This window comes from Endozoicomonas sp. YOMI1 (genome assembly GCF_024606345.1).
Lineage (GTDB): Bacteria > Pseudomonadota > Gammaproteobacteria > Pseudomonadales > Endozoicomonadaceae > Endozoicomonas.
Genome location: NZ_JAHHPM010000491.1, coordinates 1 through 43,437 on the forward strand (window position 1 = coordinate 1; position 43,437 = coordinate 43,437).

Consider the following 43,437-nt stretch of genomic DNA (forward strand, 5'->3'; position numbering starts at 1 on the left):
AAGCACAAGCGGCCTGTCTTTTTCGGGCAGCGGGCGGCGCTTTTTGTATGACCGGATGACAACTCGTGCCGTTCTGTTGATTTGTGTCATTTTCTGAACAATGCCGTTTATTTATAGTAAGCGTTGCGAATATAAACGAACATGTAAGAGCATATTCAATGAGGCAGATAGAGACCGACGTTGTCATCATCGGCGGGGGCGCCACCGGAGCGGGCGTTCTTCGCGACTGTGCTCAACGGGGAATGCGTGCCATCCTGGTGGAAAAGGATGATATCGCCAACGGTACCACCGGGCGTAACCACGGTCTGCTCCATTCCGGCGCCCGCTACGCAGTAACCGACCCTCACTCTGCCATTGAATGCATCCGTGAAAACCAGATTCTGAAGAAAGTGGCCAGCCACTGTATTGAAGAGACCGGTGGTCTGTTCATCACCCTGCCTGAGGACGAACTCTCCTTTCAGGAACAATTCATGACCGCCTGTACGTCTGCGGGTATACAGGCCGAGGCACTAACACCATCAGATGCTCTGCGCCTTGAGCCAAACGTCAATCCCAAACTGCTGGGCGCAGTTCGTGTTCCAGATGGTACTGTAGACCCTTTTCGTTTAACCGCTGCCAACATCCTTGATGCAGAAGAATACGGCGGTCGCCTTCTGAGCTATACCAAAGTCGTTGGCTTAATCATCAACAATGGCCGGGTACGGGGTGTACACTGCATCAATCTGAAAACCGGTGAAAAAGTTGATATCCATGCTCAGCAGGTGGTGAATGCTGCAGGCATCTGGGGCCAGCAGATTATTGAATATGCAGACCTTGCCATTCATATGTTCCCGGCTAAAGGCTCGTTATTGATTGTGGATTACCGCATTAATGGCATGGTGATCAACCGCTGCCGCAAACCCTCCGATGCCGACATTCTGGTTCCCGGGGACACCATCTCTCTTATTGGTACCACCTCTGAGAAAATTCCGTACACTGACATTGAGAATATCCGGGTAAACCCCGATGAGGTTGACCTACTGTTAGCTGAGGGTGAGAAACTCTGTCCGATCATGGCCAGGACCCGTGTACTTCGTGCCTATTGTGGTGTTCGTCCGCTGGTATCTCTGGGAGATGACCCATCGGGTCGAAATATCAGTCGAGGTATTGTCTTGCTTGATCACGGTGAAACCGATGCCTTGCCGGGTCTCATTACCATTACCGGCGGGAAGCTGATGACCTACCGGTTGATGGCGGAAATGGCGACGGATGCGGTGGCAAAAAACCTGGGCAACAGCAAACCCTGCGCAACGGCTATACGACCACTGCCCGGAGCTAATGGCAAACACACCGATATTTATGCTCCCCAGGTTTCTATCCCGGTATCAGGCTCAGCAAAGTACCGTCACGGAGAAAGAGCCACAAAGTTTCTTGCCAATGATAAGAAGCAGAATGCGGTCATCTGTGAGTGCGAAATGGTCACTCGCGGTGAAATCGAATACGCAGTCCATAACCTCAATGCCATGGATCTGGTTGACCTTCGTCGTCGGACTCGCATTGGTATGGGACCTTGCCAGGGAAAAATGTGCGCCTGTCGAGCGGCGGGTATTGTCAGCGAAATAACACACGACGATAACGGTGAACAAGCGCTGAACAGCGTGGGTGAGTTTATGCAGGAACGCTGGAAGGGAGTAAGGCCGGTGCTGTGGGGTGATGCGATGCGCGAAGCCGATTTGAGCTACTGGCTGTATAACAACCTTCTGGGCTACAGCCAGCTGGAACCCAATGACCCGGCACCGGTAAATGCCCAGAGAGTCAGGCCTTGCAATGTTTCTGTTGCGCACTCCGGGGACGAATCAAAGGCAGTGTCAAAGGAAGCGTCAAGGGAAGCTTCAAAGGAAGAGGTGGCCGCATGAAATACGACGTTATTGTTATTGGCGGAGGCCTTGCCGGTTTAACCGGCGCAATCCGCTGCGCAGAAGCGGGCTTGAAAACCGTTGTGGTCAGTGCTGGAGAGAGTGCCCTGGCCTTTGCCTCCGGTGCCATCGATGTGTTCGGCATTGAAAAAGATAATGCCCTCGTGGAATTTCCCTTTGCAGCAATCCGTCACCTGCCTTCCATGCATCCCTACCAGAAAGTGGGCACAGGATCTTTACAGCAGGCACTGACATTTTTTACCGGGCAAATGGCAGCAGCTGGCATCCCCTTGAACAATCATGGCCAGCAGAATCATGGCCGCCTGACAGCACTGGGAGCCATTCGCCCAGCCTGGTTGAGCCAGGAAGGCACAGTCAGCCTGCCTTTGCGGACGTCGACAGAAGACTTGCGTCGTGTTGCCATCATCAATATCGCAGGCTTTCGTGACTTCCAACCGGCACTGATGGCTGCTGGTATGCAGCAACAACCCGGATTCTGTGAAGTAGAGTTCATACTGGCGGATATCAAAACGGAAACCCTGAACATTAATACCAGAAATGCCTATGAGCTGCGCTCTCTGGAGTTATCCCGAACCCTTAAACGTGACCTGTTCAGCCAGCCTAATGGTATGAATATATTGTCGTCTGCTTTACAAAAAGCAGCAGGTAATGCTGATCTGGTGGTTATACCCTCCGTCCTGGCTGTCGAGGGTGGTAATGATCTGATCCGTCAACTTGAGACATTGACCGGCCTGCGTATTTGTGAAGTAGCGACCTTGCCGCCATCACTACCCGGAATGCGCATGGCCTCTGCCCTGAAGCAACGGTTTCGCCAGTTGGGCGGTATGTTCCTGGAAGGTGACCAGGTGCTTTCCGGTTGCTTTGAAGAACACCAGCTGCGCTCGCTGAAAACCAGACTGAACCCTGATATGCCAATATCAGCCAGCCACTATATTCTGGCCACCGGCAGCTTTTTCAGCCAGGGGCTGGCCAGCGACCGCCATCATATGACAGAGCCGGTTTTTGGCCTTGATGTTGAAACCTCACAAAGTAGAGATCAGTGGTCAGATAGTCGTTTTATGGATGGTAACCAGCATAATTTCAGCCACTTCGGCATTAACACCAATGAACAGTTAAACCCATACCGAAACGGTCAAAAGATCAATAATCTTTACTGCGCAGGCGCTGTGCTCAATGGTTTCAATCCGGTTCAGGAAGCCAGTTCCGGTGGGGTAGCCATCAGTACCGGCTGGTTTGCGGCAAACAGGATTATTGCAACGATGCCTCAGGCGGAAGAAACATGCTGAACATTATTGATACCAGCTTTGATAACTGTATTAAGTGCACCGTCTGCACAACCCGCTGCCCGGTCGCTGAAGTGAACCCGGACTACCCGGGTCCCAAACAGGCGGGCCCCGATGGGGAGCGTTTACGCATCAAAAATCCGGCGCTGTATGATGAAGCCTTGAAACACTGCACCAACTGCAAACGTTGTGAAGTTGTCTGTCCGTCGGGTGTGCAGGTGGGTACGGTTATTCAACTGGCAAAAGCCCGACACGATGGCTTCAAAAAAGGCCCCCGGGAATTTATTCTCAGCCACACCGATATGATGGGGTCACTGTCTGCATCCACGGCACCGGTCGTCAACATCGCCACTCAGCTGAAACCCGTTAAAAAACTGCTGGATAAAGTGTTGGGAATTGATCAGCGACAGACATTGCCAAAATACACCTATCAAACGTTTCGTCGCTGGTTTAAGCAGCAGAAAGCACAACAGACCCGCTTCGATCGTCAAGTCAGTTTCTTCCACGGTTGTTTCACTAACTACAATGACCCAACCGTGGGAAAACACTTGGTCGCAGTACTGAATGCCATGAATATTGGTGTCACACTGTTAAAGAAAGAAAAGTGCTGTGGTGTCCCGTTGATAGCCAATGGCTTCTTTGATAAGGCCCGCAAAAATGCACAACTGAACATGGGGCAGTTTGCCGACACATTAGCGGACAGTGAATGTGTACTGGCAACAGAACCCAGCTGTGCCATGACACTTCGGGACGAATACCCGGAAGTGCTTCATGTGGATAACCACGCCATCAGAGAACGTATTCTGTTTGCCGCCGCCTTTATTACCAGGGAGTTTGCCAAAGGCAATAAGCCGGGCATGAAGCCCCTTAACCTGCGGGTTGCCTATCACAGCCCCTGCCATCTGATCAAACAGGGAGGCGTGATTCATACCATGGAATTGTTAAACAGTATTCCCGGGCTGGACGTGATGATGCTGGATCAGAAGTGCTGCGGAATGTCGGGTACCTACGGCTTCAAAAAAGAGAATTATCAAACCTCCCGGAACATTGGCCAGGGTGTCTTTGACCAGATCGAAGCGCTTAATGTGGATTATGTGGTCACAGACTGTCAGTCCTGTAAGATGCAGGTAGAAATGAACACCGCTCATAAAGTAATGCATCCACTGACCCTTATGGCGCAGTCATTAATCTGAGCATTCGATATTTATGGAAGCTCAGCAAGTTGCCTTGGGAGGTACTCTCCCAGATAACCCAGGGCAGCATTAACACCCCCGGGAGGCTGCCCTGCTGCATTTACGCCATTGCTTCTGAAATAGCTGTTTCAATGTAGCGTGGCAGGGCGAAAGCGGCCTGATGAACCGCTGGAGTATAGTAACCCGTGGTAATACCGCTAAGAGCAAACCTTGCTTCGAGTTCGACCAGGGGGATATGACGGGCTTCATGGTCATCGGTGCCCCAGGCAAAGGTCATGATGCCACAGGCGTAGGTGGGAACGGCGGCGCTGTAAAAATGCAGGTCCGATACACAGCTGGCGAGACGATGGGCGGTGGTTTTTACCTCATTCAACTGCATAAACGGTACCCCATTTTGGGCAACGAAAATGCCTTTATCTGTCAGTAGTCGTTTGCATCCCCGGTAAAATTCAGAGGAGAACAAGACCTCCCCCGGGCCGATAGGGTCGGTGCAGTCAGAGATAATCACGTCGAAGCTATTGTCGGCGATCCCGGTATTGTTGACGAATCGGACGCCATCCTCAATCACCAGGTTAACCCTCGGGTCATCATAGGCTCCGGCGGAGTGATTCGGTAGCCACTGGCGGCAGAGATCGACCACAGCCCGGTCGATCTCCACCATGGTGACCTGTTCAACGGATTTATGCCTGAGCACTTCTCTGAGCATACCGCCATCACCACCGCCAATAATCAGAACACGTTTTACCTTGCCATGGGCCAGGATGGGCACATGGGTCAGCATTTCATGGTAGATAAACTCGTCTTTTTCGGTGGTTTGAATCACGCCGTCCAGGGCCATGATGCGGCCAAAGAACCGGTTCTCAAAGATGATCAGATGCTGGTGTTCGGTTTTATCTTCAAACAGCAGCCGGTCAATAGAAAAACTCTGTCCATAGCCTGAATACAGTGTTTCCTGATAAGTGTCTTCGCAGTGCATTGTTGCCAATCCTGTCGATAAATAAAAAAGAACCGCAAATACTCGTTGTATGCCGATGAATCTGTTGAATGGTGAACCGTTAGCCAAATGATTGGCAGCAGGCTTGATAGGTAAACGGCGTTTTACGGAGTATAAACTCTGGTTATCCCGAGTTGCCGCAAGGTGAACTCAGGGGAAATAAGACGACAGTATCTTGGTACATTTGCTCAGGCGTGCGCAGCTTTGTCTAAGGAACTGTCATTTAATAACGTCGACATTTCATTAAGCGCCACCCGCTGTCCGAAAAAGGCAAGCCGCTTGCGCTTTTGCAGCCAACAGCCAACAGCCAGAACGATGAGAGAACAGCCATCCCTCTAACGGGATGGCTGAATGGGATCAACCGAGCAGTTCTTCAGCGATTGTCACAATATTCTCAACGGTAAAGCCAAAGTATGGGAACAGGTCTTCTGCCGGAGCGGACTCACCGTAGGTGGTCATGCCAATGATGCGTCCATCCAGTCCAACATATTTGTACCAGAAGTCAGCAGCAGCGGCTTCAATCGCAATGCGTGCAGGTACTTCCAGGGGCAGAACGGACTGTTTGTATTCGGCGTCCTGGGCATCAAACACATCCGTTGATGGCATGGAGACCACACGTACTTTACGTCCCTGCCCGGAGAGCGCAGCCTCGGCGTTCATGGCCAGTTCTACTTCTGACCCGGTAGCCATCAGAATCAGCTCAGGCGTACCTTCACACTCTTTCAGGATGTAACCACCCCGTTCAATCCGGGCAACCTGCTCATCGGTTCTTGCCATGCATGGCAGACTCTGACGGGAGAAGATCAGGGCACTTGGCCCATCAACACGTTCGATCGCCTGTTTCCAGGCAACGGCAGATTCTACCGTGTCACATGGTCGCCACGCATTCATGTTCGGTGTCATGCGCAGGCTGGCGATTTGCTCAATAGGCTGGTGGGTTGGACCATCTTCACCCAGACCGATGGAGTCGTGGGTGTAGACCAGGATTGAGCGCTGTTTCATCAGCGCGGCCATGCGGACAGCGTTGCAGGCGTATTCCATAAAGACCAGGAAGGTTGCGCCATAAGGAATGAAACCACTATGCAGGGCAATACCGCTCATCATGGCGGTCATGCCGAACTCACGAACGCCGTAGAACAGGTAGTTGCCATCGGCATCATCACGCTTGATGCCTTTGGAGCCGCTCCACAGGGTCAGGTTGGAGCCCGCCAGGTCTGCAGAGCCACCAAGCAGTTCCGGGAGGATTGGGCCGTAAGCGTTGAGGGTGTTCTGGGAGGCCTTACGGCTAGCGACCTTTTCACCTTCCTGCTGGCAGGACTTGATATAAGCCGATGCCTTTTCGGCAAAGTCAGCGGGCAGGTCACCTTGCTGACGTCGGGTAAATTCTGCCGCAAGCTCCGGGTATTCGGCCTGATAGGCTGCGAACTTTTCATTCCAGGCGGTTTCTTTGGCGGTGCCGGCTGCTTTGGCATTCCACTGGCTGTAGATGTCAGCAGGAATCTCAAATGGAGCGTATTGCCAGCCGAGACGTTCGCGGGTCAGCTTGATCTCGTCATCGCCTAACGGAGCGCCGTGGCAATCCTCTTTGCCTCCCTTGTTGGGTGAACCAAAGCCGATAACGGTTTTGCAGCAGATCAGCGAGGGTTTGTCCTGTTCGGCGCGGGCGGCTTCAATAGCGGTTTTGATCGCTTCAGCATCGTGACCATCAACGGCTGGAATGACATGCCAGTTATAAGCTTCAAAGCGCTTGACGGTGTCGTCGGTGAACCAGCCTTCCACCTCACCATCAATGGAGATGCCATTGTCATCGTAAAATGCTACCAGCTTGCCCAGGCCCAGGGTTCCAGCCAGGGAGCAAACTTCATGGGAGATACCCTCCATCATGCAGCCATCACCCATAAAGACATAGGTATGGTGGTCAACAATATCGTGGCCAGGCTTGTTGAACTGAGCGGCCAGTGCCTTCTCGGCGGCAGCCATACCCACGGCATTGGCGATGCCCTGGCCCAGGGGGCCGGTGGTGGTTTCAATACCCGGTGCATAACCATACTCAGGATGACCTGCTGTTTTGGCGTGCAGCTGACGGAAGTTTTTCAGGTCATCAATGCTCAGATCATAGCCGGTCAGGTGCAGCAGGGAATAGATCAGCATGGAACCATGGCCATTGGACAACACAAAACGGTCACGATCCACCCACTCTGGATTAGCGGGGTTGTGATTCATATAGTCGCGCCACAGCACTTCAGCAATATCTGCCATCCCCATGGGGGCACCGGGATGACCGGATTTGGCTTTTTGTACGGCGTCCATGCTGAGGGCGCGAATGGCATTGGCAAGCTCACGACGTGAGGACATGGGAATCTTTGCTCCTGGGAATCCAGTCTGGTTAAATTCGCGCGCTAGTTTAACGAAACCTTCAGGATTCTTCATCCATATTGATTTACTGAATAACTCATTTCAGTTACAGAGAAATAATCTGTTTTTGCTGCATGTCAGATTGAAAGCCACAGGCGGGATGGACAACCATACAAGCCTATTATTGAAATGATTGAAACGCTGAACTATTGCCGGTGTGTGGTGTCACAGTCTGTACATTTTTTGTGCGTGAGGCTCTTGAATAAATTCTGGAGGTTTTATGAGTCCCTTAGCTGGTATCCAACCACTGCCCACGTATGGTTTTACCATGCCAGAATCAAAGGAGGAGATAGCTGTGGATAAGAAAGTCGTGTCTGTAGCATCAGAACATTCTTTGCCACAAAGTAACCAGAAAGCGTTATCAGGTTACGATATCAAGGTTAAAAGTAAAAAAAATGTCATACCTGCTAATACAGAAGGAAAAAAAATGCACGACGGATTTTGTGCAAAAAGCTCCATGGCAGGTAAATATCAGAATGACTCCAATATCTATGTCACTAAAAGAGATGATGAGAGGCATGACTACCGTCAGGATGGTCAGTGGTCCTGGAGTGCAACCGGCGTGAGAATTTCAGGCTATCCTCAGTGTCCTGTGCCTCGTTGTGTAGGCCATATTCCAGGAGGAGCAATGCTGATTAATAAGCATTGGATATAAAGATCAGCTTCACAAGCTGTCATTGAATTTTTCTATGGTTCCGTTCGCTCATGGTAATGCCTGCCCAAATGCTTGATAGCGACCAGCCATAAGGCGATGGCCAGTATAAAAGCCCCTGCCAGCCAGGACATGGCAAGGCTGAGTGAGCCAAAAAGGGTAATTAAAATCTGTTGAAAAAAAGAGCTGCCTGATTTACCAACCCGACTGACCACTAACTCAATAGCCGCTTTTCCCTTGTACTTTCTCTCAGCATCAAGAGGAATAAAAGTGATCTCTTTGGTGGTATCAAATAGCGTGTATTTTGCCGACTTGCCAAGGGCATGGCAGTACATGCCGACCTGTAAGCCGATCATGGTCAGATCTATATAACAGATACCGAAAAAGTTGACCTGTGATTTCTGAAACATGGCCAGGAGAAAAAAAGGCAGGGCCGTTGCTGTCAGAATGATGGGTGTTGCAAACGCAGCTGCCCACCAGCTGATGTTCAGCAGAGTCGGTGTCAGCAGACCACAAATAAGGCTTCCTATGCCGCTGATCATGGCCACCTTGCCCATAAACATCGAGTAGTCTGCCTCACTGGGGTACAGCTGAACCAGCTGGCTTTTCCAGGCCAGTTCAACCATGTTAATGGCGATGCAATAAGCCAGCATAACCAGCGCAATGCTGGCCAGGTACGGGCAGCGCAACAGGTATCGTGCGCTGGCCAGCAACGGCAGGCTGGTGGTGTGTGTCTGGTTGGTGGGATCTGTGGGGTTTTTCGGAGTTAACCGGTAACAGTATTCATTGAGCAGCAGAATCAACAGCCCAAAAAGCACGAACAGGAGTGATAAGATCTTCAGGCTCTCCTGCCAGCCTGAACCCGGTGCCAGGACTTCCCTGGAAACGCAGTAGTAAAGCAGAGGGCCTGAAATAATGGATGCGCTGCTGCCAATCATAGTGATCAGGGGATATTGCCGGGTGGCACTCTGGGCATTGTGGAAATCATTGACGGCTGTCCAGAAAAGGATACAGATGACTGCAGATCCCCAGAGTTCCGCCACCGCAAAGAACAGCGTCAGGGGCCAGTAATAGACCATGCCGACAATAAATTGCAGGTGTTCATGGATGAGTGGGGACAGCAGAGCCAGCGCCGCAGTGGGGGCAAAAGACTCCAGGTTTGGATAAATAACCAAGGAAAACAACGGCATCCAGATCAGAAATGGGATTAATGCAACGGCAAAGAGGGTACGTTTACTGAGCCGGTTAGCCAAAAAGCTGTAAGTGATTAAAAAAATGAAAGCGCTAGGCATGACGACGCTCAACTTGATGAAGGGAATCACTTCCGCGCCAAGCCGGGTAATTAGCAAAGACTCTTTCAGGTTCCAGAGTATGTCAAAGTTGAAGGTGCAGCAGGACAACATGGCAATTTGCAGATAAAGCATTGAATTTGAATTGCCAGCAACGTCTCTGGATAAAGTTTTAGTCATATGCAGCGAATTTCCTACCTCCCACTATTGCTTCCAGATTCTGATGCTCAGCAGGTTGCCTTAATTTGGATGCAGAATAATGCTGGATAAATATAGTGCAGAGATTAGCTCTCTTGTGTCTATTGATTGTATATAAAAATATTTTGATATAGATTTTGGCTCTTGCTAAAATTCCCCCGTTGGCAATACCCCAGTAAATGAGTCAAAGATTTACTGTACTGGTAACTTTGAAAAGGATGACTTGTGTTGACGGATGCTTTTGAGCAGTTGGCCACGGTGAGCAAAGCCAGTGGCGATGTTCTGAGATTACAAATTCTGAGAGTCTTGAGCACAGAGTCTCTCGGTGTGCTGGAACTGAGCGGTGTGTTTGCCATGCGTCAGCCAGCCATGAGTCATCATTTGAAGGTTTTGTCTCAGGCCGGGTTAGTCTCAACCCGCAAAGAGGGAAACACGGTTTTCTACCGTCGGGCCCTGCCCACATCTGCAGGGCATCTCGAAGGGGTGGTGCGCTCATTGTTTCAGGTTGTGGATGGTATACCGCTACCCGATGACCTTGCCGAACAACTTCAGGTTATTCGCCTGCAGCGTTCGGAGCTGTCCCAGGCCTTCTTTGCCCGAAATAGCGAAGAATTCCGTCAGCACCAGGAGCTGATTGCTGAGCACCAACTCTACGCTGAAACGGTGGCAGACCTTATTGAGACTACGGATTTTCCTGAACAGAGTCTGGCCCTTGAGCTTGGTCCTGGTGAGGGAAACTTTCTGCCAACGCTCGCTGGTGTGTTCAAGCTGGTCTACGCACTGGATAACTCGGAAAAAATGCTGAGTTATGCCCGGGCGCTGGCTAAACAGCATGGCATTGGCAATGTTACCTTTGTTCATGGCGAGATCCAGTCGCTGAACAACATGGCCGGCGCCTTTGACTGTATCGTCATCAATATGGTGCTGCATCATGTGCCCAGCCCCGCGGACATCTTTAACTGGTCTTCCCGACTATTGAAGCCCGGTGGGAGCCTGTTTATCAGTGAACTCAGCCATCATGACCAGAACTGGGTTAGAGAGTCCTGTGGCGACCTGTGGCTTGGTTTCAGTGCAGACGAGTTGGCTCAATGGGCGGATAAAGCGGGATTGATCAGCGGTGAATCCCAGTACCTGGGGCTGCGTAATGGGTTTCAAATTCAGGTTCGACGCTTCTTTCTTCCGGAATGAGCGATCTCGCGGAAATCCCGGAAAGACCGACGGCCTGGGCAGCGCTCTGCTGCGCAAGCTTTATTTCATGAAAAACGTTCTTCTGAAAATAACGTTCTTTTTGAAATAAAGGGGTGGAATAAATTTTTTTTAAGAGGATTAAACGGCTATGTCTGAGTATTCGCTATTCACATCGGAGTCGGTATCTGAAGGGCATCCAGACAAAATTGCTGACCAGATTTCTGATGCCATTCTGGATGCCATCATCAAGGATGACCCGGAAGCACGGGTTGCGGTAGAAACCATGGTAAAAACCGGCATGGTGATTGTTGCCGGTGAAGTGCGCACCACAACTTATGTTGATATTGAAGAGCTGGTTCGCAATGTCGTCACCAGTATTGGTTATAACCATGGAGACCTGGGCTTTGATGGTGAGTGCGTTGCGGTTCTGAATGCCATTGGCAAACAGTCCCCGGACATTGCCGTTGGTGTTGATGAAACCGATGAGCACGAACAGGGCGCTGGTGATCAGGGCCTGATGTTTGGTTATGCCACCAATGAAACACCGGTGCTGATGCCTGCCCCCATTTACTATGCCCATGAGTTGGTTAAGCGCCAGGCGCAGTTGCGCAAAAATGGTGTTTTACCCTGGCTGCGTCCTGATGCCAAGAGTCAGGTAACCATGCGTTACGACCAGAATGGTAAGGTTCAGAGTGTTGATGCCGTCGTGCTTTCTACCCAGCATTCTCCGGATGTCTCTCTGGATGACATTCGTCGTAAAGTGCTGGAGCAGATTATCAAGCCTGTATTCCCGGAAGGCTGGCTCCATGAAGAAACCAAATATCATATTAACCCGACGGGTATATTTGTGATTGGTGGTCCTGTTGGTGACTGTGGACTGACCGGACGCAAGATTATTGTCGATACCTACGGTGGCATGGCCCGCCATGGTGGTGGTGCGTTCTCCGGTAAGGATCCATCCAAGGTTGACCGTTCTGCCGCCTATGCTGGCCGTTATGTCGCCAAGAACATTGTTGCAGCCGGTTTGGCGGATCGTTGTGAAATCCAGGTTTCCTACGCCATTGGTGTTTCTGAGCCTACCTCTATTTCCATTAATACGTTTGGCACCGGTAAGGTGTCAGATGAGCGCATCGTTGAACTGGTTCGGGAATATTTTGATCTGCGCGCTGGTGGCCTGGTGAGGATGCTGGATCTCAAGCGTCCAATCTATCAGTCCACTGCAGCCTATGGCCATTTTGGCCGGGAAGAGGCAGAGTTTACCTGGGAGCGTACCGACAAAGCGGAACAGCTTCGCAAGGCTGCAGGCCTTTAATCATTCCGGACTCAGGGCAGTGGTAATGCTGCCCATATCCTGTTGTCGTGTATTTGTGGTACCCAGTAAATAACTGCGGCTATGTGAATCCGGTTCAAATTTGTCAATTCTATGCCTGCTGAAATGTCCTTTTGCCTGTTCTTTGGCGTTTCTGGAAGCTTCATTTTCGGGATCGGAAGTGTTGTTTAAACGAATGTATGGCATATATGCATTAGAGTTTGAAGTCTGCATGGTGGTTTAACGGTTATTAATCATTTGATTGTCAGGGCTTTATAAAGGACTTTGGATTTGAAAGTGCTGGCAAGAGTTCAAATACTTATCTATATCAAAATTAATTGATATAGGATGTTGCCGCTGCTAGACTTGAAATTTCGGATAATACGCAGAGTGGGACGTGGTTTATGAGTGCTAACCCTGATTTGACTGCCGATTTTCAGAGCTCCACCAAAGCTCAGGACTATCGAGTAGCTGATATCTCCCTGGCGGACTGGGGAAGACGTGAGATCCAGATTGCCGAGGGTGAAATGCCCGCACTGATGGCGATCCGGGCTAAGTACCGTGATCAGCAGCCGCTGAAAGGCGCAAAGATCATGGGTTGTATTCATATGACCATCCAGACTGCGGTACTGATTGAAACGCTGGTGGCGCTTGGCGCGGAAGTACGCTGGTCTTCCTGTAATATCTTTTCTACCCAGGATCATGCCGCCGCCGCGATTGCTGCAGCGGGCATACCGGTATTTGCCTGGAAGGGGGAGACAGAAGAAGAGTTCTGGTGGTGTATCGAGCAGACGGTCCTTGATGGTCACGGTAAGCCCTGGCATGCCAACATGGTGTTGGACGATGGTGGTGACCTGACACTGCTGTTACACGACAAGTACCCTGAACTGCTGGATAACATTCATGGCATCTCTGAAGAGACCACCACCGGGGTTCACCGCCTGCTGGAAATGCTGGAAAAAGGCACCCTGAAAGTACCGGCAATCAACGTCAATGATGCGGTCACCAAAAGTAAAAACGACAATAAGTATGGCTGTCGCCACTCTCTCAATGATGCCATCAAGCGGGCCACCGACCATCTGCTGGCGGGCAAGAAAGCGCTGGTTATTGGTTACGGTGATGTAGGTAAAGGTTCCGCCGCTTCCCTGCGCCAGGAAGGCATGATTGTGAAAGTGACGGAAGTTGACCCGATCTGTGCCATGCAGGCCTGTATGGATGGCTTTGAAGTGGTTTCACCCTATATCGATGGTGCTAACGATGGCACCGAAGCTTCTATCAACCGGGAGCTACTGGCCACCACTGACTTGCTGGTGACCACCACGGGTAACGTTCATGTCTGTGACCGCAACATGCTGAAAGCCCTGAAAAGTGGCTGTGTAGTTTGTAATATCGGCCATTTTGATACCGAGATAGAAACGCAGTTCATGCGTGACCACTGGGCCTGGGAAGAGGTCAAGCCTCAGGTGCACAAGATCGTCCGGGACGACGCTTGCAATGATCACCTGATACTGCTTTCCGAAGGGCGACTGGTCAATCTGGGTAATGCTACTGGACATCCGTCGCGTATCATGGATGGCTCATTTGCCAATCAGGCTCTGGCCCAGATTCATCTTTATGAAGCAGGGTTTGCTAACCTGCCTGCCGATCAAAAGTCAGAAAAGCTGGCTGTGACCGTATTGCCCAAGAAACTGGATGAAGAAGTCGCTGCCTATATGGTAGAAGGCTTTGGTGGTGTGATTACCCGGCTGACTCAAGGCCAGGCTGACTACATCAACGTGCCCGTTGATGGCCCCTTCAAGAGTAACGATTACAAATATTAAAAGTCTATTCGCTGGCTGATGTCTCTTCACCAGCCAGCTACCTCTGCTGGTGAATACCATGGCAAATACAATAACCAATAACACTCCTGTCAGCTTTGAATTCTTTCCCACTAAAACAGAAGAGGGTGCCCGGAAACTTGAGCAGAATGCGCTCAGTCTGGCCAGATACCAACCGGAATTTTTCTCGGTGACCTACGGAGCTGGTGGCTCAACTCGGGATAGAACCCTTGAAACGGTGCTGTCAACTCAGAACCAGACCCGCATAGCAACAGCGCCACACCTTTCCTGCGTTGGTGACTCCCGGGAGCAGATTAAAGCGTTGCTGGACTTTTACCGTGACCAGGGGGTTGAGCGTATTGTTGCTCTGAGAGGTGATCTTCCCTCAGGTATGGGGCATGACAGTGGTGAGCTGCGCTACGCCAATGAGTTGGTGGAGTTTATTCGCACTGAAACTGGGGATCATTTCCATATCGAGGTTGCCGCTTATCCGGAAGTGCATCCACAGGCACCCAATATGGAAAAGGATCTGGATAACTTCAAACGTAAGGTGGATGCCGGCGCGAACTCGGCGATTACCCAATATTTCTTTAATGCAGACAGTTATTTCTATTTTCTGGAGCGTACTCACTCACTGGGCATTGATCTCCCTGTGGCTCCCGGAATCATGCCGATCACCAACTATACCCGGCTGGCTCGCTTTTCGGATGCCTGTGGTGCCGAGATTCCAAGATGGATTCGTAAGCAACTGGAAGCCTATGGCGATGATATCAGCAGTATTAAACAGTTTGGTGAAGAGGTGGTGACCCGGCTCTGTGAGAAATTACTGCAAGGCGGAGCACCGGGTTTGCATTTCTATACGCTTAATCAGGCAGCCCCCTGCCAGGGTATCTGCGATAACCTGGGCATTTTGGTTGATTGATGTGGTGGGTTTTGAGTTGTGAGTTATGAGTTGTGAGTTGTGAGGGAATTGTGAATGGTATTATTATCCTTGTTAATTATTCCGTCATAACTCGTAACTCGTAACCCATAACCCATAACCCGTAACCCAAAACCATAACTCATAACCCCAGTACCTCCCCATGAGAAACCCACGTATTTATTCATCGCAGCCGCTTCAGGCTGACAGCTCCATTGAACTTTCCGAAAATGCCGCCAATCATGTTGGACGTGTTTTGCGCATGAGACCTGAAGAGCCACTGGTTCTGTTTAATGGTCAGGGGGGAGCCTGGCAGGGAACCGTAGAGAGCGTTAGCAAAAAGTCGGTTACCGTTTATCTTGAATCGTTTATCGAGGGTGATGCCCAGTCTCCCTTGACTATCGAGCTGGGTCAGGCACTCAGCCGCGGTGAACGTATGGATTATGCCATTCAGAAGGCAACGGAAGCGGGCGTCACATCCATTACCCCATTATGGAGTGAGCGTTGTGAGGTGAAGCTGAATGCAGAACGTTTGGATAAACGAGTCAAGCACTGGCAACAGGTGGCTATCAGTGCCTGTGAACAGTGTGGTCGCAATATCGTACCGACCATACATACGCCCGTTAAGCTGGAAGATTGGCTCACCACCCGGGTCACTGAGTTGAGCTTTGTGCTGCATCATCGAACCAGAGAGAAACTCAGTGGTTTTGCACAGCCAGGGTCGGTATCTCTGCTGATTGGCCCGGAGGGTGGTTTAACCGCTCAGGAAATTGAGTTGGCTGAGGGCCACCGTTTTAACCCACTGACATTAGGCCCCCGGGTGCTTAGAACGGAAACTGCACCTGTAGTGGCGATTACGCTGATGCAGTACCTCTGGGGAGATTACTAAATAGTACCTACAGGTACCAAAAGCAGTAATTCATTTAATTATTAAATTGAACCATTCAGAGCAAAAAGAATCAAAAAGACTAAATCAATGCTTGTTCCGGTAATTTTAAGGCTCTGACGTGGATATTACCAAATTAACTTACAAAAACCTGAGCGCTTATCAATCGGGCCTCCAAAACAGCCTGCCAGCGATGGACGAAGTTGCCGGTTCTCTCTGCTTACAGGACACACGACCTGTTCATGTTGTTGATGGAGAATGCACTTCATCGAATGGTTTCTATGAAAAAAAGCGACTTGAAGACTTCAGGATAGTGCCTCAGTGTGAGTTTGAGGGTAAATTGAGATCTTCCGCTGAAGTATCTCTGGATGAGAAGCCAGGGTTTGCCAGTACTGCAAAACTGCCGTTAAATTTTATCTGGGTTGGAAGTCTTATTCCTGATAAATACGCTAAAAATATTTTTGACTGGGCTAATGCCTATCCGCAGCGGTTGACTGTCCTGTGGATTACATCGACTTTGTTAAGTGAGCAGGCCAGGGAGGATATGGTACGTTTTGAAGAGGTTTGTCCGGAAAATGTCCGCGTTATGGATACTGTTATCAATCCACTATTAAATAACATTGGCTTTGCTGATATTGAACGCTGGATATTTAATGGATTTGAAACAATGTCCAGGGTTGAGATAACAAGAACAGCTTGTGCATATAGCGATGTACTCAGGGTGCTTCTGATGTTTTATGGCACTGAGCTGCTTGATGGTATTAAGCAAGGCCCGGGTGATACCGATATAAGAACCAACCCCTGTGACGGGATGATTTATTTAGATACCGATATTTATTACAACTCCCTGGGCAGGATGGATGATCTGTATTTTAGAGGGGTTTTATTCAAGTGCAAATTCCTGATCCCAGAATTTACCAACAGCACGAATGATATTTTTGCCACTTCTCATGCCCGATCAGACTATTTTGGTTGTTTAATGCATGAGGTGTTGACCATAACCTTTGCATTAATGAGTCAATATTCCAGCTGTGCAGAGTATGTTCGTCCGAATCCTGATGATCTTCGATCAAATGAATTGCGCGTTTGTAAGTTTTCCTTTATGCCTGCTGATAATATGGTTACCAGGCACTATGGAGGATTTGCCAAAAAATTTGAAGATGAAACCGGTGCCAAACCTTTCCCCCTTATAGAAAAAGCGTGTAATGATTATTCCTGGGTTGATGGTAGCGCTTTAGACTTTCAGCGTTCGATGTTTAGGCCAAGGAGTCTTATGCAGCGATCCGTTGATTATTTTTGTTCAATTCTTTAGCCCTTCAAAGGAGACAACCGGGATTTTTAAACAGAAACAATATTATCTGTACGATCAATCAATAACTGGTACACGGTTTAATGTAATTGATGGGTTCTCTCTTTCAATGACGTCCAAACTCCGCTCGTCCTGAGCGCCCTTCTGCTCCGCTCAGGATGCACGGTCGAAGGACGCTCAGGGTGAACGGAGATTGTGCACATCAAGCTCATTGAAATGATGTACTAGGGAACTAATTTTTAAGTGAATGGTCTTGTTATTAAATGCGAACAGTTTTTACCCGGTAACTCCGGGTATAGTTTGACAGGAAATAATAAAGGGGAACTTGATTATGGATTTGGGCAGCACAAAAAATGTGAGCAACCTTGATACAGTAATCAGTGGCGGATGCAGCCCCGCAGACCACCACACCCGGAAAAGCGAAGCGTTCACCAGAACAGTGCATGTTAATAATGGCATGGAGGCGGGTAAGCAAACGTTGGTTGACAAGCTGCAAACGCTTCAGGTCAATCCCCCCATAAATCAGCAAGATCAGTTGCCTGTCCTGAAAAGACGTTACAGCCATCAGTCTGACGGACGCCCGCCGGAAAAGCTTCTCCGGTATTCTGGGTCAACCAGTTATTGTCAGTTAATTTCTGCTCGCAGTCAGGTTCCGGATAAGATCAAATTGCTTATCATGTATTTTGGTGATGAAGGCCTGAAGTTGCTTATGCAACAAAATCCAGGACTATTGTACGAAAAACTGGATTCGTTGGATGGTTTGAAAAAAGCGACTGGTATATTGCGGGGCGAGATTGAAGACATTGATTTCAGAGGCTGCTCAATGAATGGAGCCGAATTTAAAGATACTACTTTCAAACGCTGTAAATTCACCACAGAGCAGTTAAACAGTGCTGATCTTGAATGCATTGGTTTTAAGCATTGCTCTTTTGAAGGCGATTGCTTTGCATCATCAGTATTGGAAAATGCACGTTTTTATCCTAAGCAACCACATGAGACGAGTCTTATAGCGGACAGTACACGGCAGATTTCCCAAATCATATTTCAGTCATGTCTTAATCGCCAGGGTGAGCTCAATCTGGAACAATGGCTGGAGGTCATGGATAAAAATGGTTACTTCTGTCACTTCCTGAACCTGAAACCCCTGGATGAAATAACAAAAAAAAACCTCATTGAACAGACTGAAATTATAAAAAGTCAGTATCCGCAAAAACTTCGATCTATTATCTTTTGTCTTTTTGGAATCAGACTGTACCATGATGAAAGTGCATTGAGTTTCATCAATAACAATCGGGAATTCTGTGATCGTAAAGTCAGTGATCTCAGGGCTGTGTATTTTGATTTCAGAACCACCTTCTTTAGAAATAGAGACGCCGGAAGTTGCTTCGGTGTTTTGGAAGACTTGCTTGATCTGGTTATTTTATCAGATAACGAAGATGAGGACCTACTGGTATCAGATAGCGAAGATGAAGACTTAGTTGCTCTGGCTGATCCTGTGGATGAGTTGCTCAGTCCTTTACCCATAGAAGATATGCTGGCTTTGATTATTAATATCATTGAGTTTCTCATGTTTCCTCACCCCAAACATGAATATATAGAATTTGGCGTCAATGCAAACAGTGTGGATGATGAAGCCTCTGAAAAAAGTGCCGGGAATATAGAAAACAAAACCAGCTTGTATTTTGGATCAGATTATAAACAACAGAGTTCGATGGAATTTGCCCTGGCTCGGGTTTATCTGTGGGGACTGGAACGTTACAGGAATAATTGTCTTAGAATCTGGAAGAGTTGCTCAGGAGAAAGCAAATTAAAAATAGCGAAATACTGCCTGAGACATAAGATTGTAGCAGTTGACCATTGTACGACGGTAGAGTTCATGAAACTGCTTGTCACCAATAAAGAAGGGGAACCTTGGCTGGATAAATTTGCGGCGAACATGAATGAACATAAAAATAATGAACGCAAGATCAATTTATTGAAAAAGATACTTAAACCAGATATCGAAGACTATAACAGCAAAGAAATAGATGAATCATTAGAGGATTTTGAGCAGTGGGTAAAGGAAGTTGCGCCGGATTTCACTATGCAGCTAGCTGCGGTAACGGCAATGGAGCATTAACATTATTTCAAAACACTCCGTTGATGGTGCTGGTGTACTGTCGGCTTTTTATCCCCGGAGGATGATGCACTGCGTTATTTACGTCAACAGGCGTTTATCAAAGCCGTTCTTGTGCCAAAAGTTGTGACAAAAGATGGAACCATTCAGGTGACCGATGGACCATGGTCGTTATATTGCTTTGTGGTGAATAGAGCCTGCTACCATCTAACATGATGCTTGTCCCCGCTCCCCGCACAAGCGGCCTGTCTTTTTCGGACAGCGGGGGACGGGAAGCGGGCAGCGCTTATTGAAATGTCGAAGTTATTAAATGACAATTCCTTATTCACACAGCTCTTCAGTCTCTTGAGCAATTGCAAGTTTATTGTCTGACAACACTTCGTTTATTTTCTGTTCCAGAAGGGAAAGATCCGGAATTGAAGCGGGAATGTCTTTCAGAATAACCCGGTATTTCTCCATGGGGCCTTTTTCCTCTGCCGAGGTACGGACTTCTTCACGTACCAGTGTTAAGGGTTGTGGAACCCCCTGCACCACCATGGCATAGAATGGCAGGCTGTCGTTTTTACTGGTGCGATGCATAATTGCAATACGGTTGGTGGCAGAAAACTCTGCAAATCGTCCCAGGTTCAGTCTTTCAAAGGAAACCACCGGGATCTTTTTACCCCGCCAGTTAAGATCACCCAGCAGCCATTCGGTTTCCGGGTAGTTTGCTTCCGGACGACTGTAGTCCTGAATACCGGCAATGCATACTGAAGGTATCAGCAGGGGACGCTGCTGCATGGGCATCAGCACGGACGAAATGGGCTGGTGGCTTCCGGACATGGTTTCCTCTTCATTCTGCTACTGTGCGGTTGAGGCTGCTTTTGTTGCTTTTGATATCTTTGTTAAGAGCAGAGCTTCCTGAGAAGCTCTGTTATCAGGCTGTCTCAACTTCAATCAGTTTTCCAATCGCTTCGAGTAACGGCCCTTCCTGGAAAGGTTTGCCTATGTACTCATTGACACCAAGGCTGAAGGCCCGTTGGCGATGTTTCTCACCGGTTCTGGAGGTGATCATGATAATCGGCAGGTCCTGAAGCTCAGCGTCATTCCTGACCGCACTGGCCACCTCAAAACCATCCATACGGGGCATTTCGATATCCAGCAGCATAATGTCTGGCTTCTGCTCAGAGAGGCGGGTCATGGCCTCCACGCCATCCCGTGCCGATATCACCTCGTATCCCTGGCGGGTTAGCAGACGACTGGTGACTTTCCTTACGGTAACCGAGTCATCCACCACAAGCACTTTAATGGCCTGGTCACTACTATCAAGTTCATGTCTTTCAACGGTATCAGGTTTGGCCTCTTGAATGACAAGCTGATGTTTGCGGTAAAGTGCCGCTGGATCAAGGATAACCACAACCCGGCCATCACCAAGAATGGTTGCACCGTTTACCCCGGCAAGACCGGAGAACTGAATCCCCAGACTCTTGGTAATGATTTCCCGGCTACCCACGATAGCATCAACCTGAACCGCAATATTCTCACTGCCCCTCTGCACCATGACAACCGGACACTGGCCATCGCTTATTTTTGGGCTGGGAGTATCTATAAGAGCCCCCATATAGATCAGCTGGTGCTCTGTACCATTGCCATAGATGAGTGGAGCTTTGTTTTTGTAGCAATCGGCCAGCATTTTTGCTGACACCATCGAGATGCCATCAATGGCATGCATCGGCAGTGCGTAAAGGCTGTTCCCTACTTCCACCATTAACGCCCGGTTAATGGACAGGGTGAATGGCAGCCTGAGGGAGAATTGTGTGCCCAGCCCGGCCTCAGACTTAACCTGTATACTGCCACCCATTTGGCGAACCGAGTTATTCACAACATCCAGCCCGACACCGCGGCCAGAAAGGTGGGTCACCTGGGTTGCGGTACTGAATCCGGACTTCATAATCAGTTCGATGACTTCCTGATCCGTTACCGGTTCGTCAGGACTGATCAGCTGCTGTTCAATCGCTTTAGCTTTCACGGCTTCGATATCGATACCGCGACCATCGTCGGACAGTTCAACCACAACATCGGCACCATCGCGACGAATGGATAAAGAAATCTGACCAGCTGCATGTTTTCCTGAATTCTGTCTTTCTTCTAATGAATCTTCGATGCCGTGACCAATGGCATTTCGGAGGATATGTCCAAGGGGAGCAAGCATCCGCTCGAGCATAGTTCTGTCCATCTCGCCTTCGGCATTACTAACCAGAAGTTCAACGGGTTTGTTCAGGTCATCAGACACCTGACGGACAATCTTGCGCAGTCTGGGAATCAGTCGGCTGAACGATACCATCCGGGCTTTCATCAGCTGCTCCTGGAGCTCAATCTGAGTTCTGGACTGTTGCTGGAGCTGCGTTTCTGTATCCCGGGTTTTTTCCTGCAGAGCCTCGCGCAGATCCATAAGGTCAGATGCGGACTCAACCAGCGAGTGAGAAAGCTGTGACAGTTCTGAGTACTGGTCCATTTCCAGTGGATCAAATTCAGGATTATCACCAAGATCGCCCTGGTGCCGGGAGATGATCTGGCTCTGGGTTTCTATATCGAGTCGCCGCAACTGTTCCCGAACCCGCAGAATGGTTCGATTCATCTCTTCAAGGGTTCTGCTGGCATCTGCGGTTTGCTGCTCAATGCGGGAGCGGCTGATGCTGGTTTCCCCGGCAAGATTGATCAGGTTTTCCAGAAGTCCCGAGGGAATTCGGACCATTTCACTGGATGACTGAAGCGTTGTCTCTTCAGCATCGGCATTGGTCTGAGGCGCTACCCGGATGGTAGAAACGGGTTCCAGTAACTGCTCAGGCATCCGCTTTGGTAGATCAGGTACTGGCAGTTCCGACAGGTTGTTGACCCATTTATCCTCATCGAAAGCCCTGGTGAGAGGTTTACCTGGTGATGAATGCCCCAGATAGTCCGGAAGAGTACCTGGCTTTTCAGCGGTTGAGTGACTGGCGTTCAGTCTATTCTTCCATTGCCTGAGCTCTTCCAGCATACGCTGTACTTCAGGGGATGGCTCCCCGTTGCCAGGCGCTTTCAGCGTTGTCTCTATGATATCGTGAGTTTTCTGAATCAGCGCAAGAGGGGCGCTCTCAGGCTCACAGCTGCCGTTGGCAATGGATTCATAGATATCTTCCAGCCCATGGCTCAGTTCTCCAAGCTCATTAAGTTCTGCCATCATTGCTCCCCCTTTCAGGGTGTGCAGGCATCGTTGAAGCTCATGAACCGGTTGTAAATCGCTGGTATTACTTAGCCATGTTTCCAGAGATTGGGCTGAGTCTTCAAGCAGCTCATAAGCCTCCTCGATAAACAGCTTGCGCAGCTCCGGATCGGACTCTGACCCATCGCTGAAAGGCGCAAAAGGTGTGCTTTCTGCCGGGACTGGACCACTGCCGGAAGGCTGGGCGATCGGTTTGAAACGATTATCTTCAGTGAACGATAAGTCGATGTCTTCTTCTGTCTCTGTATCAAAATCAAGAAGGACATCAAAGTCATGATTGCCCGGGTTTTCTTCGAACGTCAGGTCTGGCTCTGGATACGGCTCGGCTTGACTCAATGCCTGCTCAAACAGCAAGGACTCGAGTGCTTCACGCAGGGCACTGAAAACCGCTTGTGGCGGTTCAGGCGTTTGCTGTGAAGCCACCTGATTCATCATTTCAACCAGGGCTTCGAAACCGTCAGTAAATGGCGGCAGTAACTGTTGGGGAAGCCTAGTCTCATGGGTCTCCAGGTAAATGCAGACATCATGTAACACATCACAGAGCTCTGCGATAGCGGACAAACCCGCTTCATTGGCATTCTCAGCAAGCACTTTCAGTTCAAACTTGAACCGGTCAAGTTCCTCATGGGGCGTACTGTTAACCCATGTTTTCAGGTGGCTGCCGGCATCCAGTAACAGGTCAAGGTCGCTGGCCAGGAAAAGTGCTGCCTGTTGGCCTGTTGGCTGTTTTACCGGCGAAGGCTCCGGGGCAGACTCATCGTTCAAAGTGTTGCTGAGTAGTTGGTTATGAAGCGCGTTAAGCCAGTTAAGAAAGCTATCAACTTTCAGCTCCAGAGGTTGGGAGGTTGTTTGAAGTTGTTGCAGTGCATCTTCAATCAGGTCTACCCCCTGTTCCAGCATGCTGATGACCTGGCTATCAGCAGGCACCAGGTGTGTCCAAAACTCCTGGATGGTTTTTTCAATAGCTGCAATCAGCTCAGCAAGGGGCGTAATTTCTGCCATAAAGGCACTGCCTTTCAGGGTGTGCAGTGCTCGCTGGACGGTATCCGTGATCTGGATATCGCCACCCATTTGATGGCTAATCTCGATGAACTCTTTTACGACACTGAGATGACTTCTGGCTTCAGTGTCAAAAATGTCCAGTAACTGTTGATCATTACTGCTATCCAGCTCAGCGGTTTGCTCTTCAGTTACGAATTTATTGATTGCCTCAGTTTCTGAAGGCTCTATCGGTTCATTAACCAGCTCATCAACGTGGCTATCCAGAGCTTCTCCGGCACTGTCCGCTACAATGTTGCCAAACATCATTGCCGGTTCTTGCTGATCAGGCTCTACCAACTCCTCACTATCAACGACAAAGTGGGTTCCTTTACCCAGGGCGTCTGCTTTCTCCATGCAAAGCAGAACTTCCGGGGTTAGCTGCTGACTGTCCCTGGCAAAATCATTCACCAGTTCAGGCAGCATAGCGATGATTTCATGGAGTAGTTCAGCTATTGGCTCAGACGCACTACTAATAGTGCCTTTGACCACGCTGTTCAACATGTTTTCCACTGACCATGCCAGCTCGCCGATAACGTCAGCACCGATCATGCGGCTGCTGCCCTTTAACGTATGAAAGGCTCTTCTTATCTCATTGGTCGTGGCTGCATCATGGATATTATTGCGCCATTGTGGAAATAGCGCTTTGAGCTGCTGCTGAACTTCTGTCGCTTCTTCGACGAAAACTTCATGGAGGTCGTCATCATCTTCATCCATTGACACACTGAAGGTTTTTTCTACAGAGAGGGTGTCCTTCAGGGAAGAGTGGTGTGATGGAGCCAGATCCTCTGTGATGTCATCGCTGCTCAGGGTGTTATTTATGATTAGGGTGCTATCTGATGAAGGGGGTGAAATCTCGGTAAATGAGAACGCTTCTTCGGGGGGGAGGCTTTCCACGTCCGACAGATCTTCTTCATTCAGGGAAAAATCAACAGTCAGTGCTGCAGGTTCTACTTTTGTTACGTTAACGGATGACTCAAGCCTATCGATACTTTTCTGGGTAATATCCAGCGTTTTTTCAACGTGGGCAGAAGCTCCGCCACTCAACTGTTCCAGATAGTATTCAATGCTGGACAACGTATCGGCCAGCGCTTCCAGCTCCTCAAGGCTGGGCTTGAGGTTTTTGTCCAGCCACTGATGCTGAATATGTCTGGAACAGCGACTGATTAACTCAGCAACTCGGTTCAGAGGAATAATGGCAAGACTACCCTGGATGCTTTTTATCAGGGGTAACAACCTGGCCAGAAACTCCTGATTATAATCACTGCCAAGGTAGTCCACCACAGCGCCTTTGGCCTGTTCCAGGTTTTTACGGGCTTCATAAATCACCTTTTGGTGAATATCATTTATCTGTGCTGATACAGAGGGCTGGCCGGTTACCGAGCGATTAATGCCCATGAACTGGTTCAGCCCGGATTCCACTTCAAGCAACCGGGCAGCCGAATTGATCAGGGTATCGTTCAGTTTTTCGGGCGAGTGTCCACCAGCAAGAATCATCTGCAGGTGTTGATGCTCCCTGTGCATTATTTTCTGCAACGACTCAAGGCCAAGCATGCATAATGTGTCAGAGATTTGCTGGCAGGTGGCCAGTTGATCCTGAAGTCTGGATTTATTGTCCTCAGGGTTCAGCAGGTAAAGATCCAGTGCGTCTTTGATATGAGTTAGCTCTTCCTTGATGGCTTTCACCACGGGCGTTGCTGCATCAATGCTGATCAGATTGATATCCTGAGGCTCTGACTCCAGAGCCTGGTCCAGAGAGTATCGTCGCTTCAGAGAAAGGATAAGCGCATGATCACTGTTTGCTTTGGCAATTCGATAAAGAATCTCTCTCAGTATCTCTTCCGAGGGCGGGGTGTTCAGTCGTTTGGTTTCCTCATTGGCCAGACACTTGAACTCATTGTCCATTTCACGAAGGATTCTGATGGCGTGACTGTCTATGGCGATAGAGCCTTCCTTGAGACCCTCTGAAAATGCGGTGCAGGCATCCCATAGCGGTGAGATTGGCGAATCCCAGCACAGGTTTTGCAGCTTGGCAAATATCTTACTGATGACCGTTAGTTGCTGGTCCCGCTGGCTGTCCCTGAGAACACCGGCAAGACACAGCTGGTATTTCTGCCGTATTTTACGTACCAGAACCGCAAAACCGCTAGCCTGTAGCTTGTTCAGCTGTGCTTCCGGGATTGGTGCAATGGTGTGAACGATGGCCGGTGCAAAAAAATCAATATCGGATAAAGCCCGTTGCCCGCGTAATTGGCGCATTTCACTGAGCAGATTCTTCAGCAGGCTGGGGGTATCCTTGCCAGATCTGGAGGTATGGGTAAGATAGCCCGGCAGCTGAAGCATCGCCTGAATCAGTACCACCAGCTGCTGGGTATTATCAACTGGAGTCGCCTTCAGGCTATCTAATAACAGCAGAATTTCCCGGGTAAGTAACCGGGCTCCTTTCTGTTTCAATATTTTCAGTGTGCTGTGAATTTGCTGGATTTTTGTACGACAATTCTCCAGAAACACAGTCTTATCTGTGGAATCAGCATACTGTTCAAGGTCCTGACGGGCTTTAGTGAGGGTGCCTTCAATCTCTCCGATAACCCAGTCCAGACCTATATATTCACGCTGTTCGACCATGCCTGGCTCCTGTTTCCAGCTACCATTCCCGCTTTCGTAAGCGCTGTTTTTATCTCTCTGTTTAACAAGAGCGCCCGAGCGGCGGGCATCATGCTTGTTCTCATGCTCTCGTCTCTTACGGAGTCAGTTTTCCGGTGTCAGGACTCTGTGGTTTCAGGCAGTTTGAAACCCGTAACCGACTGACGCATCTCCATGGCCATACCGGCCAGATCACCGATAGATTGAGCGGTTGCCTTGGTTCCTGAGGAGGTTTGAATCGAAATATCCCGGATGGCCACCATGCGGTTGGAGATCTGTGAGGCTGACTGTGCCTGGACTTTTGCGGTTTCAGAAATGTTCCGGATCAGGCCTGACAGGCTGTTAGATACCTGCTCGATTTCTTCCAGTGCAACACCGGCATCCTGTGCCAAACGGGCTCCGTGTACCACTTCAGAAGTGGTTTGTTCCATGGAAATGACTGCTTCGTTGGTGTCAGTCTGGATGGTCGATACCAGCGCTTCTACCTGTTTGGTGGCTGCCGATACCCGTTCTGCCAGACGTTGAACCTCGTCGGCAACCACGGCAAAGCCCCGGCCTGCTTCACCGGCCATGGAGGCCTGGATAGCGGCGTTCAGGGATAGAATGTTGGTCTGGTCGGCGATCTCGTTGATCAGAGAAATAATGTCACCGATTTCCTGAGAGGACTCACCCAGTCGCTTAATACGCTTGGAGGTATCCTGAATCTGTTCACGGATAGTGGTCATGCCATCAATGGTATTTCGTACCACCAGTCCACCGTTAGCCGCGATCTGTACCGAGCGCTCGGCCACATCAGCAGAGTCGGAGGCTTCGCTGGAGACCTTTTCAATGGACTCTGTCATCTGGTTCACGGACTGGGTGGTAGCCCCGATTTCCTGGGCCTGGTGGTCGGAAGCTTCGGCCAGCAGTCGTGCGGTTGCCTGTGTTTCCTGGGCGGCTGCGTCTACCTTAACGGCAGTCTGGTTAATGGTGTTTACCAAGGCGCGCAATTGTTCAATGGAGAAGTTAATGGAGTCCGCAATGGCTCCGGTAAAGTCTTCGGTAACACTGGCTTTAACCGTCAAGTCACCGTCTGCCAGGTCCGCCATTTCATCAAGAAGTCGCAGAATGGCCTTCTGGTTAGCGGTGTTCTGGGCTTTGGTCGCCTCGCTTTGGCTTTTGGTTTCTTCCAGACGACGGCGGGTATCCATAATGATGGACATGGCGGTGACCAGGACAAACAGGAGGGAAAGTCCACCGGAGGCCATGATGGCCAGCTCAAGTGTCTTCTGTTCAATAGTAGAAGTGGACAAGGTGTCTGCCAGCACTGATGTTTGCTGCAGCAGTTGTTGTGAATCGGTGAAGATGGTGTCGGATGCGGCGCGTACCTGGAACAGTTCGGGAGAGGTTTCCAGAATCTCATCAACGCTGCCATCGACGAATTCAAACAGGTCGGAAATCTCCGTAAGACGGTCAATGGCTTCATCATCAGTCACTTGACTGATGCGCATGGCAAGGTTACCTTCCAGCATACCCTGCAGCACCCGCCCGAAGAGCTTGGCATCACGGCCAAAGCTGTCAGCCGCCATGATGGAATCTTCGCCACCTTCCAGAACCTTGGCAACACTCCGGATAATACGCTCTGCCAGCCAGGGCTGGCGTTGAGCCATGGCAATCTGGTCAGAGGGTGCATTGTTATCCAGAAGGATTTCTACCACCTCGTCGTACTCAATTTGCAGTTGGGGAATGGTTTCACTCAGTGTGGTAGCAACATCATGCAGAGACAGTACGGTATCCTGTGCAGCGAGAATGCTGCCGGCTTCTACCTTCATCTCAGACCATGCAGAATTCAGGGCTTCAATCTGCTGGGCGGTGGCGCTATCGGACGTGTCAATAAAGGGGAGTACTGAAAGCCTGGCACGGTTCAACTCAACAATATATTGGCCAAACATCAATGTTGCTTCTTTCAGCAGGGGAAAGGCTTCTTCTTTACCTGAGGCCGCTTCTGAGGCGTTTTTGGCAATCTGCTGGGAAAGAACCCGGAGCTCACCCGCATGGGTTGCATGGGTGTGAAGCAGCTGGGATTGCTGGTCATTGTAAATAAATGCACCTGTCATCACAGACAGGGACAGCACCAGCATGGTGATCGAAGCGATTGTGGCTCTGTTAGCCTTGCTTCCCTGTCCTCTTTTCGCTTGATTGCCTTTCATGGTTTATTCCCCGATTTCTGATGTGAAATCAAAATCCTGTTTATTCGCTGGCGGCTTTTAGAAAACGCTCGTTGGTAACGAGTCCCTCAATACTGAATATGACATAGTGTTGATCTTTGAAATAGGAGCCTCTGGTAAATGGATGAATATTTTCCGGAATGGATGCCGGTATCTCATCTGAGTGGCTGCTGGCGGTAAACTGCTGCATGCCTTTTACTTCATCAACGACAAGGCCAACGGAAATGTCTTTCTTCTCGATGACAAGTATCCGGTTGTTGTTGTTTGGTTGACTGGACACATAACTGGCCTGGTTACTTTTCAAAAAGTCTCCCAGGCTGACGACGGGTATCAGACGTCCCCGGACATTCGCTAATCCCCTGACCCATCGTTGTACACCGGGCAATGGCGTTGTCTGGGGAACGGGAAGAATTTCAGATATTGAACCAACCTGAACCATATAATGCTGACCATCCAGCACAAAGCTGACACCCTGCCAAAAGCTCAGATCAGTTTGCTCTACCGGGATTTGAGCACTGTACAGGGAAGCACTCTGCTCAAGTGTCTCCAGATAGTCGAATGGATGACTGGAGTTGCTCATAGTACTCCTTTCCTTCATTGTTTCCTTGACAATTGACAGCGACGGATGCGGGACAGCCCTCTTTTCCGGGATAGCTTTCTGGAGTAGCCCGACCTGATTCAGGCCGCAGCATCACTCAGGACTTCGTTTAGCGTTTCCAGTAGCAGGGTTTCCTTAATGGGCTTGGTCAGATAGTTTCTGGCTCCCTGCCGCATGCCCCAGACGCGATCAGTTTCCTGATCTTTGGTGGTGACAATAATGACCGGAATGTGTCTTGTACTGCCATCTTTAGACAGCTGTCGGGTGGCTTGAAAGCCGTTCAAGCCTGGCATGACGATATCCATTAATACCGCATCAGGCTGCTCTTCCCGGCAGAGGGCGACACCATCAGCGCCATTGTCAGCAGTCAATATGGTATGACCATGTTTCTCGAGCATTGCGCTCAGCTGGTACAGTTCGGTTGGTGAGTCGTCAACAATTAATACCTTAGCCATAAATTCCCCCGGTGTTTTTGGCCTAATGCAGTGCTAAAGGGCCGCACCAAACTTGGTTACTTGCTTTACATTATTTTCTGAACCCCTTGCGCGTCTCATCGGTAGAGACGCCGTCAAGGGCTTTCCATTCACGTTCGTTTAAACGGCCAGAGCATAGTCAGGACAGTGTTCCCGAATCGTTGCGAATAGTTCATCACGACTGAATGGCTTGGTCAGATAGTAATCTGAACCGGCAATTCGTCCTCTGGCGCGGTCGAACAGACCATCCTTACTGGATAGCATGATGACGGGAATCTGTTTAAATGCGTTGTTATTTTTAATCAGCGCACAGGTTTGATAGCCGTCAAGACGAGGCATCATAATATCGACAAAGATGATGTCTGGTTCGGACTCGGCGATTTTTGCCAATGCGTCAAAGCCATCGGTGGCGGTAACCACCTGGCAACCGGCTTTAGTTAGAAGCGTTTCAGCAGTACGACGAATCGTCTTGCTGTCATCGATGATCATGACCTTGAGGCCTGTTCCGACGAATTTTTCGCCATCGTGCATGTTATTCCCCTGGCAATCCACAGAAGAAGCGAGAATGGTTCGCAGCCATTCTTTCTTGTCGATCCATTCTCAATGGCTTAATTCTGTCTCAACCGGATATCTGGACCGCTTATTATTCTTTTTTATCATAATTTGGTCATTGCTGACCAGAAACGTAATGGTTACAAGTCACTATTTTTCCAACCCGCTGTAAAGTCCCGATTATTCATGGCGATGTATCTAGGTAATAAATCTCCGTGCGAAAGAGACAGGGACCTCCATGAAGCGTTTTCAATTTCTGCTGATCAGCGTGTTTTCTGGCCTGCTAGCATGGAATACTGACGTCTCAGCCGAATCTCTGGAAGAAGCTCTGGGTCATGCCCTACGTTCAAACCCTCAGGCAAAAGTTGCTCTTAGTCGTCTAAAGGCTGAGAGAAAAAATATCGATGCAGCAGCTGCCGATTTCTGGCCAACGCTTGATATTGCGGCAGGTATAGGTAGACAGAAAAAAGATACCAGTCCAGATACCAATGGGGAAAAGCGCACCCGCAAAGAAGCTTCATTTTCTCTAAAACAGAACCTTTTTGCAGGTTTTAATACCTGGTACAACCTGAAGGGTGCCCATAAAGGCGCTGAGGCTGAGCATTGGCGGCTCTACTCTACACTGGAAGATCTGGCCCTGCAGGTTATCAATGTTTATCTGAAAGTGCTTGAGCGTCGTGATTTGGTTGAGCTGGCAGAGGAAAACCTGGACATTCATCACGAAATTTTTGATCAGATTGAGCGTCGTGCCCGTCAGGGGGTTGCCCGAAGCTCTGATTTGATTCAGGTAGAAGGGCGGCGAGCAAGAGCAAATGCAAATCTCATTAGTGCCAGAAATAATCTGATGGATGCTGAAAGTGAGTACCTTGCGTTGGTTGGGCATAGTCCCGGTGATTTGGAGTTTCCTGGTTTTGAACATCTGGATTTGCCGGAAGATTTGCACAATGCCATTAAAAATAGCAGACAGGATCACCCCAGTGTAAAAGCTGCTGAAATGGATCTTGAATCATCGGAATACGCATACTCTTCCCGTAAAAGCAGTTATCTTCCATCACTGGATGCCGAATTAGACCAAAGCTGGAAGCGCAATGCTGATGGTCAGCTGGGTGATTATGATGATACGGTCGCCATGGTGAGGCTTCGCTACAACTTATTCCGGGGTGGCGGTGATCGGGCCCGCTTGCTGGAGAGTGCCCATCAGGCAGAAGAGCGGCGCTCCCAGAAAGCCAGTGTAATGAGAGATGTAGAAGAAAGAATGCGTATCAGCTGGGCGGCTCTTCAGTTTATTGGCGCACAACGTGAGTATTTATTGCTTCACGAGGATGCCAGCCGGGATACGGTTGCAGCATACAGAGAGCAATTTAACATTGGTAAGCGTACTCTGCTGGACTTGCTGGACAGCGAGAATGAATTATTTCAGTCCAGCAATAGCTTAACTTCCGCTATATATCAGGAAACTTATGCCCGTTACCGTGTTTTGGCGGCGGTGGGCAGGCTGCTGGAAAATGTGGAATTTACTATCCCGAAAAGCTGGCATCTGGATGGTTAAAAAACGTCATAACTGCAAATCGGTCGTTGGACATCGACTTGAGGCACTTAGCTTCAATAGCAGTGTCAGTGCGTCTTTTTTCATTGTAGAACGTCATCCTGAGTGTCAGCACCTGCATTTGGGCTGGATCAGCTGCCTGAGAGGGTGTGAAATGGCGTGATGTAGAAACTGTTTTATGAACACCTGACCTTTCTGGTCTGTCCTTTCCCTGGCCAAGCTGGCACCCTTCGATTATACCCAAACAAAGATTTAGAGAGAGAAGCTATAAACATGGCGAAGTGTTTTTGTCTGAATCGTAATATAATACGCCTCTTCCAACTTTATGTGTCTTTGTAAATCAGTGGATTGCCTTTATTTGCTCGGTAGTTTTTATGCTGCCGTCAGTTTTCTGATAAGCCCGGAACGGAATGTTGCTCATGAGCAGAACTGATAACGCAGTACAACGCTTTATCTTTGAAAATACCGATATTCGCGGTGAAATCGTTTCCCTCAACCACAGTTATGTTGATGCCCTGGCTGCCCATGATTATCCCGAGGTTGTCAGGCGCCTACTGGGGGAGTTGGTGGCCTCTGCCCTGCTGTTGAGCACAACACTGAAGTTTGACGGGCTGCTTACCCTTCAGGCCAGGGGTGACGGGCCATTAACTTTGCTCATGGTGGAATGTACAGACCAGCGGTCGTTCAGAGCTGTTGCGCAATTCAAAGATGATCTTTCTGCGGGAGCGCTTCAGGAGCTTCTGGGCAAGGCAAGCCTGTTGATTACCGTGGACCCGGTCAAAGGGAAGCGTTACCAGGGTATTGTTCCCCTGGAAAAGGAAACGCTGTCAGCAAGTCTTGAAGACTATTTTGCTCAATCTGTGCAGTTGCAAACCCGGCTGTGGCTGGCCTGTGATGGCCAAAGCTGTGGCGGTTTGCTGCTGCAGGCTTTGCCTGCCAGTGTTGAGCTTTCCGAGGGCGTTCGCGCTGAATCCTGGAAGCGCATGACGGCTCTTGCTGAAACCACTCAAGACGCTGAGTTGCTGGAGCTGGATCATGAAACACTGCTGGTCAGACTGTTTCATGAAGAAACTGTCCGTATTTTTGAAAAAGAGCCTGTCCGTTTCGTCTGCACCTGCTCTCAGGAAAGAAGTGCAAAAATCATCAGTACTCTGGATCGAAAAGAAATTGAGTCGATTATTGAAGAAGAAGGTCAGGTTGCCATGGACTGCCAGTTCTGCAATCAACAATTTGTTTTTGGTAAAGAGGATATCGATTCAATCTTTAACGCAAAACCACAAATTCACTGAAGTTTTTTGATCCCTCTCCTCCTGGTCTGGTCAGTAATTCCATTGCATTTCTGACCAGTGCCTGTTGACGTTTCATCGCGGGCTCAGCGTATCAGGGCGCTGCTATGGCGAGACATTGCGGAAGTCCCATGAAGGGCAGTTGTCTTTCAAAATGCCGCAACAAAGGCATAGGGGTATCCTGATAGGCCATCCGGGCTTGCAACAAAACGTCAACGGACTCTTAATATAATACCGTTTTATTTTGTCTCTTTCTGTCTGTTTTTGTTGTTTGACGCTGGATTTTACCAACTTTTAACGAGTTCATTAGCCAAAGATAATGACGACAGTGTACGCCTGTGTTTTCTTCCGGTGACTGATGATAAATTTGACCCGGAGCAATACTTTTAAGCTGACAAAGGTTTAACGTTTTTACCAGACTCAGTTAACGATCAAGCGTGGTGAGAGGGCTCTATAACCTGTAATTTCAGACTTATATTTAAATAACAGGTTCAATACTCTATCATAGCACGCCACAAGAATTACCATAATCTAACAACACAAAACGTTAAGTTGAGCGTATTGCCTTAGGAGAACTTTGCATGGCCCATGAAAACGTAAAGGAAGCTTTGGCTGCTGTCGGAATCAAGGATGTCCTTGATGTGGTTTACAACCCTTCTTATGAAACGCTGTTTGAAGAGGAGACCCGTCTGGAGCTGGAAGGCTATGAACAGGGGGTGGTTACTGAAATGGGGGCAGTGTCGGTGGATACCGGTATCTTCACGGGGCGTTCTCCGAAGGACAAATTCATCGTCAAGGACGATACAACCCGGGATACCATCTGGTGGTCGGACCAGGGTAAAAATGATAACAAGGCAATTACTGAAGAAGTCTGGACAGATCTTAAATCACTGGTAACCAATCAACTGTCCGCCAAGCGCCTGTTCATTATTGATGGTTTCTGTGGCGCTAATCCTGAAACACGCTTGAGCGTGCGCTTTGTTACCGAAGTGGCATGGCAGGCACACTTCGTTAAGAACATGTTCATCCGGCCCGGCGAAGATGAGCTGAAGGGCTTTGAACCTGACTTTATTGTAATGAACGGTGCCAAGTGTACCAACCCAAAATGGCAGGAGCACGGTCTCAACTCTGAAAACTTTGTGGCATTTAACCTGACGGAGCGGATTCAGGTGATTGGTGGCACCTGGTATGGCGGTGAAATGAAGAAAGGGATGTTCTCCATTATGAACTACCTTCTGCCGCTCAGGGGCATAGCGTCCATGCACTGTTCTGCCAATGTGGGTGAGCAGGGTGATACCGCCATTTTCTTCGGCCTGTCCGGAACCGGGAAAACCACACTCTCTGCCGATCCAAAGCGCGCTTTGATTGGTGATGATGAGCACGGTTGGGATGATGATGGCGTTTTCAACTTTGAAGGCGGCTGTTATGCGAAGACCATTAACTTGAGAGAAGAAAATGAGCCTGAGATTTTCCACGCCATTCGTCGCGATGCGCTGCTGGAAAACGTAACCGTTGATGCCCGGGGCAAAATTGATTTTGATGATGGCTCAAAAACCGAGAACACCCGGGTTTCTTATCCTCTATACCATATTGACAACATTGTTAAGCCGGTTTCCAAGGCTGGTCACGCCAAAAAAGTGATCTTCCTGACTGCCGATGCTTTTGGTGTTTTACCGCCTGTCTCCCGTCTGACCCCTGAGCAGACCAAGTACCACTTCCTCTCCGGTTTTACCGCAAAACTGGCTGGCACCGAGCGTGGTATCACTGAACCAACACCAACGTTCTCCTCCTGCTTCGGTGCTGCCTTCCTGTCCCTGCACCCAACCAGGTACGCCGAAGAGCTGGTTAAGAAGATGGAAGCTCATGGCGCTACCGCTTACCTGGTAAATACGGGATGGAATGGCACTGGCAAACGCATCTCCATCAAGGCAACCCGGGCGATCATTGATGCCATTCTGGATGGCTCTATTGATGAGGTAGAAACCAAAACGCTGCCTTTTTTCGGATTGCATGTACCACAAAGTGTTGCTGGCGTTGATGATAGTATTCTGAATCCTCAGGATACCTATGAGGATCCGGCAGAATGGGAGCGTAAGGCCCATGATCTGGCGGATCGCTTTATTACCAACTTTGTTAAGTTTACCGATAACGACGAAGGTAAGGCACTGTTGGCTGCCGGCCCAACATTGAGCTGATAAGTTCCGTAAGAATAACCAGGTTATAGAGGGAAGCGTTGTCTTCCCTTTTTTAATTCTCCATTTTCATTATTTCTGCCTTGGAGCAGTAATTTTCCGGTACTTTGAAGGTTTGCTTGCATACAAACGGTTCAGTTTCGTTATAATTCCTAGTTTTCTCTGGTCATTAGCGTGTCTTTGTGGCTTGAGTTTTCAGGTAAGGATAGACATTAATTACCGGCTGGATGCAGAAATGGTGCTGTTTCTGAGCATTGTCTGGAAACTGTCCTATTGTTTTGATTCCCATGATGAGTGTGTTTTATGCAGAGTATCTCCCAGCGTATAGCTGAAGAGTTGGGTGCCAGACCTGAACAGGTCACCAGTGCTGTACAGCTGCTTGATGATGGATCTTCGGTTCCTTTCATTGCCCGTTATCGGAAAGAAGTCACCGGAGGTCTGGACGATACCCAGCTGAGAACCCTGGAAGAACGTCTCCGCTATCTGCGAGAACTGGAAGAGCGCCGTGAAGCCATTCTGAAGAGCATTACCGAACAGGATAAGCTGACACCTGAACTGGAAAAAGATATCCGCTCTGCAGATACCAAAACCCGCCTGGAAGACCTTTATCTTCCTTATAAGCCGAAACGTCGCACCAAGGCTCAGATTGCCCGTGAGGCGGGTCTGGAGCCTCTTGCCGATATGCTGTTCGATACGCCAGAAAAAGATCCTGACGTAGAGGCAGCTGCTTTTGTGGACGCAGATAAGGGGGTAGAGGATATCAAGGCGGCTCTGGAAGGTGCCCGCTATATCCTGATGGAACGTTTCAGTGAGGATGCCGAGCTTCTCGGACAGCTGCGTGAGCTGCTCTGGAATGAAGGTATCCTGAGCAGTCGTGGGGTTGAGGGTAAAGAAGAGGAAGGCGCCAAGTTCCGGGATTACTTTGAACATGATGAGCCACTGAAAAGTGCTCCGTCCCATCGGGCGCTGGCCATCTTCCGTGGACGAAATGAAGGGGTATTGCAGGCTAACATCCGCCTCGCCAATGAACCGGAAGACCGTCGTGAAACCCATCCCTGTGAGAAGCTGGTGGCTGATTTCTGGAAGGTTGAGCACCAAGGCCGGGCGGCGGATGACTGGTTGAAGGATGTCGTTCGCTGGACCTGGCGGGTTAAACTGCTGTCTCAGTTGGAAACCGAGTTAATGACCCGCATACGGGAAAACTCTGAAGATGAAGCCATCAAGGTTTTTGCCAAGAACCTGAAAGATTTGCTGCTGGCTGCGCCTGCTGGCCTCAGGCCAACCCTGGGTCTTGATCCGGGCTTGAGAACCGGTGTGAAGGTTGCCGTGGTGGATGGTACCGGTAAATTGGTCGAGCATACCACCATTTATCCCCATGCTCCCCAGAAGAAATGGAAGGAAGCCCTTGGCACCCTGGCCACTCTTTGTCTGACTCATCAGGTTGAGCTGGTCAGTATCGGTAATGGCACGGCATCCCGTGAAACGGACCGTCTGGCTGCTGAACTGATGCGCAGCTATCCAAAACTTGGTTTGACCAAAATTGTTGTCAGCGAAGCCGGTGCATCCGTGTACTCCGCATCTGAACTGGCCGCCCGTGAATTTCCGGACCTGGATGTTTCTATCCGTGGTGCCGTATCCATTGCCCGTCGTTTACAGGACCCTCTGGCAGAACTGGTGAAGATTGAGCCGAAATCCATCGGTGTTGGCCAGTACCAGCATGATGTCAGCCAGATCAATCTGTCCCGCTCTCTGGAAGCGGTGGTTGAGGATTGTGTAAACGCGGTAGGTGTTGATCTTAATACCGCTTCCAGCGCGCTGCTGGCGCGCGTATCGGGCCTTAACCGTACCCTGGCCGACAACATCGTTGCCTATCGCAATGAAAATGGTGCCTTCAGAACTCGTAAGGACCTGCAGAAGGTGACCCGTTTTGGTGCTAAAACCTTCGAACAGGCCGCAGGCTTCCTGAGAGTGATGAATGGTGATAACCCTCTGGACAGTTCTGCTGTGCATCCTGAGGCGTATCCAGTCGTTGAGAAGATTGCCAACCAGTCAAGCCGGGATGTTCAAGCTCTGATCGGGGACTCTGCCTTCTTAAAGGGCCTGAATGCTGCTGACTTTACCGACGAAACCTTTGGTCTGCCAACCGTTACCGACATTATCAGTGAGCTGGATAAGCCTGGCCGTGACCCACGTCCGGACTTCAAAGCCGCCGAGTTCAAGGATGGCATTGAAGATATCCGCGATCTGAAGCTGAATATGGAGCTGGAAGGTGTGGTCACCAACGTGACAAACTTTGGTGCGTTTGTGGATGTTGGTGTCCATCAGGATGGTCTGGTGCATATCTCAGCGTTGTCTGAAAATTTCGTTAAGGATCCCCGTGAAGTGGTAAAAGCCGGCGATATCGTTAAGGTCAAAGTCATGGAAGTGGACGTTGCACGTAAGCGTATCGGGCTTTCCATGCGGATGTCGGATAAGGCCGAAGAGCGTGCTGAAGCTCGCCAGCAACCACGGCAAGCCAGAACTGAAAAGCCTGCAGGCCGTAGCAAACCACAGAAAGCCAGTCAGACTGGTAATCGTGGTAAGAAGCAGGATTCAGGTGGCACTTTTGCTGATTTGTTTGCCAATGCGAAACAACTTCGCAAGTAAACTCAGCAGCGGAAAACCGGTTTTGACCGTGTCTGCAAGGACGTTCTTAACGGTGATGGTTGCTTGCTAACGAAAAAGCCAGACAGGCCTTTGTCTGGCTTTTTTAGGGGATTTAGACAATTCAGGCTGGTATTATATGGACTACAGGACGAGACTGTCGCACAAGCGCTGGAAGCACTAAGGATCCAAAGACCAAAAAGTAATGTTTCCAGGAATTAGTGCCCTTCGTGGTTCCAGAAAATGCTGTTTATCTGTCTTTGGCGACAACCTCAGGACGTGGTCAGCTGCTAAGCTGATTGCTATTTTATCAGGCTCATTCAGGTTTTCTTGCCCGGTTTGAAGCTGAGTACTTATGAGAGTTCGTTCATGTTGTCGTGGTTACGGGTATCCGTGTTGCCAATAAGAATCATCTCTCTGAACGAATGTTATACCTAATTATTATTGGATCTGTACCTTGGCTACTGAGTATCAGGATCGTCTGGAGCTTTTCCAGTCCCATGCTAACCATTCAGTTCTTAATGGCATCTGCCATGGTATTGAGCGTGAAAGTCTCAGGGTTACCTCAGATGTTCGTCTTTCCCGGAAAAGCCATCCTGAGAAACTGGGGCGCGCACTAACTCACCCTTACATCACCACTGACTATTCTGAGGCACTGCTTGAATTCATAACGCCGGTACACAGTCGCATTGGTGATACGCTCTCCTTTCTTGAGCAACTTCACCAGTATACCTGCCAGAATATGGCAACTGAGTTCCTTTGGGCCGGGAGTATGCCGCCGCTGCTGGAAGGGGATGACAGTATTCCTATTGCGCGGTATGGGAGTTCCAATATTGGTGTAATGAAAAGTGTTTATCGTGAAGGGCTCTGGCATCGTTATGGCAAGCCAATGCAAACCATCGCCGGTATTCACTATAACTTCTCCCTGCCAGAAGAGTTCTGGGCGCTGTTACAGCAGTACTCTGTACAAGAGGAAATCAGCACTCAGGACTTCAGGTCGGCGGGTTATTTTTCCCTGATCCGGAATTTTCTGCGCTACTCGTGGCTACTAATGTACCTGTTTGGGGCCTCTCCGGCCGTTAGCCGAAGTTTTTTTGCCGATGGAGGCGTTCAGTCAGGCCTCCAGACGCTCGATAAGGACTCTCTTTTTCTTCCTTATGCGACGTCGTTACGCATGAGTGATATGGGGTACAGCAATCACGCCCAGTCTTCTCTGAATATTTGCTACAACACACTGGAAGAGTACGTGGACAGTCTTTCCAGTGCCATTCGTACACCATACCCTCCCTATGAAGCCATTGGTCTGAAAAAAGACGGTAAATACCTGCAACTGAATACCAATCTTTTGCAAATAGAAAATGAGTATTACAGCACTATCCGCCCAAAGCGGATTGCCCGTTCCGGTGAAAAACCAGTGACCGCTCTGCACAGGGAAGGCGTTGAGTATGTTGAGGTGCGTTGCCTTGATATCAACCCGTTTGAACCACTGGGGCTGAGTGAGCTGGATGCTCATTTTCTGGATGTTTTTCTGGTCTATTGTTCGATGCAGAGCAGCAATCCTATTCATGCCGATGAGTGTGCCGAGGTCAGCAATAATTTCAAAACAGTGGTTACGGAAGGCCGCCGCCCGGGTGTTGAGTTGAGACAGCAAGGCCAATCTGTCTTGCTCCAGAACTGGGGGCTTCAGCTACTGGATGATATGTCTCCAATTGCTGAGATTCTTGACCAGGCCAATGAATCGTCAACGTTTGTTAAGAGCTTGCGCGCGCAAAAAGAAAAGCTGAAAGATGTCGCTTTAACCCCTTCTGCTCAGCTGCTTAATACCCTTGAAACGGAGGGCTCCGGTTATCTTGAGTTGATGATGTCTTTATCGGAAAAGCACTCCAAAAGATTCTCTGAGCATGATCTGAGCGATGAACGAATATCCTACTTTGAGCAGCTTGCCCGGCGCTCTATTGATGATCAGCTGGCAACAGAAAACAATGATAGAAATGACTTTGATGCATTCCTGCAGGAGTATATGGCAGCAGAATAGTTAAGTAGCCGGGAGAAAGGACTCTCTGGCGAGAATATCTGAGAATAGAGCGTGATAGTGAGGATGGCAGAAGTTAATAGATAGTGTGTGGGTAATATTTATTCCCTATAACCACCCATCTGCAAGTTTGCTAATTAAAATAATTTTTTTTAATTAAATAACTTTTTTTTAGTTGAAAAAGTTGTTTGTTTGCCAGGAAAACACCCTGAAGCCATTGAATTCATAACGTTCCTTGAAAACTTGCATTTTAAATTGTGTTGTGTTTTGGAAAAATAAACGCTTGCCGCAAAAAATTCACTGTCATAACCTAGCTTCTGAGCTGCCTGACACAGGCGCTTAAGAGGTCCCCATTCATGCAGAAGAGATCTAATTGTTAAAGAGGAACTGTCTATCATGCTGGAGGGTTGCCAAACGGCCAAAGAACGTTGGGGAGGTGTATCAGAAATTATTGATCGCTGGCTCAACGAGCGTCAGGAGCTGATCGTCCTTTACTGCTCCATCAATGGAATGGATCAATTTGATGATGACAAGCGTCCGGTAGTCAGTAAATTGAAGGAATTGTGCCAGATATTAGTAGATTATGCTTCGGCTGGTCATTTTGAGGTTTACGAGCAGTTGATTCAGGAAGCCCGCGATTTTAATGATGGGGGAGTTGAACTGGCTCATACGGTGCTGCCACAGCTTGAAGAGAATACTTCAAGATGTTTGAAGTTTAATGATAGTTGTGAATCAATCAGCTCCCTGCAGAAACTTCAGGGTGCTGTATCGGAATTAGGCGAAACTCTGGCAGAGCGTTTCAGTCTTGAAGATAAATTGATTGAATCTCTGCATGAATCTCACCGGGAAAAGCTGGCTGAATCATGATGTTCGGATCAGGGGAGGACAAACTGCATACTGTGTTAAGACCATTCAGTCGTTTTGTCCTTCTGCCAGTATCAGCTGTTTTTGTTTACATCTCTGAGCTCTACCTTGAAAATAATTGCTTCATTGGGTCCAATGATTCCGGGAATACCGCTGGAGCCGTATGCCAGAGTCGAGGGAATAAAAAGCTCCCAGGTTGAACCTTCAGGCATTTTCTGTATTCCCTCTGTCCAGCCAGCGATAACCCGGTTTAACTGGAAAGTTGCAGGTTGGTTTCGAGTGTATGAGCTTTCGAAGAGGGTTCCATCTATCCGGCGGCCTTCATAGTGAACGGTTACATGATCAGTAATGGATGGCTTGATGCCAGTGCCTTTTGTGAGAACTCGGTACTGAAGACCACTCTTTAGCACAACAATGCCTGGCTTTTTGCTGTTTTTTGCCAGAAAAAGCTGGCTTTTTTTCAGGCTCTCCTGTGCTGCTTTCTGGTACTTGACCTGTTCAAGGTTTTGCTTTTGCACCTGAGCTAAATCTACAAAGTAGGTGACTTCATCCTGTGACAACTGTAAAACCTGGTTGCCAAGATTATCCTCTACACCCTGGATAACGGCGTTAACATTGATCCCATCAAATTGTTTAAGCTGCTCTGCCATGGATACTCCAAGGCTATAGCTTAATTTGTCACTTTCTGTTTCCAGAGCGGCGAATGAACACAGTGAGTAAGAGAGCAGGGTGATGCTGACAAACGCTTTGAATATCATATTTACACTCTTTCAGATAAGTTTTGCATCATGCTTTTCGGCACAGTTTTTTCAGTACAGGGAACTCTGAGCCCTATCATTTAGTAAATTGGTTTTTTTGGCAACCCCGGCTGAGTGTTATGTAGTGAAAAGTGCCTTATTTAAAGTGTTTTTTGTGGTAATAAATATGAAAAATAGACGTCCTCTTCTATCTATTTATTTAAGGGAAATGTAATTTCATCATCAAAAAAATAGAGAGAAAGCTAAAAAAAAATTTGCAGATGACGAATAAGCACTCTATGTTGGAATTAAAACTGGGTATAAATTATTCAGTTTTTATTACGATGTACTGACTACTAGTAGATTGGTTAAATTAAAACGAGGGACGACCCAATGCCTGCAACAAGGAAGACTGCAGATAAAAAAAGCACTGTCAGGAAGGCTGCTGCTAAAAAAGCTCCTGCTAAAAAAACCACTGCCAAGAAGACTGTCAAAAAGGTCGACATGGTGAAAAAGTGGGAAAAAGAAATCGACGCACTGATGAAAAAGCTGGAAAAAGCCAAAGAAGCATTGAAAAAGGCCAAGGCCAGTGCCAAGAAAGCTACTGCTAAAAAAAGCACCGCTAAGAAAGCCACTGCCAAGAAAAAGGTAGCTGTAAAGAAGAAAACTACCGCGAAGAAAACCACCGTCAAAAAGGCGGCAGCCAAGAAAAAGACAGTAGCCAAGAAAAAAGTGGCTGTTAAGAGCAAGCCAGCGGCCAAGAAGAAAGTAGTTGCCAAGAAAAAGCCAGCAGCCAAAAAGGCAGTTGTGGCCAAGAAGAAGCCAACAGCCAAAAAGGTAGCTGCCAAGCCGAAGGCTCCTGCCAGTAAGGACATAGCTAAGAAAAAGGCTCCAGCCAGGAAAACTGCTGCAAAAAAGACTCCTGCTAACAAGAAGTAAAATAGTTGGTAACTCGAAGTTTTAATGGGGGAATTCTATTCCCCCTTATTATTTTTGTATCTTCACTCTTTTCTCCTCTTTAGATATTCGATTCCTTTGGGTTTCCTACCTGCATTGCAAGACAGTTGTCTCTTAATATTCTGAAACCCGATACCTCAGTGAAAGCAGTTGTCAAGAACAAACGCAAAACGCAAAAACTGTGGCTGGGACAAAGACTGCATGATGAAAGTACCTGGGTTGATAGATTTTGGACCGTGTTTTGCCCTGATTAAATGAGTCTGAACGATAGCAATTACGGTAACAGCATTCATACACTATGTTTACTTGAAATAATTATCGGGAACTAAAATATGAAAATGCTGTCTGCAGTCTGAAGAAAATAAAACAAAAGGGTATGAAAATGATTGATGGAATCAACCCTTTCACGGTCCAAAAAAACAACCCGGAGGAAGAAAAATGTTCTGTCTGCTTGATGGTCTTCGGTAGGGATGTGGCTACTCTTATCACTAGCGTATGTAGACACACCTTTCACGCTGATTGCCTTAAAAAGGCCCTGATAGTACAAAAACAATTCGCAAATAGAACTACCTGCCCACTGTGCAGAACTGATTTGTCGAGTTTGGCAAAAGCATTAGCCAGTTCAGCTACTCGGGGTCAAGCGGAGCTCAGGCAAGACAGGCCTGACTCAGTGCCCCAGAGGGATATCAGCCAGAATGATCTTGTTTACGCATATCGCCAAAGAAGGCGCGAAAGGGAACGCTACCAAAATGACCCTGCTTACGCACAGTACCAAAGAGAGCGCCAAAGGTCGTACCAAGCGGCGCGCCAACAGAATGACCCTCTTTATGCAGAGCGTCAAAGGGCACGCAAAAGGGAGCAGCAAAGGGCACGTTATCGGAATGATCCCGCTTACGCAGAGCGCCAAAGGGAACGTCAAAGGGAGTATAGGCAGCGCCAAAGGG

At 48.8% G+C, this 43,437-nt stretch carries 31 protein-coding genes and 1 pseudogene; 19 read left to right on the forward strand and 13 right to left on the reverse strand.

What is annotated here, in order from left to right:
• Positions 1–158 precede the first annotated feature (158 nt).
• From glpA to glpC, 3 genes are read left to right on the forward strand one after another with little or no spacing between them, the layout of a single operon-like run.
• Positions 159–1,895: an anaerobic glycerol-3-phosphate dehydrogenase subunit A gene (gene glpA, locus KDK15_RS17325; protein WP_257296645.1), complete on the forward strand. Its 1,737-nt coding sequence runs from the start codon at positions 159–161 to the stop codon at positions 1,893–1,895.
• Positions 1,892–3,202 carry a glycerol-3-phosphate dehydrogenase subunit GlpB gene (glpB, locus tag KDK15_RS17330; RefSeq protein WP_257296646.1) on the forward strand — a complete coding sequence of 437 codons (1,311 nt, stop codon included), beginning with the start codon at positions 1,892–1,894 and terminating at the stop codon, positions 3,200–3,202. The genes glpA and glpB overlap by 4 nt, the downstream gene beginning before the upstream one ends.
• Positions 3,196–4,392, forward strand: coding sequence for an anaerobic glycerol-3-phosphate dehydrogenase subunit GlpC (glpC, locus tag KDK15_RS17335; protein WP_257296647.1), 1,197 nt, complete (start codon positions 3,196–3,198; stop codon positions 4,390–4,392). The genes glpB and glpC overlap by 7 nt, the downstream gene beginning before the upstream one ends.
• Before the next feature lie 100 nt (positions 4,393–4,492).
• On the opposite strand, the gene speE is transcribed toward glpC, so the two are convergent.
• Positions 4,493–5,368: a polyamine aminopropyltransferase gene (gene speE, locus KDK15_RS17340; RefSeq protein ID WP_257296648.1), complete on the reverse strand. Its 876-nt coding sequence runs from the start codon at positions 5,366–5,368 to the stop codon at positions 4,493–4,495.
• A 375-nt stretch (positions 5,369–5,743) separates the two neighbouring features.
• Positions 5,744–7,741: a transketolase gene (gene tkt / locus KDK15_RS17345; protein ID WP_257296649.1), complete on the reverse strand. Its 1,998-nt coding sequence runs from the start codon at positions 7,739–7,741 to the stop codon at positions 5,744–5,746.
• Between the two features lie 355 nt (positions 7,742–8,096).
• Here tkt and KDK15_RS17350 point away from each other — a divergent pair, with 355 nt between their 5' ends.
• Complete coding sequence (locus tag KDK15_RS17350; protein ID WP_257296650.1) at positions 8,097–8,456, forward strand: hypothetical protein; 360 nt, start codon at positions 8,097–8,099, stop codon at positions 8,454–8,456.
• 32 nt (positions 8,457–8,488) lie between these two features.
• On the opposite strand, the gene KDK15_RS17355 is transcribed toward KDK15_RS17350, so the two are convergent.
• Positions 8,489–9,922: an NTP/NDP exchange transporter gene (locus tag KDK15_RS17355; protein ID WP_257296651.1), complete on the reverse strand. Its 1,434-nt coding sequence runs from the start codon at positions 9,920–9,922 to the stop codon at positions 8,489–8,491.
• A 243-nt stretch (positions 9,923–10,165) separates the two neighbouring features.
• Between KDK15_RS17355 and KDK15_RS17360 the strand changes: the two genes are divergently transcribed.
• A complete protein-coding gene (locus KDK15_RS17360) occupies positions 10,166–11,128 on the forward strand; it encodes a metalloregulator ArsR/SmtB family transcription factor (RefSeq protein ID WP_257296652.1) in 963 nt (320 codons plus the stop codon).
• Between the two features lie 148 nt (positions 11,129–11,276).
• Complete coding sequence (gene metK, locus KDK15_RS17365; protein WP_257296653.1) at positions 11,277–12,440, forward strand: methionine adenosyltransferase; 1,164 nt, start codon at positions 11,277–11,279, stop codon at positions 12,438–12,440.
• Here metK and KDK15_RS17370 read toward each other — a convergent pair whose 3' ends face one another.
• Complete coding sequence (locus KDK15_RS17370; protein WP_257296654.1) at positions 12,441–12,644, reverse strand: hypothetical protein; 204 nt, start codon at positions 12,642–12,644, stop codon at positions 12,441–12,443.
• A 197-nt stretch (positions 12,645–12,841) separates the two neighbouring features.
• Between KDK15_RS17370 and ahcY the strand changes: the two genes are divergently transcribed.
• The 4 genes from ahcY (at position 12,842) to KDK15_RS17390 (ending at position 17,371) form a co-directional block, all read left to right on the forward strand.
• The gene (gene ahcY / locus KDK15_RS17375; RefSeq protein ID WP_257296655.1) at positions 12,842–14,257 is read left to right on the forward strand and encodes an adenosylhomocysteinase; all 1,416 of its coding nucleotides are present in this window, start codon (positions 12,842–12,844) and stop codon (positions 14,255–14,257) included.
• 58 nt (positions 14,258–14,315) lie between these two features.
• Complete coding sequence (gene metF, locus KDK15_RS17380) at positions 14,316–15,176, forward strand: methylenetetrahydrofolate reductase [NAD(P)H] (RefSeq protein WP_257296656.1); 861 nt, start codon at positions 14,316–14,318, stop codon at positions 15,174–15,176.
• A 160-nt stretch (positions 15,177–15,336) separates the two neighbouring features.
• A complete protein-coding gene (locus KDK15_RS17385; protein ID WP_257296657.1) occupies positions 15,337–16,062 on the forward strand; it encodes a 16S rRNA (uracil(1498)-N(3))-methyltransferase in 726 nt (241 codons plus the stop codon).
• A 118-nt stretch (positions 16,063–16,180) separates the two neighbouring features.
• Positions 16,181–17,371: a hypothetical protein gene (locus KDK15_RS17390; RefSeq protein ID WP_257296658.1), complete on the forward strand. Its 1,191-nt coding sequence runs from the start codon at positions 16,181–16,183 to the stop codon at positions 17,369–17,371.
• A 256-nt stretch (positions 17,372–17,627) separates the two neighbouring features.
• Here the strand turns inward: KDK15_RS17390 and KDK15_RS17395 are convergent, their stop codons facing one another.
• Positions 17,628–17,933, reverse strand: coding sequence for a hypothetical protein (locus tag KDK15_RS17395; RefSeq protein WP_257296659.1), 306 nt, complete (start codon positions 17,931–17,933; stop codon positions 17,628–17,630).
• A 102-nt stretch (positions 17,934–18,035) separates the two neighbouring features.
• On the opposite strand from KDK15_RS17395, the gene KDK15_RS17400 reads away from it, so the two are divergent.
• Entirely contained in the window at positions 18,036–19,487 is a 1,452-nt protein-coding gene (locus KDK15_RS17400; protein ID WP_257296660.1) for a hypothetical protein, read from the forward strand.
• Positions 19,488–19,805: 318 nt separating this feature from the next.
• Here the strand turns inward: KDK15_RS17400 and KDK15_RS17405 are convergent, their stop codons facing one another.
• The 6 genes from KDK15_RS17405 to KDK15_RS17430 form a co-directional block, all read right to left on the reverse strand.
• On the reverse strand, positions 19,806–20,306 hold the full coding sequence (locus KDK15_RS17405) for a chemotaxis protein CheW (RefSeq protein WP_257296661.1): 501 nt from the start codon (positions 20,304–20,306) through the stop codon (positions 19,806–19,808).
• A 94-nt stretch (positions 20,307–20,400) separates the two neighbouring features.
• Positions 20,401–26,388 carry an Hpt domain-containing protein gene (locus KDK15_RS17410; RefSeq protein WP_257296662.1) on the reverse strand — a complete coding sequence of 1,996 codons (5,988 nt, stop codon included), beginning with the start codon at positions 26,386–26,388 and terminating at the stop codon, positions 20,401–20,403.
• A 137-nt stretch (positions 26,389–26,525) separates the two neighbouring features.
• Positions 26,526–28,502, reverse strand: coding sequence for a methyl-accepting chemotaxis protein (locus KDK15_RS17415; RefSeq protein ID WP_373691398.1), 1,977 nt, complete (start codon positions 28,500–28,502; stop codon positions 26,526–26,528).
• A 133-nt stretch (positions 28,503–28,635) separates the two neighbouring features.
• On the reverse strand, positions 28,636–29,193 hold the full coding sequence (locus tag KDK15_RS17420; RefSeq protein WP_257296664.1) for a chemotaxis protein CheW: 558 nt from the start codon (positions 29,191–29,193) through the stop codon (positions 28,636–28,638).
• Between the two features lie 98 nt (positions 29,194–29,291).
• Positions 29,292–29,666, reverse strand: a complete 375-nt coding sequence (pilH, locus tag KDK15_RS17425) for a twitching motility response regulator PilH (protein WP_257296665.1) — start codon at positions 29,664–29,666, stop codon at positions 29,292–29,294.
• A 138-nt stretch (positions 29,667–29,804) separates the two neighbouring features.
• Positions 29,805–30,215: a PleD family two-component system response regulator gene (locus tag KDK15_RS17430; RefSeq protein WP_257296666.1), complete on the reverse strand. Its 411-nt coding sequence runs from the start codon at positions 30,213–30,215 to the stop codon at positions 29,805–29,807.
• Positions 30,216–30,474: 259 nt separating this feature from the next.
• Between KDK15_RS17430 and KDK15_RS17435 the strand changes: the two genes are divergently transcribed.
• From KDK15_RS17435 to rsd, 6 genes are all read left to right on the forward strand, one after another.
• On the forward strand, positions 30,475–31,785 hold the full coding sequence (locus KDK15_RS17435; RefSeq protein WP_257296667.1) for a TolC family outer membrane protein: 1,311 nt from the start codon (positions 30,475–30,477) through the stop codon (positions 31,783–31,785).
• Positions 31,786–32,201: 416 nt separating this feature from the next.
• Positions 32,202–33,071, forward strand: a complete 870-nt coding sequence (gene hslO / locus KDK15_RS17440; protein ID WP_257296668.1) for an Hsp33 family molecular chaperone HslO — start codon at positions 32,202–32,204, stop codon at positions 33,069–33,071.
• Positions 33,072–33,649: 578 nt separating this feature from the next.
• Positions 33,650–35,263, forward strand: a complete 1,614-nt coding sequence (pckA, locus tag KDK15_RS17445) for a phosphoenolpyruvate carboxykinase (ATP) (RefSeq protein WP_257296669.1) — start codon at positions 33,650–33,652, stop codon at positions 35,261–35,263.
• A 300-nt stretch (positions 35,264–35,563) separates the two neighbouring features.
• Complete coding sequence (locus KDK15_RS17450) at positions 35,564–37,906, forward strand: Tex family protein (RefSeq protein WP_257296670.1); 2,343 nt, start codon at positions 35,564–35,566, stop codon at positions 37,904–37,906.
• 454 nt (positions 37,907–38,360) lie between these two features.
• Positions 38,361–39,938: a glutamate--cysteine ligase gene (gene gshA / locus KDK15_RS17455; protein ID WP_257296671.1), complete on the forward strand. Its 1,578-nt coding sequence runs from the start codon at positions 38,361–38,363 to the stop codon at positions 39,936–39,938.
• A gap of 393 nt (positions 39,939–40,331) precedes the next feature.
• Entirely contained in the window at positions 40,332–40,802 is a 471-nt protein-coding gene (gene rsd / locus KDK15_RS17460; RefSeq protein WP_257296672.1) for a sigma D regulator, read from the forward strand.
• Between the two features lie 71 nt (positions 40,803–40,873).
• On the opposite strand, the gene KDK15_RS17465 is transcribed toward rsd, so the two are convergent.
• Positions 40,874–41,557, reverse strand: a complete 684-nt coding sequence (locus KDK15_RS17465; protein ID WP_257296673.1) for an FKBP-type peptidyl-prolyl cis-trans isomerase — start codon at positions 41,555–41,557, stop codon at positions 40,874–40,876.
• 372 nt (positions 41,558–41,929) lie between these two features.
• On the opposite strand from KDK15_RS17465, the gene KDK15_RS17470 reads away from it, so the two are divergent.
• Together KDK15_RS17470 and KDK15_RS21590 are read left to right on the forward strand one after the other, a co-directional pair.
• A complete protein-coding gene (locus tag KDK15_RS17470) occupies positions 41,930–42,475 on the forward strand; it encodes a hypothetical protein (protein WP_257296674.1) in 546 nt (181 codons plus the stop codon).
• A 400-nt stretch (positions 42,476–42,875) separates the two neighbouring features.
• Positions 42,876–43,067 (forward strand): annotated as a pseudogene (locus KDK15_RS21590) (RING finger domain-containing protein); the annotation flags it as partial.
• A 112-nt stretch (positions 43,068–43,179) separates the two neighbouring features.
• On the opposite strand, the gene KDK15_RS17475 reads toward KDK15_RS21590, so the two are convergent.
• Positions 43,180–43,437, reverse strand: a 258-nt coding sequence (locus KDK15_RS17475) for a hypothetical protein (protein ID WP_257296675.1), incomplete at its 5' end; no start/stop codon positions are given.

Coding starts and splice junctions, on each gene's coding strand:
- glpB (WP_257296646.1), top strand. CDS start 1,892: ATGAAATACGACGTTATTGTTATTGGCGGAGGCCTTGCCGGTTTAACC.
- KDK15_RS17450 (WP_257296670.1), top strand. CDS start 35,564: ATGCAGAGTATCTCCCAGCGTATAGCTGAAGAGTTGGGTGCCAGACCT.
- glpC (WP_257296647.1), top strand. CDS start 3,196: ATGCTGAACATTATTGATACCAGCTTTGATAACTGTATTAAGTGCACC.
- KDK15_RS17470 (WP_257296674.1), top strand. CDS start 41,930: ATGCCTGCAACAAGGAAGACTGCAGATAAAAAAAGCACTGTCAGGAAG.
- KDK15_RS17420 (WP_257296664.1), bottom strand. CDS start 29,193: ATGAGCAACTCCAGTCATCCATTCGACTATCTGGAGACACTTGAGCAG.
- metF (WP_257296656.1), top strand. CDS start 14,316: ATGGCAAATACAATAACCAATAACACTCCTGTCAGCTTTGAATTCTTT.
- KDK15_RS17430 (WP_257296666.1), bottom strand. CDS start 30,215: ATGCACGATGGCGAAAAATTCGTCGGAACAGGCCTCAAGGTCATGATC.
- hslO (WP_257296668.1), top strand. CDS start 32,202: ATGAGCAGAACTGATAACGCAGTACAACGCTTTATCTTTGAAAATACC.
- tkt (WP_257296649.1), bottom strand. CDS start 7,741: ATGTCCTCACGTCGTGAGCTTGCCAATGCCATTCGCGCCCTCAGCATG.
- rsd (WP_257296672.1), top strand. CDS start 40,332: ATGCTGGAGGGTTGCCAAACGGCCAAAGAACGTTGGGGAGGTGTATCA.
- KDK15_RS17355 (WP_257296651.1), bottom strand. CDS start 9,922: ATGACTAAAACTTTATCCAGAGACGTTGCTGGCAATTCAAATTCAATG.
- KDK15_RS17410 (WP_257296662.1), bottom strand. CDS start 26,388: ATGGTCGAACAGCGTGAATATATAGGTCTGGACTGGGTTATCGGAGAG.
- KDK15_RS17405 (WP_257296661.1), bottom strand. CDS start 20,306: ATGTCCGGAAGCCACCAGCCCATTTCGTCCGTGCTGATGCCCATGCAG.
- KDK15_RS17415 (WP_373691398.1), bottom strand. CDS start 28,502: ATGACAGGTGCATTTATTTACAATGACCAGCAATCCCAGCTGCTTCAC.
- KDK15_RS17465 (WP_257296673.1), bottom strand. CDS start 41,557: ATGATATTCAAAGCGTTTGTCAGCATCACCCTGCTCTCTTACTCACTG.
- metK (WP_257296653.1), top strand. CDS start 11,277: ATGTCTGAGTATTCGCTATTCACATCGGAGTCGGTATCTGAAGGGCAT.
- KDK15_RS17385 (WP_257296657.1), top strand. CDS start 15,337: ATGAGAAACCCACGTATTTATTCATCGCAGCCGCTTCAGGCTGACAGC.
- KDK15_RS17435 (WP_257296667.1), top strand. CDS start 30,475: ATGAAGCGTTTTCAATTTCTGCTGATCAGCGTGTTTTCTGGCCTGCTA.
- glpA (WP_257296645.1), top strand. CDS start 159: ATGAGGCAGATAGAGACCGACGTTGTCATCATCGGCGGGGGCGCCACC.
- pilH (WP_257296665.1), bottom strand. CDS start 29,666: ATGGCTAAGGTATTAATTGTTGACGACTCACCAACCGAACTGTACCAG.
- ahcY (WP_257296655.1), top strand. CDS start 12,842: ATGAGTGCTAACCCTGATTTGACTGCCGATTTTCAGAGCTCCACCAAA.
- pckA (WP_257296669.1), top strand. CDS start 33,650: ATGGCCCATGAAAACGTAAAGGAAGCTTTGGCTGCTGTCGGAATCAAG.
- KDK15_RS17370 (WP_257296654.1), bottom strand. CDS start 12,644: ATGCCATACATTCGTTTAAACAACACTTCCGATCCCGAAAATGAAGCT.
- speE (WP_257296648.1), bottom strand. CDS start 5,368: ATGCACTGCGAAGACACTTATCAGGAAACACTGTATTCAGGCTATGGA.
- KDK15_RS17395 (WP_257296659.1), bottom strand. CDS start 17,933: ATGGCTGTAACGTCTTTTCAGGACAGGCAACTGATCTTGCTGATTTAT.